The organism is Streptomyces sp. NPDC088915 (assembly GCF_044749825.1).
In the GTDB taxonomy this organism is placed as follows: domain Bacteria; phylum Actinomycetota; class Actinomycetes; order Streptomycetales; family Streptomycetaceae; genus Streptomyces.
The window spans coordinates 624612-673775 of the sequence record NZ_JBIVIR010000002.1; the positions used below are offsets into that span (position 1 = coordinate 624612).

The 49164-nt window shown below is 70.3% G+C and carries 48 protein-coding genes, 1 tRNA gene and 2 pseudogenes (1 of these 51 cut by a window edge); 25 read left to right on the forward strand and 26 right to left on the reverse strand.

Annotated elements, in window-relative coordinates; genetic code table 11:
- The 5 genes in view from ACIP5O_RS06360 to ACIP5O_RS06380 are tightly spaced (at most 33 nt apart) and all read left to right on the forward strand, a layout consistent with a single transcriptional unit that may run on beyond the window.
- Positions 1-9, forward strand: partial view of a lipid II:glycine glycyltransferase FemX gene (locus tag ACIP5O_RS06360; RefSeq protein ID WP_401289214.1) — the 3' end only. The gene continues 1170 nt to the left of window position 1, outside the view; the window shows 9 of its 1179 coding nt (coding positions 1171-1179); its start codon lies off the left edge, out of view; it ends in the stop codon at positions 7-9.
- Positions 6-1676 carry a murein biosynthesis integral membrane protein MurJ gene (gene murJ / locus ACIP5O_RS06365; RefSeq protein ID WP_401289217.1) on the forward strand — a complete coding sequence of 557 codons (1671 nt, stop codon included), beginning with the start codon at positions 6-8 and terminating at the stop codon, positions 1674-1676. The genes ACIP5O_RS06360 and murJ overlap by 4 nt, the downstream gene beginning before the upstream one ends.
- 33 nt (positions 1677-1709) lie before the next feature.
- Positions 1710-2393, forward strand: a complete 684-nt coding sequence (locus tag ACIP5O_RS06370) for a response regulator (RefSeq protein WP_401289219.1) — start codon at positions 1710-1712, stop codon at positions 2391-2393.
- Positions 2390-3895 carry an ATP-binding protein gene (locus ACIP5O_RS06375; RefSeq protein ID WP_401289222.1) on the forward strand — a complete coding sequence of 502 codons (1506 nt, stop codon included), beginning with the start codon at positions 2390-2392 and terminating at the stop codon, positions 3893-3895. Before ACIP5O_RS06370 ends, ACIP5O_RS06375 begins: the two co-directional genes overlap by 4 nt.
- Entirely contained in the window at positions 3892-4488 is a 597-nt protein-coding gene (locus ACIP5O_RS06380) for a hypothetical protein (RefSeq protein WP_401289223.1), read from the forward strand. Before ACIP5O_RS06375 ends, ACIP5O_RS06380 begins: the two co-directional genes overlap by 4 nt.
- Before the next feature lie 22 nt (positions 4489-4510).
- Here the strand turns inward: ACIP5O_RS06380 and ACIP5O_RS06385 are convergent, their stop codons facing one another.
- Both ACIP5O_RS06385 and ACIP5O_RS06390 read right to left on the reverse strand, forming a co-directional pair.
- Positions 4511-4744, reverse strand: coding sequence for a hypothetical protein (locus tag ACIP5O_RS06385; RefSeq protein WP_401289225.1), 234 nt, complete (start codon positions 4742-4744; stop codon positions 4511-4513).
- Between the two features lie 289 nt (positions 4745-5033).
- Positions 5034-5852 (reverse strand): serine hydrolase domain-containing protein, encoded by an 819-nt coding sequence (locus ACIP5O_RS06390; RefSeq protein ID WP_401289367.1) that lies wholly within the window; start codon positions 5850-5852, stop codon positions 5034-5036.
- 106 nt (positions 5853-5958) lie between these two features.
- Between ACIP5O_RS06390 and ACIP5O_RS06395 the strand changes: the two genes are divergently transcribed.
- Both ACIP5O_RS06395 and ACIP5O_RS06400 read left to right on the forward strand, forming a co-directional pair.
- Positions 5959-6411 carry a MerR family transcriptional regulator gene (locus ACIP5O_RS06395; protein WP_401289227.1) on the forward strand — a complete coding sequence of 151 codons (453 nt, stop codon included), beginning with the start codon at positions 5959-5961 and terminating at the stop codon, positions 6409-6411.
- Positions 6408-7433: an aldo/keto reductase gene (locus ACIP5O_RS06400; RefSeq protein ID WP_401289230.1), complete on the forward strand. Its 1026-nt coding sequence runs from the start codon at positions 6408-6410 to the stop codon at positions 7431-7433. Before ACIP5O_RS06395 ends, ACIP5O_RS06400 begins: the two co-directional genes overlap by 4 nt.
- A gap of 46 nt (positions 7434-7479) precedes the next feature.
- On the opposite strand, the gene ACIP5O_RS06405 is transcribed toward ACIP5O_RS06400, so the two are convergent.
- The 7 genes from ACIP5O_RS06405 to ACIP5O_RS06435 form a co-directional block, all read right to left on the reverse strand.
- Complete coding sequence (locus ACIP5O_RS06405) at positions 7480-8685, reverse strand: acyltransferase (RefSeq protein ID WP_401289232.1); 1206 nt, start codon at positions 8683-8685, stop codon at positions 7480-7482.
- On the reverse strand, positions 8682-9662 hold the full coding sequence (locus ACIP5O_RS06410) for an alpha/beta hydrolase (protein ID WP_401289235.1): 981 nt from the start codon (positions 9660-9662) through the stop codon (positions 8682-8684). The genes ACIP5O_RS06405 and ACIP5O_RS06410 overlap by 4 nt, the downstream gene beginning before the upstream one ends.
- Positions 9663-9862: 200 nt before the next feature.
- On the reverse strand, positions 9863-10543 hold the full coding sequence (locus tag ACIP5O_RS06415; protein ID WP_401289238.1) for a response regulator: 681 nt from the start codon (positions 10541-10543) through the stop codon (positions 9863-9865).
- Positions 10540-11868: a sensor histidine kinase gene (locus tag ACIP5O_RS06420; RefSeq protein WP_401289240.1), complete on the reverse strand. Its 1329-nt coding sequence runs from the start codon at positions 11866-11868 to the stop codon at positions 10540-10542. The genes ACIP5O_RS06415 and ACIP5O_RS06420 overlap by 4 nt, the downstream gene beginning before the upstream one ends.
- Positions 11869-11993: 125 nt before the next feature.
- Complete coding sequence (locus ACIP5O_RS06425) at positions 11994-12971, reverse strand: DUF4429 domain-containing protein (protein WP_401289243.1); 978 nt, start codon at positions 12969-12971, stop codon at positions 11994-11996.
- 65 nt (positions 12972-13036) lie between these two features.
- Positions 13037-14257: an alpha/beta hydrolase gene (locus tag ACIP5O_RS06430; protein ID WP_401289245.1), complete on the reverse strand. Its 1221-nt coding sequence runs from the start codon at positions 14255-14257 to the stop codon at positions 13037-13039.
- 113 nt (positions 14258-14370) lie between these two features.
- Positions 14371-15033 (reverse strand): TetR family transcriptional regulator, encoded by a 663-nt coding sequence (locus ACIP5O_RS06435; RefSeq protein ID WP_401289248.1) that lies wholly within the window; start codon positions 15031-15033, stop codon positions 14371-14373.
- A 265-nt stretch (positions 15034-15298) separates the two neighbouring features.
- Here ACIP5O_RS06435 and ACIP5O_RS06440 point away from each other — a divergent pair, with 265 nt between their 5' ends.
- Both ACIP5O_RS06440 and ACIP5O_RS06445 read left to right on the forward strand, forming a co-directional pair.
- The gene (locus tag ACIP5O_RS06440; RefSeq protein ID WP_401289369.1) at positions 15299-16792 is read left to right on the forward strand and encodes an MFS transporter; all 1494 of its coding nucleotides are present in this window, start codon (positions 15299-15301) and stop codon (positions 16790-16792) included.
- Positions 16793-16949: 157 nt separating this feature from the next.
- Complete coding sequence (locus tag ACIP5O_RS06445) at positions 16950-17351, forward strand: peptidase inhibitor family I36 protein (RefSeq protein WP_401289250.1); 402 nt, start codon at positions 16950-16952, stop codon at positions 17349-17351.
- A 97-nt stretch (positions 17352-17448) separates the two neighbouring features.
- On the opposite strand, the gene aceE is transcribed toward ACIP5O_RS06445, so the two are convergent.
- Entirely contained in the window at positions 17449-20181 is a 2733-nt protein-coding gene (gene aceE, locus ACIP5O_RS06450; RefSeq protein ID WP_401289252.1) for a pyruvate dehydrogenase (acetyl-transferring), homodimeric type, read from the reverse strand.
- A gap of 416 nt (positions 20182-20597) precedes the next feature.
- On the opposite strand from aceE, the gene ACIP5O_RS06455 reads away from it, so the two are divergent.
- The 6 genes from ACIP5O_RS06455 (at position 20598) to ACIP5O_RS06480 (ending at position 25081) form a co-directional block, all read left to right on the forward strand.
- Complete coding sequence (locus tag ACIP5O_RS06455; protein WP_401289255.1) at positions 20598-21020, forward strand: DUF3052 domain-containing protein; 423 nt, start codon at positions 20598-20600, stop codon at positions 21018-21020.
- 194 nt (positions 21021-21214) lie between these two features.
- The gene (locus ACIP5O_RS06460) at positions 21215-21673 is read left to right on the forward strand and encodes a peroxiredoxin (protein WP_401289258.1); all 459 of its coding nucleotides are present in this window, start codon (positions 21215-21217) and stop codon (positions 21671-21673) included.
- Between the two features lie 161 nt (positions 21674-21834).
- Entirely contained in the window at positions 21835-22410 is a 576-nt protein-coding gene (locus ACIP5O_RS06465) for a TerD family protein (protein ID WP_356544535.1), read from the forward strand.
- An 85-nt stretch (positions 22411-22495) separates the two neighbouring features.
- Complete coding sequence (locus ACIP5O_RS06470) at positions 22496-23071, forward strand: TerD family protein (RefSeq protein ID WP_401289261.1); 576 nt, start codon at positions 22496-22498, stop codon at positions 23069-23071.
- A gap of 29 nt (positions 23072-23100) precedes the next feature.
- Positions 23101-24243, forward strand: coding sequence for a DUF475 domain-containing protein (locus tag ACIP5O_RS06475; RefSeq protein ID WP_365537890.1), 1143 nt, complete (start codon positions 23101-23103; stop codon positions 24241-24243).
- Positions 24244-24343: 100 nt separating this feature from the next.
- Complete coding sequence (locus ACIP5O_RS06480; RefSeq protein WP_401289264.1) at positions 24344-25081, forward strand: Tellurium resistance; 738 nt, start codon at positions 24344-24346, stop codon at positions 25079-25081.
- Positions 25082-25111: 30 nt separating this feature from the next.
- Here the strand turns inward: ACIP5O_RS06480 and ACIP5O_RS06485 are convergent, their stop codons facing one another.
- The gene (locus tag ACIP5O_RS06485) at positions 25112-25978 is read right to left on the reverse strand and encodes a TerD family protein (protein WP_401289266.1); all 867 of its coding nucleotides are present in this window, start codon (positions 25976-25978) and stop codon (positions 25112-25114) included.
- 187 nt (positions 25979-26165) lie between these two features.
- Here ACIP5O_RS06485 and ACIP5O_RS06490 point away from each other — a divergent pair, with 187 nt between their 5' ends.
- The 3 genes from ACIP5O_RS06490 to ACIP5O_RS06500 all read left to right on the forward strand — a co-directional run bounded on the left by ACIP5O_RS06490 (position 26166) and on the right by ACIP5O_RS06500 (position 30730).
- Positions 26166-27338: an HpcH/HpaI aldolase/citrate lyase family protein gene (locus ACIP5O_RS06490; RefSeq protein ID WP_401289268.1), complete on the forward strand. Its 1173-nt coding sequence runs from the start codon at positions 26166-26168 to the stop codon at positions 27336-27338.
- An 18-nt stretch (positions 27339-27356) separates the two neighbouring features.
- The gene (locus tag ACIP5O_RS06495; protein ID WP_401289271.1) at positions 27357-29858 is read left to right on the forward strand and encodes a phosphoribosyltransferase; all 2502 of its coding nucleotides are present in this window, start codon (positions 27357-27359) and stop codon (positions 29856-29858) included.
- A 74-nt stretch (positions 29859-29932) separates the two neighbouring features.
- Positions 29933-30730, forward strand: coding sequence for an HAD family hydrolase (locus tag ACIP5O_RS06500; protein ID WP_401289371.1), 798 nt, complete (start codon positions 29933-29935; stop codon positions 30728-30730).
- A 24-nt stretch (positions 30731-30754) separates the two neighbouring features.
- Here the strand turns inward: ACIP5O_RS06500 and ACIP5O_RS06505 are convergent, their stop codons facing one another.
- The 3 genes from ACIP5O_RS06505 to ACIP5O_RS06515 all read right to left on the reverse strand — a co-directional run bounded on the left by ACIP5O_RS06505 (position 30755) and on the right by ACIP5O_RS06515 (position 33141).
- Positions 30755-30967, reverse strand: coding sequence for a zinc ribbon domain-containing protein (locus ACIP5O_RS06505; RefSeq protein ID WP_356544523.1), 213 nt, complete (start codon positions 30965-30967; stop codon positions 30755-30757).
- A 70-nt stretch (positions 30968-31037) separates the two neighbouring features.
- Positions 31038-32444 (reverse strand): hypothetical protein, encoded by a 1407-nt coding sequence (locus ACIP5O_RS06510; RefSeq protein ID WP_401289275.1) that lies wholly within the window; start codon positions 32442-32444, stop codon positions 31038-31040.
- A 34-nt stretch (positions 32445-32478) separates the two neighbouring features.
- Entirely contained in the window at positions 32479-33141 is a 663-nt protein-coding gene (locus tag ACIP5O_RS06515) for a DUF4097 family beta strand repeat-containing protein (RefSeq protein WP_401289278.1), read from the reverse strand.
- 260 nt (positions 33142-33401) lie between these two features.
- Between ACIP5O_RS06515 and ACIP5O_RS06520 the strand changes: the two genes are divergently transcribed.
- A tRNA-Val gene (locus ACIP5O_RS06520) sits at positions 33402-33476 on the forward strand.
- A gap of 99 nt (positions 33477-33575) precedes the next feature.
- Here the strand turns inward: ACIP5O_RS06520 and ACIP5O_RS06525 are convergent.
- The 11 genes and pseudogenes from ACIP5O_RS06525 to ACIP5O_RS06575 form a co-directional block, all read right to left on the reverse strand.
- Positions 33576-34280 carry a tyrosine-type recombinase/integrase gene (locus ACIP5O_RS06525; protein ID WP_401289280.1) on the reverse strand — a complete coding sequence of 235 codons (705 nt, stop codon included), beginning with the start codon at positions 34278-34280 and terminating at the stop codon, positions 33576-33578.
- 15 nt (positions 34281-34295) lie between these two features.
- On the reverse strand, positions 34296-34712 hold the full coding sequence (locus ACIP5O_RS06530; RefSeq protein ID WP_401289281.1) for a hypothetical protein: 417 nt from the start codon (positions 34710-34712) through the stop codon (positions 34296-34298).
- The gene (locus tag ACIP5O_RS06535; RefSeq protein WP_148002459.1) at positions 34712-34921 is read right to left on the reverse strand and encodes an excisionase family DNA-binding protein; all 210 of its coding nucleotides are present in this window, start codon (positions 34919-34921) and stop codon (positions 34712-34714) included. The genes ACIP5O_RS06530 and ACIP5O_RS06535 overlap by 1 nt, the downstream gene beginning before the upstream one ends.
- A pseudogene (gene repSA, locus ACIP5O_RS06540) lies at positions 34918-36315 on the reverse strand (replication initiator protein RepSA). The gene ACIP5O_RS06535 and the pseudogene repSA overlap by 4 nt, the downstream one beginning before the upstream one ends.
- Positions 36316-36403: 88 nt before the next feature.
- Entirely contained in the window at positions 36404-36730 is a 327-nt protein-coding gene (locus tag ACIP5O_RS06545; protein ID WP_401289283.1) for a SpdD-like protein, read from the reverse strand.
- Positions 36731-36741: 11 nt separating this feature from the next.
- On the reverse strand, positions 36742-36900 hold the full coding sequence (locus ACIP5O_RS06550) for a hypothetical protein (protein WP_401289285.1): 159 nt from the start codon (positions 36898-36900) through the stop codon (positions 36742-36744).
- 19 nt (positions 36901-36919) lie between these two features.
- Positions 36920-37123: a mobile element transfer protein gene (locus tag ACIP5O_RS06555; RefSeq protein WP_401289288.1), complete on the reverse strand. Its 204-nt coding sequence runs from the start codon at positions 37121-37123 to the stop codon at positions 36920-36922.
- 12 nt (positions 37124-37135) lie between these two features.
- A pseudogene (locus tag ACIP5O_RS06560) lies at positions 37136-37818 on the reverse strand (DUF2637 domain-containing protein).
- Positions 37819-37901: 83 nt separating this feature from the next.
- Positions 37902-39257, reverse strand: coding sequence for an FtsK/SpoIIIE domain-containing protein (locus ACIP5O_RS06565; RefSeq protein ID WP_401289290.1), 1356 nt, complete (start codon positions 39255-39257; stop codon positions 37902-37904).
- A gap of 3 nt (positions 39258-39260) precedes the next feature.
- Positions 39261-39566, reverse strand: a complete 306-nt coding sequence (locus tag ACIP5O_RS06570) for a hypothetical protein (protein ID WP_401289292.1) — start codon at positions 39564-39566, stop codon at positions 39261-39263.
- A 177-nt stretch (positions 39567-39743) separates the two neighbouring features.
- Positions 39744-40541, reverse strand: a complete 798-nt coding sequence (locus ACIP5O_RS06575) for a GntR family transcriptional regulator (protein ID WP_401289295.1) — start codon at positions 40539-40541, stop codon at positions 39744-39746.
- On the opposite strand from ACIP5O_RS06575, the gene ACIP5O_RS06580 reads away from it, so the two are divergent.
- The 6 genes from ACIP5O_RS06580 to ACIP5O_RS06605 all read left to right on the forward strand — a co-directional run bounded on the left by ACIP5O_RS06580 (position 40542) and on the right by ACIP5O_RS06605 (position 48632).
- A complete protein-coding gene (locus tag ACIP5O_RS06580) occupies positions 40542-41009 on the forward strand; it encodes an NUDIX hydrolase (RefSeq protein ID WP_401289298.1) in 468 nt (155 codons plus the stop codon).
- Positions 41010-41029: 20 nt separating this feature from the next.
- Entirely contained in the window at positions 41030-41236 is a 207-nt protein-coding gene (locus ACIP5O_RS06585; protein WP_401289300.1) for an e9imm peptide, read from the forward strand.
- A gap of 635 nt (positions 41237-41871) precedes the next feature.
- Entirely contained in the window at positions 41872-43452 is a 1581-nt protein-coding gene (locus tag ACIP5O_RS06590; RefSeq protein WP_401289303.1) for a type I restriction-modification system subunit M, read from the forward strand.
- The gene (locus ACIP5O_RS06595; protein WP_401289305.1) at positions 43445-44245 is read left to right on the forward strand and encodes a hypothetical protein; all 801 of its coding nucleotides are present in this window, start codon (positions 43445-43447) and stop codon (positions 44243-44245) included. Before ACIP5O_RS06590 ends, ACIP5O_RS06595 begins: the two co-directional genes overlap by 8 nt.
- Positions 44242-45477 carry a restriction endonuclease subunit S gene (locus ACIP5O_RS06600; protein ID WP_401289308.1) on the forward strand — a complete coding sequence of 412 codons (1236 nt, stop codon included), beginning with the start codon at positions 44242-44244 and terminating at the stop codon, positions 45475-45477. Before ACIP5O_RS06595 ends, ACIP5O_RS06600 begins: the two co-directional genes overlap by 4 nt.
- The gene (locus ACIP5O_RS06605) at positions 45474-48632 is read left to right on the forward strand and encodes a type I restriction endonuclease subunit R (protein WP_401289311.1); all 3159 of its coding nucleotides are present in this window, start codon (positions 45474-45476) and stop codon (positions 48630-48632) included. The genes ACIP5O_RS06600 and ACIP5O_RS06605 overlap by 4 nt, the downstream gene beginning before the upstream one ends.
- 326 nt (positions 48633-48958) lie before the next feature.
- Here ACIP5O_RS06605 and ACIP5O_RS06610 read toward each other — a convergent pair.
- On the reverse strand, positions 48959-49164 hold a 206-nt coding region (locus ACIP5O_RS06610; RefSeq protein ID WP_401289314.1), incomplete at its 5' end, for a transposase.

Sequence of the window (49164 nt, forward strand, 5' to 3'; positions counted from 1 at the left end):
CGTCGATGACGGCGCCCGTGTCCGTGGCGGACGCCCCGGCCGCCGCTCCTGTCCCGAAGAAGGCGAAGGCCCCCTCCGCCCTGCGCAGCGGCGCCCTCATGGCGGCCGGGTCGCTCGTCTCCCGCGCCACCGGGTTCGTCCGCGCCTCCGTCGTCGCCGCCGCGCTCGGCGCGGCCACCGTCGCCGACGGCTACGCGGTCGGGAACTCCGTCCCCACGATCGTCTACACGCTCCTCCTGGGCGGCGCCCTCAACGCCGTCTTCGTCCCCGAGCTGGTCAAGGCCGCCAAGGAGCACGAGGACGGCGGCGTCGCCTACACCGACCGGCTGCTCACCCTGTGCGCGCTCGCCCTCGTCGCGCTCACCGCCGTCGCCGTGCTCGCCGCGCCGCTCATCGTGGACACGTACACCGACTACACGGGCGCGCAGCGGGAGATGACCGTCGCCTTCGCCCGCACCTGCCTCCCGCAGATCTTCTTCCTCGGCCTCTTCACGCTCCTCGGTCAGGTCCTCAACGCCCGGGGCCGGTTCGGCGCCATGATGTGGACGCCCGTCCTCAACAACGTGGTCGTGGTCGCGGTCTTCGGCCTCTTCCTGGTGGTGAGCGACGGGGGCGCGCTCGGCGCGGGGGAGACCGCGCTCCTCGGATGGGGCACCACCGCCGGGATCGCGCTCCAGGCCCTCGCCCTCGTCCCCCCGCTGCGCGCCGCCGGGTTCCGCTGGCGGCCCCGGTTCGACTGGCGCGGCAGCGGCCTCACGGGCCCGCTGCGGGCGGCCGGCTGGCTGGTGCTGCTCGTCCTCACCAACCAGGGCGCGTACTGGGTGACCACCTGGATCGCCACCTCGGCGGGCGGCTCGGCGACCGGGGGCGGCGCGGGCCTCGCCGGGTACAACAACGCCTACCTGCTGTGGGCCGTCCCGCACGGGATCATCACCGTCTCCCTGGTCACCGCCCTGCTGCCCCGGATGAGCGGGGCGGCGGCCGACGGCGACCTCGCCGGGGTCCGGCGGGACGTCTCGTACGCGCTGCGGACCAGCTCCGCCGCCGTCGTCCCCGCCGCCTGCGCGCTCCTGGCGCTCGCCGTGCCCCTGATGACGGTGGTCTTCCGGTACGGGGCGACGGGCGACGACGACATCCGCGCGATGTCCTGGATCCTGATGGCCCTCGCGCCCGCCCTGATCGCCCTCTCCGGCCAGTACGTGTGCACCCGTGCCTTCTACGCCCTGCGCGACACCCGCACCCCCTTCCTGCTCAACCTGGTGATCGCCGGCCTGAACGCGGGCCTCTCGTACGCCGCGTACCTCCTGCTCCCCGCGCGCTGGACCGTCGCCGGCATGGCGGGGGCGTACTCGCTGGCGCTGTGGGCGGGCTGGGGCGCGACGGCGTACGTGCTGCGGCGGCGGCTCGGGGGCCGGGGGACCCGGGAGCCCGACGGCTCCGGGGGCTCCGTCGCCGGGCTCGCGCGGCTGCTCGTCGCCGCCGTGCCCGCCGCCGGGTACGGGATCCTCGTCACCGACCTCGTCGGCCCGGCCGGGGCCGTGCCCGCCGGGCTCGCCGGGGCGCTCGCGATCCTCGCCGTCTTCGCCGTCCTGGCCCGGCCCCTGCGCCTCACCGAGGTGCGCGACCTCCTGGACGGGCTCCTGGGGCGGCTGCGCCCCTCCACCCGCCGTGCGTGAAACCCGCCCCCACGACCTTGGGATACTCCACACATGCCCCGCGTGCTCCTGATAGAAGACGACCCCTCCGTCCGCGAGGGGGTCGAGCTCGGGCTGCGGCGGCGCGGGCACGAGGTGCGGACCGCCCCCACCGGGGAGGCGGGGCTCGCCGCGCTCGGGGAGTTCCGGCCGGACCTGCTCCTGCTCGACCTGATGCTGCCCGGCATGAACGGCGTCCAGGTCTGCCGCCGGGTCCGGGAGGGCAGCCAGCTGCCGATCATCATGCTGACGGCCCGGGGCGACGACTTCGACGTCGTCGTCGGCCTGGAGGCCGGAGCCGACGACTACATCGTCAAGCCCGCCCGCACCGAGGTCATCGAGGCGCGGATACGGGCCGTGCTCCGCCGCATCGAGGAGCCCGGCTCCGGGCGGTCGGCCGTCGAGGTCCACGGGGAGCTGACCGTCGACCGGGCCGGGCTCACCGTCGCCAAGGCGGGCGAGCGGATCGCCCTCGCCCCCTCCGAGATGAAGCTGCTGCTCCACCTCTCCGCCGCCCCCGAGCAGGTCTTCAGCCGGCAGCAGCTCCTCGAACACGTCTGGGAGCACAGCTACCACGGGGACGCCCGGCTGGTCGACGCCTGCGTCCGCCGCCTCCGGAACAAGATCGAGGAGGTCCCCGGCGAGCCCCGCTACATCCAGACCCTGCGGGGCTTCGGCTACCGCTTCGGACCGCTGTGAAGGTCCGTACGGCGCAGGCGGGTTCCGGGGCCCCCGCTTCCGGGCCCCGCCGCCGGGCGCGCGCCCCGCGCCTGCGGCCGCACCCCTTCGGGCTGCGGACCCGGCTCGTCCTCGCCTTCCTACTCGTCGCCGCCGTCGGCTGCGGCACCACCGCCGCCCTCACCTACCGGGCCGCCCGCAACGCCATCCTGGAACAGACCCAGAACACCGCCGTCTCCGCCTTCCGCGAGCAGGTCGGCGCGCTCTACGTCCGCCTGCCCGCCGACGCCGACAGCCTGCGGACCGACGTCCTGCGGATCGCCCGCCAGGGCAAACCCCGCCCCTGGCGCGTCTACGCCGAGTACGGCACCCTCCGCGTCTCCTCCACCGACCGGCCCACCTCCTCCGTCATCACCCCCGAACTGCGGGCCCGCGCCCGGGCCCTGGACGCCTCCCCGCACGCCGGCTTCCAGCGGGTCGTGAAGAACGGCACCCCGTACCTGACCATCGCCGTCCCCGCCGTCTTCCTGGCCCACGCCGAGGGAACCGCCCGGCCCACCGGCCTCGTCCTCTACGCCGTCATGGAGCTGAACGAGGAGGAGGCCGACGTCGAGGCCATGGTCACCGCCGCCCGCGACGGCGCCCTGCCCGCCCTCGCCGTCGCCCTGATCCCCGCGCTCCTCGCCGCCCGGGGCGTCCTGCGGCCGGTGAGGGAGCTGCGTCGGGCCGCCCACCACATGGGGCAGGGCCGCCTGGACACCCGCATCCACGCCAAGGGCAGCGACGAACTCTCCGACCTCGCCCGCACGTTCAACGAGTCCGCCGCCCAACTCGAACGCTCCGTGGCCGAACTCCGCAGCGCCGAGGCCCGCGCCCGCCGCTTCGCCTCCGACGTCTCGCACGAACTGCGCACCCCGCTCGCCGGGATGCTCGCCGTCACCGAGGTCCTCGACGAGGACGCCGGGAGCCTCGACAGCGACACCGCCCGCGCGGTCCGCCTGATCAGCGCCGAGACCGGGAAGCTCGCCGTGCTCGTCGAGGACCTGATGGAGATCTCCCGCTTCGACGCGCGCGCCGCCGAGCTCCACACGGACGAGGTCGACGCCGCCGACTGCGTCCGCAAGACCCTCCAGCGCCGCCGCTGGGACGAGCCGGGCCGGGTCGTCCCGCACCTCACGGAGGGGATCAGGGCCCGGCTCGACCCGCGCCGCTTCGACGTCGTCGTCGCCAACCTCGTCGGCAACGCGCTGCGGCACGGCGGGACGCCGGTCACGGTCCGGCTGTACGCGGAGGGGGACGTGCTGGTGACGGAGGTCGCCGACCGGGGGCCGGGCATCGACCCGGAGGTCCTGCCGCACGTCTTCGACCGCTTCTACAAGGCGGACCGGGCCAGGACCCGCTCGGAGGGCAGCGGCCTCGGCCTCGCGATCACCCTGGAGAACGTACGGCTCCACGGCGGCACCGTCACGGCCGCCAACCGCCCCGACGGCGGGGCCGTGTTCACCGTGCGGACGCCCCTGTGAGGCGCCGGGCCGCCGCGGCCGGGGCCGTCCTGCTCGCCGCCCTGACCGGCTGCGGCATACAGGAGACCGACGTCGTCGAGGCGGGCGGGGCGGCGACCGTCATCGTCCAGCCGGTCCCCGAGGAGCGGATGACGCTCTACTTCCTCGGCCCCGACGACCGGCTGATGCCGATGGTCCGCGACCTCGGACGGCCCGAACCGGCCACCACCCACCCGATCGGCGACACGGTCCCGTACGACGGGTCCGGTCCGGGCTACGAGGTCTCCGCCGACACCCTGCGCCGCGAGCCGGTCACCGTCGACAAGACCCTCGCCGCGCTCCTCGCCGGGCCGAGGCCGGAGGAGGCGGCGGCGGGCGCCACCACCGCCCTGCCGGGGGGCGGGACCCGGGCCCCGCGCGTCGAGACGGAGCCGGGCGGACCGTCCGCCCCGGCGCTCCGGCTCCGGGCCCCCTTCCCCGTGGGGAACCTCCCGGAGACGGCCGTGCGCCAACTGGTGTGCACGGCCGCCTACGCGCACCACCCGATGGGCCGGGCCGAGGTGACCGTCGCCGGCCCCGACGGGACGCTGCCCGCCACCCGCTGCGAAGGCTGAGGGCCCGCCCGGCGGATCACGGTCAGGGCCGGCCGAACGCCCTGCCGGCGATGACGTTCGCGATCACCACGTAGACGACCGCGGGGATGCCGTAGTCGAGCAGCACCTGGAGGGTGTGCCCGGCGACGTCGAAGAGCCCGATCGACCAGGCGGCGAGCCAGTCGGCGGCGGAGTGGAACCAGCCGACGACGGTGTTGCCCCGGTCGGCGTCGAGCAGGTCCATGATGATCCAGATCACCAGGATGCCCGCGAGCACGTGGGCCACGGTTCTTATGACGGAGTCGATGCCTCTCATGGACCCCGTTTTGCCCGCACCGCCCGGGGCAAACGGGCGCGGCGAACGCGTACTAGGGCCTGTCCGGCGGATCAGGGTCGGGTAGGCCGCGGCGTCTGGTGCATGGGGTCTCCCCAGGCCCTCAAGGGCCTAGGGGAAGCATCGCAAGGCGCCGGAGCGGCTCGATAGCGGAGCTATCGGGACGTTTCGGCAACGCGGCGAGGTACCGTGCCAGGCGTCGCGGCCCCGGCCATGATCCGCCGGACAGGCCCTAGACCGCCCGCAGGTCCGCCAGGACCGCGTCCGTGAACGCCGGCCAGGCCTCGACCGCCCACGGTCCGAAGGGCCGGTCGGTGAGGGCCACGCACGCGGCCCGCGCGTCCGGGTCGATCCACAGGAAGGTGCCGGACTGCCCGAAGTGCCCGAAGGTGCGCGGCGAGGACGCGGCGCCCGTCCAGTGCGGGGACTTGCCGTCGCGGATCTCGAAGCCGAGCCCCCAGTCGTTGGGCCGCTGGTGCCCGTAGCCGGGCAGGATGCCGGTCAGACCGGGGTACGTCACGGTCATCGCGTCCAGGACGGTCCGGGCGTCGAGCAGTCGGGGCGCCTGCACCTCGGCGGCGAACCGCACCAGGTCGTCCACGGTCGACACGCCGTCCTTGGCGGGCGAGCCCTCCAGGGTCGTGGAGGCCATGCCGAGCGGCTCCAGGACGGCCTGGCGCAGGTAGTCGGCGAAGGGGATGTCGGTGGCCTTGGCGACGTGGTCGCCGAGGGCCTCGAAGCCGGTGTTGGAGTAGATCCGGCGGGTGCCCGGCGCGGCCTGGACCCGGTTCTCGTCGAAGGCGAGGCCCGAGGTGTGGGCGAGGAGGTGGCGGACGGTCGAGCCCTCGGGCCCGGCCGGCTCGTCCAGGTCGATCGCCCCCTCCTCGTACGCGACGAGCACCGCGTACGCCGCGAGCGGCTTGGTCACCGAGGCGAGCGGGAAGCGCCGCCCGGTGGGGCCGTGGGCCCCGGCCGGGGTGCCGTCCGCGCGGACCACGGCGGCGGCCGCGGTGGGGACGGGCCAGTCCTCGATCGACGCCAGGCTCGGCAGGCTGCTCTCCACGCTGTTCTCCACGGGGCTCTCCATGGCACCGAGCCTACTTGCCCTCCCGGAACGGGCTTGCTTCGAGTGCACTCCAACCCCCTAGCGTGGAGACATGAGCGTGATCGCGAGCACGAGCGGTACGGCCACGGCAGGTACGACCGCGAGCGGTACGGGCACGGACGGCGGCCGGACGCCGCACCACACCATCAGCGAGGTCGCCGCCCTGACCGGTCTCTCGGCGCACACCCTGCGCTGGTACGAGCGGATCGGCCTCATGCCGCACGTCGACCGCTCGCACACGGGACAGCGCCGCTTCACCCCGCGCGACCTGGACTGGCTGGCCTTCGTCGGCAAGCTGCGGCTGACCGGGATGCCGGTCGCCGACATGGTCCGGTACGCCGAGCTGGTGCGGGCGGGGGACCACACCCGTGAGGAACGCCGCGAGCTCCTGGAGGCCACCCGGCGGGACGTCCTCGCCCGGGTCACCGAGCTCCAGGACACGCTCGCCGTGCTCGACGTCAAGATCGCCCACTACGGGACCGCATGCGGAGGAACACCATCATGACCAGCGTGACCAGGATCGACACCGTGCGCCTCGGGGGCCAGGACGGACCGGAGGTCGGAGTCCAGGGCTTCGGCGCCATGGGCATCAGCGAGTTCTACGGCGCCACCGACGAGGCCGCCGCCCGCGACACCCTCGACGCGGCCCTGGAGGCCGGCGTCACCCTCGTCGACACCGCCGACATCTACGGCAGCGGCGCCAACGAGGAGTTCCTCGCCCCCTTCCTCGCCGCCCACCGCGACGAGGTCGTCCTCGCCACCAAGTTCGCCGTCGAGCGGCGCGCCGACGACCCCTCCTACCAGGGCATCCGCAACGACCCCGCGTACATCAGGAGCGCCGTCGAGAACAGCCTGCGCCGCCTCGGCGTCGAGACCATCGACCTCTACTACATGCACCGCCGCGACCCGCAGGTCCCGTTCGCCGAGTCCGTCGGCGCGATGGCCGAACTCGTCCGGGAGGGCAAGGTCCGCCACCTGGGCCTGAGCGAGGTCACCGGGCCCGAACTGCGCGAGGCCCACGCCGTGCACCCGATCGCCGCCCTCCAGTCGGAGTGGTCGCTCTTCTCCCGGGACGTGGAGCGCAGCGCCGTCGGCGCCGCCGCCGACCTCGGCGTGACCGTCGTGCCGTACTCGCCGCTCGGCCGGGGCTTCCTGACCGGGGCGTTCACGGACGCCGGCAAGGAGCTCCGGAGCGACGACTTCCGGGCCCACCAGCCCCGGTTCACCGGCGAGAACGCGGAGCGGAACGCCGCCCTGCTCGACCCGGTCCGCAAGATCGCCGCCGCCCACGGGGCGACCCCGGCGCAGATCGCCCTCGCCTGGGTCCAGCAGCGGGCCTCCGTGCACGGCGTCACGGTCGTCCCGATCCCCGGCACCCGCAAGCGCTCCCGCCTCCTGGAGAACGCGGCGGCCACCCGCATCACCCTCACCGACGCCGAGCTGGCGGAGCTGGAGCCGATCGCCGGCCGGGTGGCGGGCGACCGCTACCCGGACATGAGCTTCACGTCGGTGAGCCGGGAGGTCTGAGCCCTTCAAGGAACGGGCCGGGAGGTCCGGGCGGGCCGTCGGCAGCTCACCCCAGCCCCAGCGCGAAGACCCCGAAGCCCGCCGCGAGCAGTCCCGCCAGGGCGCGGCGGGCGGGCCCGGCCTTCGCCCACGGGGACTCGAAGCCCCGCGCGTACCGCCCGATCAGGACGAGGAGCCCGGCGAAGACCGGCATCCAGGCGAGCCGGGCCAGGATCCAGCCCGCCGAGTCGGGCGCGCCGACCAGGCCCGGGACCTCCCCGGCGTACGCGGCGGGGAGCGCGGCGGCGAGCATCGCCGTCTGGTGCCAGCACAGGACCGTCATGGCCGAGAGGTTCACGACCACGACCGGCGCCCAGAGCGCGGGCCGCCGCAGGAGCGCGCCGAGCCGGTCGCGGAGCAGGATCGCGGCGCCGCTCTGCGCGGCGGCGAGGGCGAGGACGAGCAGCGACGGCGGGTGGGAGTTGGTGCGGGCCTCGCCGGGGACGCCGACCATCGACGCCGGGTAGCCGAAGGCGAGCAGCAGCACGGCGAAGAGGGCGGCCCCGCCGAGGAGCAGGGCCCACGCGTGGCGCCGGGGGACCCGGCCCTCGCCCCACGAGACGCCGAGCTGATAGGCGAAGAGCCAGCCGGGCAGGACGTTCAGGAGGCCCAGCCAGGACGGCACGGCGTCGGCGTACGGCCCGTACCGCAGGAGGTCGACGGCGGCGACCGAGCCGAGCAGCGGGGCCGCCGCCCACGCCCCGAGGCGGCGGGCGGCCCGCACGCAGTACGGGGTGAGCGCGGTGACCACCGCGTAGACCCCGACGAACCACAGCGGCTGGACCACCAGCGTGGACGCCGTCCGCAGGGTGTCCACGGGCACCCCGAGCCCGAAGCGCAGCAGGGGCAGCAGCGCCGCCCACACGGCGGTGACCCCGAGCACGGGCCGCCCGAGCCGGGCGAGCCGGCCCCCGAGCCACGCGCGCGTGGAGCCCTTCCGGCGCCGGTACGAGAGGACGGACGCGTACCCGCCGACCAGGAAGAAGATCCCCAGCATCTGGAGGACCCAGCTCACCGGCGCGAGCCCGGCGAAGGCGCCGAGCGGACTGGCGTTGTGGAGCGCGCCGTCGGGGGAGGGGGTGAAGCCGCCGAGCAGCCAGTGCCCGGTGGGCACGGCGAGCAGGGCGAGGGCCCGCAGCCCGTCGACCGCCCGGTCGCGGTGGGCGGGGGTGGCGTCCTCGATCCGCCGGGCGATCACAGTGAGGGAACTCATCGGACGTCCCCCTCGGCGATCGCGGCGAACGCCCGCAGGGACGAGGTCCCGGCCGCGAAGTAGCCGCCGTGCCCGGCGGCGTCCTCCGCCGGGATCCGGCGCGCCCCGAAGGACGGCCCGGTGGGGTCGGCGCCGTGCCCGAGCCCCGCGAATTCGACGTTCGGGACGCGGTCGATCCAGTCGGTGGGGTCCTTCGCCGCCCACACCCGTGCGGAGGTGCCGAGTTCGGCGACGTTCTCCGCGCGCATCCCGGGCGAGCCGAAGACCACCAGGTCCTTCGCCTTCAGCTCGTGGGCGGCGAGCCCGCAGACCACCGAGCCGTAGCTGTGGCAGAACACCGAGGGCTCGGCGGCGCCGACGGCCGCGAGGCCGTCCGCGAACCGGGCGAGCCGCTCGGCCCCGGCCTCGGCGAGCCGGCCGGTGGCCGCGTCCAGGCCGACGCCGACGGGGGTGGTGTACCCGGCCCAGGCGACGACCGCCGTCCGGCCCCCGGTCGCCCGGCGCAGGGCGGCCGCCATGTCCGCGAGCGGCCGGACGTGCCCGGCGTCGACGTCGGAGCCGGGCACGACCACCGCCACGTGCGCGGCCCGCGCCAGGTCCCCGTGGACCAGGGCCACCTGCCCCCGGCCGCGCGGGTCGTACGCGAGCACCCGGGCGTCCCCGAACGCCCCCTTCGTGGCAAGGGCGTTGGCCTCGTACCGCAGCTCCAGCGGGGCCCCGTCGAGGTTCCCGACGACGGCCGGGTGCTCCCGCACCAACCTCTTCTTCTGTACGGGATCGAGTCCCGCGAAGAACCGCGCGGTCCCGACCACCCCCATCCCCTCCGGGTCCGGCAGCCCCGCACCCACCCACGCCCCCGTCCCGACCGGCGCCCCGGTCACGGCCTCCTGGGCGTCCCCCGACGCCCAGCCGGCCGTCCCGGCGACCGCGGCGGCCGCCAGGGCCACGGTGATCAGGGTCCTCGCAGTGCGGCGCATGGGCCCGCCCTCCCTCTCCGGCTTCTCGCTCGTCCACCGGTCGTCCGGCGACGGGAGGAAGGTAGGAAGCGGATGGGTGACGACGCGTCACACCGGGGGGCCAACTGCCCCTTGATACCGGGGTAGGGGGTGGGGGAGCGGCCGTCCCCCGGGAAGGGGTGGGGTTTTCCCCCGGGGGGTTCCCCGTCCTCGTCCGGGCGTCAGGCCGTGCCGGGCGTCACGAGCCCCGACTCGTAGGCGAAGACCACCGCCTGGGCCCGGTCGCGCAGATCCAGCTTGGCCAGGACCCGGCCGACGTGGGTCTTCACCGTCTGCTCGGCGAGGACCAGGCTCCGCGCGATCTCCTGGTTGGACAGGCCCCGGGCGATCAGCTCCAGGACCTCCGTCTCGCGCGGGGTGAGGCCGTTCAGGCGCAGCGCCGTGGTGTCCCGGCGCGGGGCCGGGCGGGACGCGGCGAAGTCGGCGATCAGGCGCCGGGTCACGGACGGGGCGAGCAGCGCCTCGCCCGCCGCCACCACCCGTACCGCCGCGATCAGGTCGGCCGGCGGCGCGTCCTTGAGGAGGAAGCCGGACGCGCCCGCGCGCAGCGCCTCGTACACGTAGTCGTCCACGTCGAAGGTGGTGAGCATCAGCACCTTCGGCCGGTGCGTGACCCCGGCCGGCGGGTGCAGGATCTCGCGGGCCGCCGCGAGCCCGTCCAGCTCCGGCATCCGCACGTCCATGAGGACCACGTCCGGATGCGCCGCCCGCGCCGCCTCCACGCCCCGCCGCCCGTCCGGGGCCTCGCCGACGACGTCGATGTCGGGCTGCGCGGCGAGCAGCGCGGCGAAACCGGCCCGCACCATGGCCTGGTCGTCGACGATGATCACGCGGATGGTCACGCGGGGTCCTCCATGCGCAGGGGAAGCCGGGCCGCGACCCGGAAGCCGCCGTCGGGGAGCGGCCCGGTGTCCAGCGAGCCGCCCGTCAACCGTACGCGCTCCCGCATGCCGACGAGCCCGTGCCCGGTGCCGGGCGCTCCCCGCTCGACGGACGAACCCTCCTCCAGGGACGGCCCGTTGACGACGAGGACCGTCAGCCACCCCCCGTCCGCCCGGACCGAGACCCGGGTCGCGGCGCCGGGCGCGTGCCGGACGACGTTCGCGAGGGCCTCCTGCACGATCCGGTACGCGGACAGGTCCACCGCCTGCGGCACGTCCCCGAGGTCGGCGGCGAGCCGCAGTTCGGCCGGCACCCCGGCCCGTACGGTCGCCTCCACCAGCTGCTGGAGCCGGTCGAGTCCCGGCTGCGGGGCCCGCTCGCCCTCGCCGCCGTCGCTGCGCAGCACGGAGAGCAGCCGGCGCATCTCGGCGAGGGACTCGCGCGCGCTCGCCGCGATGGACCCGAACTCCTCGCGGGCCGCCTCGGGAAGCTCCGGGATGCGGTACGGCGCCGAGTCGGCCTGCACGGTGATCACGGACATGTGGTGGGCCACGACGTCGTGCAGTTCGCGCGCGATCCTGGCCCGCTCCTCCAGGAGTGTGCGGCGGGACCGCTCGGCCTCGCTGATGGTCTCCTGCTCCACGAGCCGCCGCTGGGCGTCCCCACGCGCGCGTACCGCCGAGGTGAGGAGGAGCAGCACCCCGCTGAGGACGAACAGCAGGGTGTGGACGCTGACGTGCCCGGCGGGCCGGAACGCCTCCAGGACGTATCCGGCGGCCCCCGTCGCCAGCCAGACGCCGAACAGCGCCCGGCGGGACTCGCGCAGGCCGAGCGCGACCATCAGCGCGCAGTAGCCGACGACGAGCGGCGGGGTCCAGGGCCACAGGTGGGCGCGCGGGCCGTCGGCGGCGAGCAGGACGAGCGCGCCGAGCACGTCGGCGGCGAAGACGACCCACCAGGCTTGGAGGGGGCGGGTGACGGCGAGCAGCAGCGGCGCGGTCTGCGCGGTGCCGATCGCCCCGGCGAGGGCCCCGGCGACGCCGTAGTCCCCGGCGAGGAGGTGGACGGTGGTGGGGAGCAGGGAGGCGACGAAGGCGAGGGCGACGGCGTACGGGAGCAGCCGCACCCAGCGGGAGGAGGCGTCGGCGAGGAGGGGCGCCCCGGGGGCGGTCGGGGTGGTGAGCGCGGCCCCGAGGCCCCGGAACGCCTCGCGTACCCGGACGAGGGACCGGTGGCCGGACGGCCGGGACGGGGTCGGCGGCTCGGGCCGCGGTGCGGTGGTCATGGCCCGCCCAGCGTAGGCAGCGGCCCGGGCCCCCGGCGTCATACCGGGGGCCGGGGTGCGGGCTGATACCGGGGTATGACCCGGGGCTCTGATGTCGGCTCCCCGAGGTCAGGGTCCCGGCGGTCTCAGAGCTCCGCGAGCAACTCCGCCTTCTTCGCGGAGAACTCCTCGTCCGTCACCAGACCCGCCCGGTGCAGCTCGCCCAGGTGCCGAATCCTTTCGGCCACCACCCCGGGGGTACGGGAGCCGACGGGCACGGGCGCGCGGTCCCCGGTGCGGATCGCCGCGAGGACGGCCGCGGCGAAGGGCAGGGACTCGTGGACGAGCCCGTAGCCGAGGCCGAAGACGACCGACGCCGGGTCGTGGTCGGGCTGGGTGGGCCGGGGCTCGCCGTCCCGGAGCAGCAGCCGCAGGTGCCCGTCGAAGACGTCGGGCGAGCGCCACTCGACCCCGCACAGGTCCCGTACCGAGAAGGTCCGGTCGCCCGCCTTCCACTTCTCCGAGGACGCCCCCGTCCAGGACCAGCGGAACGCGACCTCCGCGCTGCCGTCGAAGCTGGCCTTCCCGTCGTACGCCTTGAAGGACAGCGGCCCCGGCGGCGGCGCCACGAGGAACCGCTCAGCGGGCGTCACGGCCCCGCCCGTCCCGTACGGCTCCGGCCCGTCGAGTCCACTGCCCGGGGCGGGTTCGCCGCCCGGGGAGAGTCCGTCGAGCACGTCGTACGGGGCGCTCCCGCCGTGTCCGGCGGCCCCCGCGGCCCCCGGCTCCGGCGGCAGGAGCGCCCGCAGTTCGTCCCGGTAGTACTCGGCGAGCGTCTCCCGGTCCGCCGGCAGCACGAGCCGGTACGGATCGGAGCTCTCCTTGAGCTGCCCCGCGGCCGCTTCCATCAGCGGATCGGCGCCCGGCCTCGGCACGGCGTGCAGCACGACGGTGCCCCGCTTGCCGGGCGTGAGCGTCACGGACGCCAGCGCTTCGTACGGTACGCGTCGTTCGCGCAGCACCTGGAACAGCTTCGGCGTGCGGTTCCCCCGTTCGAAACGGATGACGAGGGCGTCGCTCTCGAACTCCCAGACGGCATGAATTCCGGCCAGCACATCACCCATACGCCTCATCGTAAGCGGCGCCCGCCCCGGCGTCGCCCCTGTGAAAGGTCCCGAAATCGCGGGATCTACGCGCGTCGGGACCCTTCCGCACCGGATATTCCGTCGTGGCAAGCGCTGTCGGCACGTGCGCAGACCAGCCGCGGGTAGGCGCCGACGCCTATCGCGGCGAAGTTCCCGAGGCTCACCGTCCCCGGCGCGAAATAGCCGCTGTGCCCGACGGCCCCGCCCGCCGAGAGCAGCCGCGCGCCGAACTCGGGGGCCACCGGGTCCGCTCCGTGCCCGAGCCCGCCCACCTCCAGGTGCGGCACGTCCGCGATCCAGTCGTCCGCGTCCCGCATCGCCCAGATCCGGGCCGTGGTGGCGAGGTCGGCGGCCCGCTCCACCCGCATGCCGGGGCTTCCGGAGACGGCCACGTCCGTCACCCGGGAGGACAGCCGGGGCGCGGCGGCCCCGCAGAGCACGGAGCCGTAGCTGTGGCAGAAGAGGGCCACCCGGGCGTTCCCGGGCAGCGCCTCGGTCAGTCCGACGAGCCGCGCGGCGCCCGCCTCGGCGAGCCGGCCGGTCAGCGCGTCGATGCCGATCCCGGCGGGCGCGGTGTAGTCGGCCCAGGCGATCACCGCGACCCCGGCTCCGGGCGCGGCCCGCCGCTCGGCGTCGTAGAGGGCCCGCGCCATGCCGACGGGGGCGCCGTACCGGCCGTGGGTCCGCTGGAAGGTGAGGAGGTTGGTGTCGACGCCGGGCACGACCACCGAGACGCGCCGGGCCCGCTCCAGGTCCCCGAGGACCTCGGCGGCCCGCCCCGTCCCCGTCGGGTCGAACGCGAGGATCTGCCGGCCCGGCCGCATCAGCGAGGCGAAGCGGTCGATCCGGCGCTGTGCCTCGTGGCGGCCCTCGGGGGAGAGCCGGGGGTCGTCGGCCCTGCCGCGTTCGGCGTCGTACGCGCGCGCGAGGGTGGTCCGGTTGGCGCGGTAGCGCAGGGCGGCCGGGGCGCCGTTGAGGTTGCCGACGACGAACGGGTGCCGCGCGGCGAGCCGGGCCCCGCCCGCCGGACCGAGCCCGGCGAAGAACGCCGCGACGGTACGGGCCGGGGCCGTCGGGTCGGGCAGCGGGCGTCCGCCGATCCGGTCGTGCGCCCAGGCGGCGAGCGCGGCCTCGCGGGAGGGGCCCGGTACGGGCCGGTGCCGGATCGTGGTCCACCCGGTGGTCGCGAGGAGCACGAGCACGACGACGAGCGCGAGCAGGGCGCGCGCGGCGAAGGGGGCGGACGGGGTCTCGACAGGTGTCACGGGCCGCCACCCTACGGGGCGGTGGGGGTGGGTCCGTACCAGGTGGGACGCAGGTCACGCCCCCGCGTGATCCGGAACCGGAGGCCTCCGGAAGACGTCTCCGTACGGGCCTCCTAGAGGGCGCGGCGACCCTCTTCGCACCGGTCCCGGTCCCGCCAGTGCGGGGCCAGCGCCGGGCCGAGGTGGTCGAGGTACTCCTCGGTGAGCGCGCGGATGGCCTCCAGGCTCTGGTCCGCGCCCCGGCCCCACATCTGCCCGGTCACCCGCATCACCCCGCTGAACGCGGCCACCACGATCCGGGGCCGCGGGTCCGCGTCCACGTCGACGCCCTCGCGTTCGGCGACGATCCGGGCGATCGTCTCCTCCATCTCGGTGGAGCGGCGCAGGTGGACGGCGAGCAGCGCGGGCGTCGACTCGATCAGCCGGAAGGTGCGCAGGTACAGCCCGACCGGGACGACCGCGGTGATGGCCTCGCCGATGGTGTCCCAGGAGGAGAGGACGGCGTTGCGCAGCGCGTCGAGGGGACCCTCGGCCGGGGGCCGCTGCGCGAGGGAGCGGACGAAGCGCTCCTCCACCATCTGCTGGACGGCGAAGGCGACCTCCTCCTTGGAGGAGAAGTAGCGGAAGAAGGTGCGCTGGGAGACCTCGACGGCCTCGACGATCTCGTCGACCGTGGTCCGCTCGTACCCCTGGACGGTGAAGAGCTCCAGGGCCACCCGGGTCAGCGCGTCGCGCGTCCGCTGCTTCTTCCGCTCGCGCAGGCCGGGCACGCTCACCTCGGGGTCCTCTTCTCCGGCGCCACAGGCGCTTTGCGGGGTTTTCTTCCAGCTCAGGGTACCTGTGAGCTACGTGACAGTTACCGACGCGTGAATCGCTTTGTCAATTGTCAGTGACTGTCACTAGCCTCGCCGTATGACTAGTCAGACCACCGTGGAAAAGGCCCCGCAGGGCCAGGGGGGCACCCCGGGACCCGTGCCGGGTCCGGCGAAGGGACTGCGCGGCCATCCCTGGCTGACCCTGTTCGCCGTCGCCGTGGGCGTGATGATGGTCGCGCTCGACGGCACGATCGTCGCGATCGCCAATCCCGCCATCAAGGAGGACCTCGGCGCCACGCTCGCCCAGGTCCAGTGGATCACCAACGGCTACCTGCTCGCGCTCGCCGTCGCCCTGATCACCGCCGGCAAGCTCGGTGACCGCTTCGGCCACCGGCAGACCTTCCTCATCGGCATCACCGGCTTCGCCGCCGCCTCCGGTGCGATCGGCCTCTCGCACTCCATCGGGGCCGTGATCGCCTTCCGCGTCCTCCAGGGCCTCTTCGGCGCCCTGCTGATGCCGGCGGCCCTCGGCCTGCTGCGCGCCACCTTCCCCGCCGAGAAGCTGAACATGGCCATCGGCATCTGGGGCATGGTCATCGGCGCCTCGACGGCCGGCGGCCCGATCGTCGGCGGCCTGCTCGTCGAGCACGTCAGCTGGCAGTCCGTCTTCTTCATCAACGTGCCGGTCGGCGTCGTCGCGCTCGTCCTCGGCCTGGTGATCCTGAAGGACCACCGCGCGGAGAACGCGCCGCGCTCCTTCGACGTCCTCGGCATCCTGCTGCTCTCCGGCGCCATGGGCACCCTGGTCTGGGGCCTCATCAAGGCCGGCGAGTCCTGGGGCTGGGGCGGCGCCAAGACGTGGGGCTGCCTGCTCGGCGCGGTGCTCCTCTTCGCGCTCTTCGCCGTCTGGGAGACCAAGGTCAAGGAGCCGCTCGTCCCGCTGGGCATGTTCCGCTCCGTGCCGCTCTCGGCCGGTGTGGTCCTGATGGTCCTGATGGCCTTCGCCTTCATGGGCGGCCTGTTCTTCGTGACCTTCTACCTCCAGGGCGTGAAGGGCCTCAGCCCGGTCGACAGCGGTCTGCACCTGCTGCCGCTGACCGCGATGATGATCGTCTCCTCGCCGCTGGCCGGCGCGCTGATCACCAAGTTCGGCCCGCGCGTGCCGCTCGTCGGCGGCATGGTCTGCACGGCCGCCGCGATGTTCGGCATGATCACGCTCTCCGCCGGCACCGGCACCCTCGCCATGTCCCTCTGGTTCGCCCTCCTCGGCCTGGGCCTCGCCCCGGTCATGGTGGGCGCCACCGAGGTCATCGTCGGCAACGCGCCCCTCGAACTCTCCGGCGTGGCGGGCGGTCTGCAGCAGGCCGCCATGCAGGTCGGCGGCGCGCTCGGCACGGCGGTCCTCGGCGCCGTCATGTCCTCCAAGGTCTCCGCCACCTTCGCGGACAACTGGAAGGAGGCCGGCATCCCGGCCCCGCCCAACCCGCAGCTGGAGCAGGCCGCCGAGTTCGGCATGGTCCCGCCGGAGCTGGCCAAGGCGCCGGGGATGACCCCCGACCTCGTCCAGGTGATCACCAAGGTCATCTACGACACCTTCCTCCAGGGCATGGGTCTGGCCTTCACCGTCGCCGGTGTCGTCGCGGTCGTCGCGGCCGGCGTCGCCCTGCTGACCAAGCGCGGCGAGAACGCGGAGGCGGGCATGGGCGGCGCCCACATCTGACCTGCTCGTTCCCCGTCCTGCGACGGCCCCCACCGGACCCGGTCCGGTGGGGGCCGTCGCCCGTTCGAGTGAAGAAGCTTTGGCCCCCTTCTCAACGGGGGGTGACCTCCGGCAGAGTTCTGATCACAGAGAGTGACGAAACCGGGGGTTCAGTGCCATGCGCGACCTGTATACGAAGCGACTGCTGACGACCGCCGTTCTGGCGGTCCTCTTCCTCACCGTCCTGCCGGCCACGGCCGCGCCCACCGCCCTGCCGGCCGCGGCCTCGGGGCCGAAGCTCGGCGCCTGCGGGCCCGGGAAGCTCTGCCTCTGGCCCAAGCCCGACTTCAAGGGCAGGGTCCAGACCCACGAGCTGGCCACGACCGACATCGACAGCTGTATCGCGCTGCCGGCCGGCACCTCGGCCCAGTCCCTCGCGAACCGCACGGGAAGGCCGGTCACCACCTACCAGTCCGCCGAGTGCGCGGAGACGGGCGAGTTCGAGACCTACCCGGGGAAGGGGACCTGGGTGCCGCAGTCGCCCTACGAGGTCAGAGCGTTCAAGATCTGGGAGCGGTAGACAGGACCCGCGGGAAACCGGGAAACGACGAGGGGCGGCGGAGCCGTCGGCCCCACCGCCCCTCGCCGTTCACCCCTTACGGGTCACGGCGCACGCCTCACGCGTCGCCGCCCGCCGCGCCCGGGTCCGCCGCCGCCACGTCGAGCAGCTGGTAGCGGTCCACGGCCTGCTTCAGGGCCGACCGCTCGACCTTGCCCTCGCGGGCCAGCTCGGTCAGCACCGCGAGGACGATCGACTGGGCGTCGATGTGGAAGTGCCGACGGGCCGCGCCCCGCGTGTCCGCGAAGCCGAAGCCGTCCGCGCCCAGCGAGGTGTACGTGCCGGGGACCCAGCGGGAGATCTGGTCCGGCACCGCGCGCATCCAGTCCGAGACCGCCACGAACGGACCCTCGGCGTCCTGGAGCTTGCGCGTCACGTACGGGACGCGCTGCTCCTCGTCCGGGTGGAGCAGGTTGTGCTCCTCGACGGCCACGGCCTCGCGGCGCAGCTCGGTCCAGGAGGTGGCGGACCAGACGTCGGCCCGCACGTTCCACTCCTCGGCGAGGATCCGCTGCGCCTCGACCGCCCACGGCACGCCGACGCCGGAGGCCAGGATCTGCGCGGGGATCGTGCCCGACCCGGCCGGCTTGAAGCGGTGGATGCCCTGGAGGATGCCCTCCACGTCCACGTCCTCCGGCTCGGCCGGGTGCTGGATCGGCTCGTTGTAGACGGTCAGGTAGTAGAAGACGTCCTCGGCCTCGGGGCCGTACATCCGGCGCAGGCCGTCCTTGACGATGTGCGCGATCTCGAAGCCGAACGCCGGGTCGTAGGCGATGCAGGCCGGGTTGGTGGAAGCGAGGAGGTGGGAGTGTCCGTCCGCGTGCTGGAGGCCCTCGCCGGTCAGCGTCGTGCGGCCGGCGGTGGCTCCGAGGACGAAGCCGCGCGCCAGCTGGTCGGCCATCTGCCAGAACTGGTCGCCGGTCCGCTGGAAGCCGAACATCGAGTAGAAGACGTACACCGGGATCAGCGGCTCGCCGTGCGTGGCGTACGCGGAACCGGCGGCGATCAGCGAGGCCGTGCAGCCGGCCTCGGAGATGCCGTCGTGCAGCATCTGGCCGGTCGGCGACTCCTTGTAGGCGAGGAGGAGTTCGCGGTCCACCGCCTCGTACTGCTGCCCCAGCGGGTTGTAGATCTTGGCGCTCGGGAAGAAGGCGTCCATGCCGAAGGTGCGGTACTCGTCGGGGGCGATCAGCACGAAGCGCTTGCCGATCTCCTTGTCCCGCATGAGGTCCTTCAGGATGCGGACGAACGCCATGGTGGTGGCGATCGACTGCTGGCCCGAGCCCTTCTTGGCCGCCGCGTAGGCCTTGTCGTCGGGGAGCTCCAGCGGCTGCGCCCGCACGACCCGGGTCGGGACGTACCCGCCGAGGGCCTCGCGGCGGTCGTGCATGTACTGGATCTCCTCGGAGTCCCGCCCCGGGTGGTAGTACGGGGGCAGGCCCTCCTCGATCTGCTTGTCCGTGATCGGGATGTGCAGCCGGTCGCGGAAGCGCTTGAGGTCGTCGACCGTCAGCTTCTTCATCTGGTGGGTCGCGTTGCGGCCCTCGAAGTTCGGGCCCAGCGTCCAGCCCTTGACGGTCTGCGCGAGGATCACGGTCGGCTGGCCGGCGTGGGCCTTCGCCGCCGCGTAGGCCGCGTAGATCTTCCGGTGGTCGTGGCCGCCGCGGCCCAGGTGCAGGACCTGCTGGTCCGACATGCCCTCGACCATGGCCCGCAGCCGCTGGTCGTCGCCGAAGAAGTGGTCCCGGATGTAGCCGCCGGTCTCCGTGGCGTACGTCTGGAACTGCCCGTCCGGGGTGGTGTTCAGCTTGTTGACCAGGATGCCGTCCCGGTCCTGCGCGAGCAGCGGGTCCCAGGAGCGGTCCCAGATCAGCTTGATGACGTTCCAGCCGTTGCCCCGGAAGATCGACTCCAGCTCCTGGATGATCTTGCCGTTGCCGCGCACCGGACCGTCGAGCCGCTGGAGGTTGCAGTTGACGACGAAGGTGAGGTTGTCCAGGCCCTCGCGGGCCGCGATGGAGAGCTGGCCGAGGGACTCCACCTCGTCCATCTCGCCGTCGCCGAGGAACGCCCACACGTGCGACTTGGAGGTGTCGGCGATGCCGCGCGCCTCCATGTAGCGGTTCATCCGGGCCTGGTAGATCGCGCCGAGCGGGCCGAGGCCCATCGACACGGTCGGGAACTCCCAGAAGTCCGGCATCAGCCGCGGGTGCGGGTAGGAGGAGAGGCCGTTCGGGAACTTCGACCTCTCCTGGCGGAAGCCGTCGAGCTGGGCCTCGTTCAGCCGGTCGAGCAGATACGCGCGGGCGTAGATGCCGGGGGAGGCGTGCCCCTGGAAGAAGATCTGGTCGCCGCCGTCGCCCTCGTCCTTGCCGCGGAAGAAGTGGTTGAAGCCGACGTCGTAGAGGGAGGCCGAGGAGGCGAAGGTGGCGATGTGGCCGCCGACGCCGATCCCCGGGCGCTGGGCGCGCGAGACCATCACGGCCGCGTTCCACCGGGTGGCGTTGAGGACCTTGCGCTCGATCTCCTCGTTCCCCGGGAAGAAGGGCTCGTCCTTGGTGGCGATGGTGTTGACGTAGTCCGAGCTGCGCATCTCGGGCACGGCCACGCGCTTCTCGCGGGCGCGCTCGATCAGGCGGAGCATGAGGTAGCGGGCTCGTGCCCGGCCCCGCTCGTCGACGGCAGCGTCGAGGGAGTCGAGCCATTCCTGGGTCTCTTCCGGATCGAAGTCCGGGACCTGGCTGGGAAGGCCGCCAATGATGATCGGGTTGCGATCGGATCCGGGAGCCACGCTCTTCCTTCGCTGTTCGGGGTGGTCACGGGGCCACGGGGTGGTCGGGATCTCCATCGTGTACCCCGCCGACACCGGACGTCATCTTTACCGAGGGGTAACCCTTCGGGGCGCCCTCCAGATGCCAGGGTGCGGTCAAATCGCAACCTTACGCCCAACCCGCGCATGCGTTTCGTCCGGGCGTTCGGCAGACTGAAGAGTCAGAAGTCCTCGAAAGCGGACGAAAAGCTCGCACCTGATCGCGGAGGGGGTCCGACAGTGCCGGAAGTTGCGGCGAGACGGCCCCAAACGTCACCGTTTCGGCGGTCTCCGGGGCCGGGTACTTGCGCGATCCGCCCCGGCACGTGTGGACTACGGCCAGCGCCGCGCGCACACGCGCGGCCCACAGCATTTTCCGAATGAGCAGGAGGCAAGCCGTGAGCGCGACCGCGGACCACGCGGAGGAGCGGACCAACCCGGCATCCAGGCTGGGGTTCGAGCCCGGACAGGTGGTCCAGGAGATCGGCTACGACGACGACGTCGACCACGATCTCCGTGAAGGCATCGAGTCCATCATCGGGGCCGACCTCGTGGACGAGGAGTACGACGACGTCGCCGACGGCGTCGTCCTGTGGTTCCGCGACGAGGACGGCGATCTCACCGACGCCCTGGTGGACGCCATCGGTCTTCTGGAGGACGGCGGCGTGATCTGGCTGCTGACGCCGAAGACCGGCCGCGACGGCTACATCGAGCCGAGCGACATCAACGATGCCGCGCAGACCGCTGGTCTCTCCCAGACCAAGAGCATCGTCGTCGCCAAGGACTGGGCGGGCACCCGCCTGGCGACCCCGAAGCGCTGATCACCCACGCGACGAGGAGCCCCCGCCGGACCCGGTCCGGCGGGGGCCTTCGCGTACGGGCCCGGGCGCGGGTCCTCACGTACGCGCGGGGGCCTTCCCGTACGGGCGTAGGGTGGGGTTCACCGTTTCGGCCCAGGGCCCGGGTTCCGTGTCGGCCCGGCGCCGCGGGCCCCGTCGAGAGGGACGCGCACGCGATGGCGATCGAGGTCGGCACCGAGGCCCCGGATTTCGAGCTCAAGGACAACCACGGGCGCACCGTGCGGCTCGCCGACCTCCGCGGCGAGAAGAACGTCCTGCTGTTCTTCTACCCCTTCGCCTTCACCGGCGTCTGCACCGGCGAGCTGCGCGAGCTCCGCGCCAACCTCCCGGCGTTCGTCAACGACGACACCCAGCTCCTCGCCGTCTCCGCCGACTCCGTCCCCACCCTGCGCGTCTTCGGCGACCAGGAGGACCTGGAGTTCCCGCTGCTCTCCGACTTCTGGCCGCACGGCGAGGTCTCCCGCGCCTACGGCGTCTTCGACGAGGAGAAGGGCTGCGCGGTGCGCGGCACCTTCGTCCTCGACAGGGCGGGAACCGTCCGCTGGAGCGTCGTCAACGCCCTGCCGGACGCCCGCGACGCCGCCGCCTACGTCAAGGCGCTGGCAGCCCTCTGAGGGGCCCCGGCGGGGTTCCGCAGGGGCTCCGGGGCCGACACCCTCGGATTCACCGGGCGAATCGACTGTTTCGACCGGGAACCCGTCACTAGGATCCAGACGTTGATCCGATGCCAACGCACGACTGGGGGCGCTGCCCCTGGAAACCTATGGAGGGACTCGTGGGAGTCAGCCTCAGCAAGGGCGGCAACGTCTCGCTGACCAAGGAGGCCCCTGGCCTCACCGCCGTGACCGTCGGTCTGGGCTGGGACGTCCGCACCACCACCGGTACGGACTTCGACCTCGACGCCAGCGCCATCCTGGTGAGCGAGGCGGGCAAGGTCCGCAACGACCAGGACTTCGTCTTCTTCAACAACCTGAAGAGCGCCGACGGCTCCGTCGAGCACACCGGCGACAACCTCACCGGTGAGGGCGAGGGCGACGACGAGCAGGTCAAGGTCGACCTGGCGGGCGTGCCGGCCGACGTGGCCAAGATCGTCTTCCCGGTCTCGATCTACGACGCCGAGAACCGCCAGCAGTCCTTCGGCCAGGTGCGCAACGCGTTCATCCGCGTCGTGAACCAGGCCGGTGGCGCCGAGATCGCCCGGTACGACCTCTCCGAGGACGCCTCGACCGAGACCGCCATGGTCTTCGGCGAGCTGTACCGTCACGGGGCGGAGTGGAAGTTCCGCGCCGTCGGCCAGGGCTACGCCTCGGGCCTGCGCGGCATCGCGCAGGACTTCGGCGTCAACGTCTGAGCCGAACCCGCACGAACCGTCCGGCGCCGCACTCGGAAGTGCGGCGCCGGACGTGCCTCATCATCCACCGGGGAGGAAAAGAACCATGGGCGTCACGCTCGCCAAGGGAGGCAACGTCTCCCTCTCCAAGGCCGCACCCAACCTCACCCAGGTCCTCGTCGGGCTCGGCTGGGACGCGCGCTCCACCACGGGAGCCCCCTTCGACCTCGACGCCAGCGCCCTGCTCTGCCAGGCCGGCCGGGTGCTGGGCGACGAGTACTTCGTCTTCTACAACCAGCTCCGCAGCCCCGAGGGCTCCGTCGAGCACACCGGGGACAACCTCACCGGCGAGGGTGACGGGGACGACGAGTCCCTCGTCGTGGACCTCGCCAAGGTGCCGGCCCACTGCGACAAGATCGTCTTCCCGGTCTCGATCCACGACGCCGACAACCGCGGCCAGAGCTTCGGCCAGGTCAGCAACGCCTTCATCCGGGTCGTCAACCAGACGGACGGTCAGGAACTCGCCCGCTACGACCTCTCCGAGGACGCCTCGACCGAAACCGCGATGATCTTCGGCGAGCTCTACCGGTACAACGGCGAATGGAAGTTCCGGGCCGTGGGCCAGGGGTACGCGTCCGGGCTGCGGGGCATCGCTCTAGACTTCGGGGTCAACGTTTCGTAAAGCCATGTAATTTCACGATGGGGTAGACAGTGGTTCTGAAAACCTTCGGCTGGTCATTCGCGATCACTGCGCTGGGCCTGGTCGCGGCTGTGCTCTACGGGGGGTGGCAGGCCTTCGGAGTGGTTGCGATCCTCTGCGTCCTCGAGATCTCGCTCTCGTTCGACAACGCGGTGGTCAACGCCGGAATCCTGAAGAAGATGAACGCCTTCTGGCAGAAGATCTTCCTCACGATCGGCGTCCTGATCGCCGTCTTCGGCATGCGTCTCGTCTTCCCCGTCGTGATCGTCGCGATCAGCGCCAAGATCGGCCCGATCGAAGCGGTCGACCTCGCCCTGAACCAGCCGAACAGGTACCAGGAGCTGGTGACCGACGCGCATCCGTCGATCGCCGCCTTCGGTGGCATGTTCCTGCTGATGATCTTCCTCGACTTCATCTTCGAGGACCGCGACATCAAGTGGCTCGCCTGGATCGAGCGCCCGCTGGCCAAGCTCGGCAAGGTCGACATGCTGTCGGTCTGCATCGCCCTCATCGTCCTGCTCGTCACCTCGATGACCTTCGCCACCCACGCCCACCAGCACGGCGGCACGCACGTCGACAAGGCGCAGACGGTCCTGATCTCCGGCATCGCCGGCCTCATCACGTACCTCGTCGTCGGCGGTCTCTCCAGCTTCTTCGAGAACAAGCTGGAGGAGGAAGAGGAGCGCGAGCACGAGGTCGAGGAGGAGGCCAGGCGCTCCGGCAAGAAGGTCTCCGCGGTGCAGTTGGCCGGCAAGGCCGCCTTCTTCATGTTCCTGTACCTGGAGGTCCTCGACGCCTCCTTCTCCTTCGACGGCGTCATCGGCGCCTTCGCCATCACCAACGACATCGTCCTGATGGCGCTCGGTCTCGGCGTCGGCGCCATGTACGTGCGTTCGCTGACGGTCTACCTGGTCCGCCAGGGCACCCTCGACGACTACGTCTACCTGGAGCACGGCGCGCACTACGCGATCGGCGCCCTCGCGGTGCTCCTCCTGGTCACCATCCAGTACGAGATCAACGAGGTCATCACCGGCCTCATCGGCGTCGTCCTGATCGCCTGGTCCTTCTGGTCCTCCGTCCGCCGCAACAAGGCGCTCGCGGCGGCCGAGGGCGGCTCCTCGGGAGACAAGACAGAGGTGACCTCGGGGGTGTGACACCCCCGTCGACGAGGAACGCTTCACTGCGGGGCGGCCGGAGCACCCGGCCGCCCCGCGGGCATGTGCGGGCGCATACGAATGGTGGGGGTGGGGCGGCATGGCCTTCTGGGACAACCTGTTCGCGGGGAGGACGGCCCAGTTCGATTCGGGCAACGCCGTGTCGAACGCGATCGACCTGACGAAACGGCGTCCGTCCGTCTCGCTCAGCAAGCAGGGGGCCGCCACCGGCAACCTCCGGGTGAACCTCTCCTGGCGGATGCGGACCTCCGACATCGAGGGCCGCTCCCGCCAGAGCGGCCGGCTGCTGCGCAACCCGGCCCAGCTCTTCAAGCCCGAGGTCGTCCAGGCCCACACCCAGGGCATGGTCAACGTCGACCTCGACCTGGGCTGCCTCTACGAGCTCACCGACGGCTCCAAGGGCGTGGTGCAGCCGCTGGGCAACTTCTTCGGCGACCTGAACACGGCCCCGTACGTGAAGCTGAGCGGGGACGACCGCTTCGGCGGCTCCTCCGGGGAGACGATCTTCGTCAACCTGGACCACCGGGACGCGATCAAGCGGCTGCTGTTCTTCGTCTACATCTACGACCAGACGCCGGCCTTCGACCGCACCCACGCCAAGGTCACGCTCTACCCGAGCAACGGCCCCCGGATCGAGATCGAGCTCGACGAGCGCGCCCCGCAGGCCCGCTCCTGCGCGGTCTTCTCCCTGGAGAACGTCAAGGGCGACCTGACCGTCCGGCGCGAGGTCCGCTTCGTGTACGGCTTCCAGGCGGAGCTGGACCGGCTGTACGGCTGGGGCCTGCAGTGGGGCCGCGGCTACAAGACCAAGACGTGAGGGGCGGGCGCGGTGTCCGCCCGGAGGGCGTCAGGACCTGACGAACTGGGGACCCATCGGCGGCATCCGGAAGTCCGGGGACGGGTTCTGCTCGGGAGCGCCCACCGGTTGCGGATAGCCGTACGCGGGGGCCGGGACGTTCACCGGCTGCTGGGGGTGGCCGTAGGAGGGCGCCCGGTCCGGACGGGGCGGCACCGCGGGCTGCGGCGGCACGGGAGGGTGGACGACGGTCGCGGCGAGGTCGGCGGCGGGCGTGCCGTGGGCCGGGGAGCCGGTCGCGGCGCCGTCCGGGACCCGCACGGCCTCCGGGCCCCCGGGGAGGCCGTCCCGGCCCTCCTGGGCGCCTTCCTGGGCGTCCTCGTCGACCGAGATGCCGAAGTCGGTGGCGAGGCCCACCAGGCCCGTCGGATAGCCCTGTCCCACCGCGCGGAACTTCCAGCCGTCCCCGCGCCGGTACAGCTCGCCGCAGATGACGGCCGTCTCCTCGCCGGTCTCCGCCGTCACCTCGAACAGGGCCAGTGGCTCGCGCTCGGGCCCCGTGGCGTCGTACAGCAGGATCCGCAGGTCGGAGACGGAGCGGAAGGTGCCGCCGTCGGAGGAGGCGGCGACCACCACCCGGTCGACCGAGGCGTCGAGGCCGCCGAGGTCGGCCTCGACGGTGTCCGTCAGGCCCGCGGCGTCCCGCTTCTTCGGCAGCCGCCGCACGAGCCCCGAGGGGTGGCGCGGCTGGTTGTAGAAGACGAAGTCCTCGTCGGACCGCACGCGCCCGGAGGGCCCGAGCAGCAGGGCCGAGGCGTCCACGTCGGGGACCCCGGGGCCCGGGGTCCAGCGGAGCACGGCCCGTACGGCCGCGGTGTCGAGAGGGACGTTGGAGCCCTTCAGCATCGCGTGCGTCATGACCGCAATCCTGCCCTCCCGGCCGACCCGCGGACAACGCGGGGGCGGTACCGAGACCGGGACGAGACCGACGGACGCGGACGGGTTACCTGGATTTCATACGCTGGGGGAACCGGGGACACCCGCACCTACGTACTATTACCGGCCACGTGTCGCCAGGACACGGCAAGGCAGACGGGATACTTATATGCGTCATTTCGGGCACATCCCGTCCGTGAAGCGGGCCGGGCTGTTCCACCGGGAGCCGGTCGAGTTCACGGCCGCATCGCCCGCGCGCACGCTCGCCACGGCCCTGGGCGCCACGCTCTACAGCCCGGCCACCCGGCCGCGGCTCGCCGCCGCCGTGCGCAAACAGGCCGCCCGCGGCGTGGTCTCCATGGTGCTCTGCCTGGAGGATTCCATCAGCGACGCCGACGTCGAGGCCGGCGAGGAGAACCTCGTCCGGGAGTTCGCGGAGCTCGCCGCCGACGGCACCGACGGCGCCGACGTGCCCCTGCTCTTCATCCGGGTCCGGGAGCCGGCCCAGATCACCGCCCTCGTCGACCGCCTCGGCGAAACGATTCACCTGCTGTCCGGATTCGTACTGCCCAAATTCACCGAGAAGCGCGGCCGCGCCTTCCTCGAAGCGCTCGTCCGGGCCGAGCGGACGAGCGGCAGGCGCCTCTACGCCATGCCCGTCCTGGAGTCCCCCGAGCTCCTCCACCTGGAGACCCGGGTCGAGACCCTCGCCGGCATCGCCTCGATCACCGACGAGTACCGCGACCACGTCCTCGCCCTGCGCCTCGGCGTCACCGACTTCTGCTCCGCCTACGGCCTCCGCCGCTCGCCCGAGATGACCGCGTACGACGTCAAGGTCGTCGCCCACGTCATCTCCGACGTCGTCAACGTCCTCGGCCGCGCCGACGGCACCGGCTTCACCATCACCGGACCCGTCTGGGAGTACTTCCGGCCCGGCGAGCGCATGTTCAAGCCCCAGCTGCGCCGCAGCCCCTTCCTGGAGGGCAGCGCCGAGGACCTGCGCACCGCCCTCATCGAGCACGACCTCGACGGCCTGCTGCGCGAGATCGAACTCGACCGCGCCAACGGCCTGCTCGGCAAGACCTGCATCCACCCCACCCACGTGCTGCCGGTGCACGCGCTCTCCGTGGTCAGCCACGAGGAGTGGAGCGACGCCCAGGACATCCTGCGGCCCGAGCGGGGCGGCGGCGGGGTGCTCCGCTCCGCGTACACGAACAAGATGAACGAAGTGAAGCCGCACCGCGCGTGGGCCGAACGCATCCTGCTGCGCGCCGAGGTCTTCGGCGTCGCCAAGGAGGACGTCGGCTTCGTGGAGCTGCTCACCGCCGGACTGACCGGCTGACGAAGGGACGTCGACGACGTGGTGTGGACCGGAACGTGGGTCGCGGAGCGACTGGGCGTCGAACTGATCGGCGACGAGGAGCTGCCGGCCCTGTTGGGCCTCGCACTGCGCCGCAACCCCAAGCGCGCGCACCTGCTCGTCTCGAGCGTGCTCGGCAAGCACGTCCCCCAGCGCCCCTCGGTGGTGTACGGCGCGGGGCTCGACCTCGGCCGGCGCGTCCGGGCGCTCCTCGGCGACGAGGAGGCCGCCCGCGCCGTCGTCCTCGGCTACGCGGAGACCGCCACCGCCCTGGGCCACGCCGTCGCCGACGGCCTCGCCCTCGCCCCGTACCTCCACTCCACCCGGCGCCCGGTGGCCGGCGTCGCCCGCGCGGGCGGCTTCGAGGAGTCCCACTCCCACGCCACCTCGCACCTGCTGCTCCCGGAGGACCCGAAGCTCCTGGCGGGCGACGGCCCCCTCGTCCTCGTCGACGACGAGTTCTCCACCGGCAACACCGTCCTCAACACCATCAGGGACCTGCACGAGCGCCACCCGCGCGAGCGGTACGTCGTCGTCGCCCTCGTCGACATGCGCTCGGCCGCCGACCACGACCGCCTGGACGCCTTCGCGGAGGAGATCGGCGCCCGCGTCGACCTGGTCGCCCGCGCGGCCGGCACCGTACGCCTCCCGGAGGGGGTCCTGGAGAAGGGCCGGGCCCTGGTGGCGGAGCACGAGGCGGTACGGGAGCCGGAGGCCGCACCCCCGGCGCCCGCTTTCGTACGGGCCCGCCTCGACTGGCCCCGGGACCTGCCCGACGGCGGGCGGCACGGCTTCACGCCGGAGCACCGGGAACGCCTGGAGGCGGCGCTCCCGGCCCTGGCGGCCGGGGTGGGAGAGGCCCTGGAGGCCGTACGGAGCCCTTCCGGCACCCGCCGCGTCCTCGTGCTCGGCTTCGAGGAGCTGATGTACGCGCCGCTGCGCCTCGGCACCGCCCTGGAGGAGGCCGGGCACGACGTCCGCTACTCCACCACCACCCGCTCGCCCGTCCTCGCCGTCGACGACCCCGGCTACGCGATCCGCACCCGGCTCGTCTTCCCCGCCCACGACGACCCGGCCGACGGCCCCGGCGAGCGCTACGCCTACAACGTGGCGGGCGCGGGCTTCGACGCCGTCGTCCTCGTCGTCGACTCCACCGCCGACACCCCGGCCCTGCACGCCCCGGGCGGCCTCCTGGCCCGGCTCGCGGAGCACGTGCCGCACGTGGTGCTCGCGGTGGTCCCCTCGTACGTGCCCGGAACCGCCGGAACCGCCGGGACCACGGGGACCGTCGAGAACAGCGGAGCCGACACCACCACCGTCACCGCCACCGAAGCCACCGAAGCTCCCGAAAGGAGCTCCATGCTGCCCGAGCCCCTCCGCGGCCCCGCCTTCTCCTCGTACGCACCCGACGAGGTCGGCTGGCTGCTCCAGGACCTCTCGGACGTCGAACTCGAAGCCCCCACCGAGGAGCGCGAGGAGGCCGTCCAGAGCGGCGGCGCCCACTACGCGGAGTCGCTGCCCGTCGAGTACCAGCCCAGCGAGCGCTACCAGGAGCTCTTCCACGCCGCCCTGGACGGCTCCGCCGCCCGGATCGCCCGCGCGGTCGGCACCGTCACCGAGACCGTCCTCGCCGAGCGCGCCGGCACCCCCGTGCTCGTCTCGCTCGCCCGCGCCGGCACCCCCGTCGGCGTCCTCATGCGCCGCTGGGCCCGGGCCCGCCACGGCCTCGAACTCCCGCACTACGCCGTCTCGATCGTGCGCGGCCGGGGCATCGACGCCAACGCGCTGCGCTGGCTCGCCGCCCACCACGACCCCGCCGACGTCGTCTTCGTCGACGGCTGGACCGGCAAGGGCGCCATCACCCGCGAACTCGCCGAGGCGCTGAAGGACTTCGGCGGGTTCGACCCGGAGATCGCGGTCCTCGCCGACCCCGGCTCCTGCGTCCGCACCTACGGCACGCGCGAGGACTTCCTCATCCCCTCCGCCTGTCTCAACTCCACGGTCTCCGGCCTGATCTCCCGGACCGTGCTCCGCCCCGACCTCGTCGGACCGGACGACTTCCACGGCGCCAAGTTCTACCGAGAGCTGGCCGGATCCGACGTCTCCGGCGCCTTCCTGGACGCCGTCGCCGCCCGCTTCGACGAGGTCGCCGCGACCGTCGACACCGACGTCAAGGAACTCCTGGCCGCCGACCGCACCCCCACCTGGGAGGGCTGGGCGGCCGTGGAGCGGATCAGCGAGGAGTACGGCATCCACGACGTCAACCTGGTCAAGCCGGGCGTCGGCGAGACCACCCGCGTCCTGCTCCGCCGCGTCCCCTGGAAGATCCTCGCCAAGCGGGGCGCCGACGCCGACCTCGCGCACGTGCGGCTGCTCGCCGAACAGCGCGGCGTACCGGTCGAGGAGGTCGACGACCTCCCGTACAGCTGCGTGGGCCTGATCCACCCCAAGTACACGAGGGGCGCGACGGGCGCCGACGGCAAGGCGGTGGCGTCGCAGTGAACACGACGACGGACACGCACCGGGCCCAGGCCCGGGGACAGCTCCGGGACCAGCTCCAGGTCTCGGCCCCGGTCCTGGTCGCCAGCGACCTCGACCGCACCCTCATCTACTCGTCCGCGGCCCTCGCCCTCGGCATGCCCGACGCGCTCGCGCCCCGGCTGCTCTGCGTCGAGGTCCACGAGTCCAGGCCGCTCTCCTACATGACCGAGGACGCGGCCGCCCTCCTGGCGCGCCTGTCCGACGAGACCGTCTTCGTGCCCACCACGACGCGGACGCGCAAGCAGTACCAGCGCATCCAGCTCCCCGGCGCCGCGCCGAAGTACGCGATCTGCGCCAACGGCGGGCACATCCTCGTCGACGGCGTCTCCGACGGGGACTGGCACGCCTCCGTCCTCGACCGGCTGGCCGGCGAGTGCGCGCCGCTCGCCGAGGTCCGCGCGTACCTCTCCGCCACCACGGACCAGACCTGGGTGCGCAAGCACCGGGTCGCCGAGGACCTGTTCACCTACCTGGTCATCGAGCGGGACCTGCTCCCCGAGGGCTGGCTGGAGCTCTTCGGCCACTGGGCGGGGGAGCGCGGCTGGACCGTCTCCCTCCAGGGCCGCAAGGTGTACGCGGTGCCCAAGCCGCTCACCAAGGGCGCGGCCGTCCGGGAGCTCGCCCGCCGCACCGGCGCCGCGCTCACCCTGGCGGCCGGGGACTCCCTCCTCGACGCCGACCTGCTGCTCGCCGCGGACCGGGCCTGGCGCCCGGGCCACGGCGAACTGGCCGACAGCGACTGGACCGCCCCCCACCTCGACGTCCTCGCGGAACGCGGCGTCGCGGCGGGGGAGGAGATCCTGCGCCGCTTCAGGGCGGCGGCAGCGGGCTGACACCCCCCACGGGGGCCGGGGAGATCAGCCGCAGCAGCCCCCGCCGCAGCAACCGCCGCCTCCGCCGCTCTGCGCGGGGGCGGCGGTGCCGCTTCCGCCGACGGCCACGGCCGAGAGCAGCTTCACGGTGTCGTCGTGCCCGGCGGGGCAGGCGGCCGGGGCGGAGGACTCGGCCATGGGGCGGCTGAGCTCGAAGGTGTCGCCGCAGGTGCGGCAGCGGTATTCGTAACGAGGCATGGGGACAGGTTAGAGGCTGCCCGGCGAACCGTCCGGCCGACCGCCCCGCCGGTCGGAGCGGCCGGACCGGTCAATGCCCGGCGCCGCCTCCCCGCTCCTCCCGTATCTGCCCGACGACCCGGGCGGCGGTGGCGCGGACGTCCTCCAGCTCGGTCAGGAAGTGCCAGTAGTCGGGGTGGCGGCCCTCCAGGGAGGCGACGGCCCGGTCGATGCGCGCGACGGCCCGGTCGAGGGGCCCGGCGTGGCGCGGGTCGGGGGTGCTCCGCCCGTCCATGGCGAGCCGCTGGGCGTCCCGTACGGCGAACCGGGCGCGGTCGACCTCGGCGTTCGGGTCCTTCGCGACGGCCTCCAGGCGGCGCAGCCGGTCACCGGCGGCCGAGACGGCCTCGTCGGTCGCGTCGAGGAGGGCGCGGACGGTGGAGAGCAGCGAGGTCGCGTCGGGCCAGCGCTGCTCGGCCCGCGCCGCCCCGGCCTCGGCGAGCCGCTCCCCGGCCTGCCCGAGGCTCGTCGCGGCCTGCTCGGGCACGTGCTGGAGGTCCTGCCAGCAGTCGAGCGAGAACCGCCGCCGCAGCTCGGACAGGACGGGCTCGACGCCCTCGGCACGGGTGGTCAGCGCCTCGGTGCGGGTACGGAGGGAGACGAGGCGCCGGTCGATCTCGGCGGCCCGCTCGGGCAGCCGCCCGGCCTCGGCCCGTACGGCCTCGGCGTCCCGCAGCACCCGGTCGGCCCGCTGGAGGGTGTCGGGGACGCCGTGCCGGCCCGCGCCCTCGTTGAGCCGGGTCAGCTCGGGCCCGAGCCGGGCGAGCCGCAGCGCGAGGTCGTCGGCGCGCAGCCCGCCCTCCCGTACGGCGTCGAGGGCGTCGCTCGCGCCGCGCAGGGCCTGCCGGGCGCGCTCGACGGCGGGCGCGAGCCGGGCGAGCTGGGTCTCGGCGCGCCCGAGGAGCGGGGCGAGCCCGGCCTCGAACCGGTCGAGCTCGCCCTTCACCCGGTCGAGCTCGTCCTTGGCGCGGGTGAGTTCGGCGTGGGCCCGGGAGGCGGTGGTGGCGTCCAGCTCGTCGCGGTCGAGGTCGTGGGCGTCGACGGCGGTGATGTACGCGTGGCTGACCTCGTCGATGCGGCGCCCGAGCGCCTCGAAGCCCTCGACGGCGCGGAGCGCCTCGGGGGAGCCGTCGACGGCGGCGATGGTCTCCATCGAGATGCGCAGTCCGCGCTGGGCGGTGTCGAGCTCGTAGAACGCGGCCGCGGCGGCGTCCTTCGCGGCCTGCGCCTCGGCCCGCCGGCCCTCTCCCCGCCCGCCGAACCAGCGGCGGGTGCCGCCCCCGGCGAAGGCCCCGGGAAGCACCGCTCCCACCACCAGGGGCAGCAGGAGCGCCAGCCGGAACGCGGAAGGAACCCCGGGCGCCGACGCGCTCCTCGTATCGCTCGCCGCCACGTACCTCTCCCCGTGCTGTGTCCGCCGTGCCCGGTCCGGGTCCATTCTCCCACCCGGTAAGGACGAACACACGGGCCGGTCAGTTCACCGTACGGACGGTGACGTCCCCGTTCTCGCTACGGGCACGCACCCCGTGCCCACTCCCGTCGTTCCTGGGCACGTCGACCCGCACGTCCCCGTTCCCACTGCTCCCGGCCACGGCGTACTCGGCCTCCGGCACCTCCACGGTGATGCCGCCGTTGTCGGTGGCGACGTCGACGTTCCGGGGTACGGCTCCGAGGGCGAGCCGGACGTCCCCGTTGTCGGTCCGCACGGTCAGGTCGGTCGACGTGGTGCCGGCGTCGACGGTGACGCGCCCGTTGCCGCTGCCGAGGTCGAGCGCCGCGCCGGCCTTCCGCACCCGCACGTCCCCGTTGTCGGTCCGCACCTTCAGGGGCGTGGCGAACCCCTCGGCGGTCACGTCCCCGTTGTCGCTCTCGACGGCGACGGCGACCTTCCGGGGCACCTGGATCCGGTGCACGGCCGCACAGTTCGAGGCGACCGCGTCGCACTCGACCCGCAGCGTCAGCCGCCCGTCGACCAGCTTCCAGCTGGCCTCGGGCCCGGACCCCATGAACACCCACCCGTCGACCTGCCGCTCGACCCGCACGTCGTCGACGTCGGCGGGCGTGATCACCAACCGCGAGTCGTCGGAGTCGACGACGAGCTCACTCCCGCCGAACGCGAAGCTCTTCCTCTCCACCGCGGCCCCCTCGGCATCGGCGGTCCCGCACCCCCCGACCCCGAGCAGCCCGACCAGCACCCCACCGCAGGCGACCAGCACCCGACCCCGACGACGACCCACGACGACCAACCCCCACGACGACCGAACCGACCCGTCGAACCTATGCCCCGCCCACCCCGGGTCACGATCCGGCGACCCACCGTCCCGGGGGTGGGGCTACCCCCCTTATAGGTTTGCGACACCCACCCACGGGCCATGTAGGCTGTTGCCTCTTCCACGGGTGCGTAGCTCAGGGGTAGAGCGCTGCTCTTACAAAGCAGATGTCGGCGGTTCGAAACCGTCCGCGCCCACCAGTAGGTAGCACGACAAAGGCCCAGGTCACCGGTACTGAACCGGGAGCCTGGGCCTTGTCCGTCCCCGGCCGGGGAGGCGGGGGAGGGACGCCGTGCCAGTTACGTGCCAGATGCGTCGCCGGGCTCGCTCGGCCGGACTTTCTTGATCTGCTCATCAACATGGGCGGCGATGGCGTGGTCACGCCCGTTCACGAGGTGCTGATAGATCAGCGCGGCCCGCACCGACGAGTGCCCCATCCGCTGCATCAGCTCACGCGTCGTGGCCCCACCGGTGGCGGCGAGGGTGTTCCCGGTGTGGCGCAGATCGTGGAAGTGGACGTTGCGGAGACCGGTGTCCTTCAGGGCCCGCAGCCACAGCCGACGGAAGTTGTTCCGGCGCAGTTGCCCGCCGCGGGCTCCGGTGAAGACCAGCCCGGTCCGACCCGGCTCGGCGTAGACGGCGAGATGCGTGGCCAGGCTCTCCGCCAGCGAGCCCGGGAAGGCGACGGTGCGCACACCGGCCGCGCTCTTAGGTGTCTTGACCAGGATGCCGTCGGTACGGGTCTCGGCCAGCGAACGTCGTACGGCGACGGTGCGCCGGTCGAGGTCGACGTCATGGCGCTGAAGCGCGGCGAGCTCCCCGAAGCGGAGGCCGGTGAAGGCCGCCAGCAGGATGAACACCCGGAAGCGCGCCGGCACGGCGTCGGCGAGCTGAAAGACCTCAGCGACATCGAGGAACGGCCGCTCGGCCGTCTTGGCCGCTCCGGCGCCCTTGATGCGGCAGGGGTTGCGCTGGATCAGCTCGTCATCGACCGCGGTGTTCATGATGGCGCGGAGGATCTAGTAGGCCTTGGCGACCGTCGGTTCACCGACACCCGACTCCAGGAGGTCGGCACGCCAGCGACGGATCTGGGGTGTAGTGATCTCACTCAGGACCACGCCCGCGAAGGTCGGCAGGATGTGGAGGCGCAGTGCGCTGCCGTTGCGTTCGCAGGTGGTCGCCGCGTAATCGCGATCCTTGAACCAGGCGTCGGCGTACACCCCGAAGAGGACCTTGTCGTCAGGGTTCTTCCATTTGCCGTCGAGGATCTCCGCTTCCTTGCGGACGAGCCATCGATCGGCATCGGTCTGCGAGGCGAATGTCTCGGGCGCGGATCGCGTCAGCCCGTCGGGCCCTTGATAGCGAGCCTGAAAACGCCCTGAGGGCAGCTTCCGCACTGCACCGAAGCGGCGACGCTTACCCTTGCTGTTCGCCATCAGGCCACTGCCGCGAATCGCCGACGAGTGGTGATCGGCTGGACGGTGTGGGCAACGACGAATTCCTCCAAGGCCCGCTCAGGAATGCGGACATGCCGCCCCACCTTGACGAAGGCGATCCGGCGCTCGGCGATGAGCCGACGCGGAAACCTCTCGGTGGTGCCGAGGAGCTCGGCGGCCTGGCCCACGGTCAGCAGTCGGTCGGTCATGCGCTTGCTCCCTCCAGGGCGAGTTGGTCGCGTAGGGCTTCGCGGGCGGTCTCACGGTTGAGCTGGATGCCTCGGGCGATGGAGGCGGCGAGGGCAGCCTCGCCGGGGGAGTGGCCCTGGCCGGCGTAGGACCAGGAGGTGAGGACGAGGACGGTGTCCGGCTCGATGTCGTCGAGGCCGCGGGCGGTGCGCTCCTGGGCGGCGCGGTAGTCGGCTCGGGTCTGGCGGAGCTCGCCGAGGGTGGTGGAGTAGGCGCGGGACTTGGTGGAGAAGTGGCCCCGGAAGCCGAGCATGTGGGCCCAGGCGAGGAGGCGGCGGTCCGGGTAGAGCAGATCGAGGTCGAAGCAGGCTTCGACCAGGCGCCGAGTGTGGTCGGGGACGCCGAGGAGGACCAGGGCCTCACGGTTGCCGATGCGGCGGTCGAGGCTGCCGGTCGTCTCCGCGGCCTTGGTGGCGTACTTGGCGATGTAGGAGGCGACGGCCTGTTCCGTGATGTCGGAGCCGTCGCCGAATGCCTTCACGGGCCGGATGTCGAGCTGGGTGCCCCAGCGGAGATGGCGGCCGGGCTGATCGCCAGCGGCGGGGACGGCGACGGTCGTGTACGCGTGGGTGGCGGCGGCGCGGATGGCATCGGTGAGGCGCTCGGTGGTCGCCTACGACGGCGGTGGTGAGCCGGGGCCGTCCGGGCCGTCGATGCGGACGACGGCGTGGAAGTGGACGGCGCCGCGCTTCTGGAACTCGGCGACCTTCCCGTACGAGATCCGGACGACCGCCTTGAGTTCCCGCTGCGAGAGGCTGGCCCCGGCGGCGATCTCTCGGCGGAGGCGGTTCGTGAACCGCTGCCAGAGCTGCCCGGCGTGGTTGTTGAAGAGGACGGCGGCGGCGTAGTCGTACAACTCGGGGTCGAGCGGCGTGCCGAGGGCGGCGTCCTCCTCAGCGTGACGGACGCCGCAGCGACAGGGCCGGGTGCCGGGGCGATTGTGGACCGGTCCGAAGGACGGAGCGGTGAGGGTTAGGAACACGCGGGGTGATCGCGGACCGTGGCGGGGATGTCCCGGACGCTGTCTCCGGCGAGGCCGGCGCGGATGAGGTGAATACGTATCGCCCGCGTACGTCCACGCGCAGGCGGGGCAGCGGGAGGCGCGGCGGTTGCCGCAGGCGATGCGGAGCCTTGCGCCCGGCTCGGTGTCGGTGGAGTACCGGTGGAGGGTCTCCCCGGTGGTCTTGTCCCGGGTGAGGGTCCAGCCCTGGAGGTGGATGGGGTGGGAGCAGCCGCCGGTGCGGTGGATCTGCTCCTTCCAGCGGGCGAAGCCGGAGGATGCGGCCACCCGGAGCATGTCGCCCAGGGCGGCGGTGTCGAATCCCGCCGACGAGGCGGCTGGGACGGTCATCATGGAGTGCTTCCTTCTGGTTCTGCGAGCTGGGCAGGAGCGGGGTTTCCGGGCGGCGGAGACTTGGCGGTTGAGCCGTCCGGAGGCCCGACTAGCGGCGCCGCCGCTGGCCGTTGAGGAGCGAGCGCAGGACGACGGCGTACACGGCGACCGAGGCGGCGCTGATGGCGACGGCGAGGAGCATAGAGACCAGGACCGTGCCGACGACGAGGACGGCTCCGACGCCGCCAGCGACGACGACAGCCAGGCCGGCTGGGGTGAGGCGCATAGCGGAAGACGGCGCCGGGGCGTGGTGGTGGTTGCAGGGCGCCATGTCGGCGGTGTGATGGGGCGCGATGTCAGCGGTGACGGACGGCTGGACGAGCGGGGTGACGATGCCGGTCGGAAGCGGGTTGACTGGGATGCGCGGCTGGAACATGACGGTTCTCCCTACTCGTTGATCGTGCTGTCGATGAGCGGTGCGAGGACGCTGTCGGCGAGGAGGAAGCCGCCGAGGAGGATCACGGCGACGAGCCACCAGGGCGGGCGGATGAGCTTGATGCCGAGGCCGCCGACGACGATCAGGGCGAGCCAGAGCGGGACGTCCATGACGGGGTCTCCTTCGAGGTCAGCGGGGCTTGCAGCGGGGCTTGCAGCGGTGCGTGCGGGCAGCGAGCTGGGCGGCCGAGGAGCTGGAGTACTCCGCGGACCAGCCGCAGCCGTCGGCCGTGCACACCGCGGCGCACTTGGTGCGGCCGTGACGGTCGCGGTGGGTGCCGATCTGCACCGGACCGATCCGCATCACTGAGTGGAAGTGATCGCGAGGGGGCATGAGGGTCTCCCTTCAGGCGAGCTGGGCTGCGATGGCGTTGGCCATCAGGGGCGGGACGCCGAGGGTGTCGGTGTCGATCGGGTAGCCAGTACGGGCGCGGTAGTCGTCGGCCACCTTCCGGGCGTGAGCGACGAGCGCCGGAGGTACGGCCACGGGGGCGAGTTCGGGCTCCGGGACTGGCTCCGGTTCCGGGGAGGGGAGGGCCGGGGCGGGGCGCTCTCGGGCTCCGGCTCGACCACGTCATTCCGCTCGATGACCGCTTCTACGGCTGAGGGTTGCTCGGTGTCCATGTCGGATTCGGCAGGCTTGGCGACCGCCGGATGTCCAGGGGAGTGGACAAGAAGCGTCCCGCCGAGGAACGCGAGGGCAGGCCAGCCCGCGACGAGGATGCGCAGCCAGGCGGGGACGTGGCCGAGGTCGAGGAGCCCGGCGGTGGCGACGTTCGCACCGAGCGACGCGGCCAGGGCGACCATGAACCACGTCCAGGCGGAGCGGGCAGGTTCACCGGCGGCCCGCGAGGTCCGCAGCCGATGCCAGGCGGCGACGAGCAGGAGGTCCACGGAGACCGGGTAGGCCCAAGCCTTCCAACCGGACTGCCCGGCAGCCGCAGCCAGGTCGTGGAGATGAGCGAAGGACAGAGCGCCGGCGATCACGGCTTGTACGAGGACGGCGTCCGGGCGGCGGAGGGGACGCATCGGAGGGTCCTCCTTCCGGTTTCGGGCATGGGCGGGGTAGGCATCTGGCGTGAAGCGGTCACGCCGCCGTGGAGCGAGGGGATTCAGGCGATCGCAGGAGCCGTGACGGTTGAGGGCGCCGCGGCTTTGCCCAGGGGCGGCAGGACGGGCCGGAAGGCGTCCAGCGCGGGAATCTCGGGCGTTCGGTGAGCATGGGAGTTCGCGATGTTCACGGCCCGCCGGAGCGTGAGGTGAGGAGTGCGGATGCGGACCCACTCACCGGAGGAGTCGCCGGCGACGGCGGTGCCGGGCCGGTCGGTGCGGATCTGGACCGTGGCGAGGACGGCGTCCGGGGCGATGTCGCCGAAGGCCATGTTGGCGGAGGTCTCGTCGTTGACGCGGTGAGCGGTCCGGCCGGTGAGCTGGGCGCGAAGCATGGTGATGCCTTTACCAAGCTCGGAGCCGAAGCGCTGCCCGCAGACCTCCAGGTAGATGCCAGCGGCGCGGCCGAGTTGGGCGAGCCGGACGAGGGAGGTGATGATCCGATCCCGCCGCTTCTCCTCCTCTTTCGTGGTGAAGAGGGCGAGTTCGGCGACCTCATCGACCAGGAGCACGATCGGCGTCGGTCGCAGGTGATCGGGCAGGTCCCAGATGTCAGCGGTGATCTCCGCATCCGGTAGGTCTGCACTCAATCTCTGCTCGCGTCGGATCAGTTGGTAGACGTCCTCCATGTGCTCGACGAGGGCGTCGAGGAGGTCGGCGGCGGCATCAGGGTCGTCGGCCAAGGCGGTGAACCGACGTGCCAGCGGAGCGAGTTCCACTCCCTGCTTGCAGTCGATCCCGACCAAGGCGACGTCCAGAGAAGCGAGCGCTGCGACAAGGTTGCGCTGATAGACGGACTTTCCGGACTGGGTGGCGCCGACGTTCAGCGCGTGCGGGGTCTGGCGGTAGTCGCGGTAGTAGACCTCCCCGTCTTCCCGCATGGCGACCGGAACCCGCATCGCCCCACCACGGGACGCCGCGGGCATCTGCACCCGCTTGAGGACGTCGTACCCGGTCATCCGCAGCTCGACGACACCCGAGCGGATCTCTCGGGCGGTGACGTTCTGCATGACGAACGAGTGCCGGAGCCGGTCTGAGGCAGCGGAGAAGTCGAACGCGTCCTGACCAGGCCGCAGCTTCACCCGCAGTACGAGCCCGGTACGTGTCGGCCGCAGCCGCAGGATCCGGGGTGCCCGCGATTCGGGGATGGGCCGACCGGTCATCCGGGCCAGCGCCAGGCGCCAGCGCGAGGGCGGAACGGTCAGCCCACACGCGTCCATGACCGACGCGTACCGGGCGAGGATCCGCACCACGGCGAAGACGACGCCGAAGCTCATCCAGTACCAGGCCGGACGCTGCCACCGCAGCAGCAGGGAGGCCGTGGCGACCAGCGCGAGGGTGACCGTTAAGGCGGTCATGGGTCAGCCGACCTTCGCGGTGGCGAGCGAGGTGACGGCGACGGCACGGAAGCTGATGCCGTGCCGCTTCTGACCGTTGAACTCGTTCTCCCACGGCCGGGCGACGACGCCGGTCAGGGCGACCGGGGTGCCCATGGACAGCTCCTCGGAGATGCCGGTCTTGGGAACGGTCAGGTTCAGGATCTCGGCGTTGCCGTCCATGACGAACATGACGTCGACCGTCATCAGCGGCGCACCGGTGTCCCGGTCGGTGGCGATCTCGCCGGTCTGGCGGTTGGCGATCTTCGGGGCCGGGGGCTGGGCCACCATCACTATCGCGGCGGAGGTGTCGACGGGGATCTAACGCACAGTGGATCACTCCTCTATAGAGGTTAGACTCCGTCACTCCTGCATAGGAGTGACATGAAGAAGAGTGCCTCACTCCTGTACATGAGTCAAACCGCCACCAAAAGAAACCGCAGCGGGTTGAGGGGAGTTGAACGAGCGTCAGTCGGTCGCGGGGATCCGGTACTGGAAGACGAACTGGTCAGCGGCCATGAGGGTGTCGCAGACCTCCACGACCCGCCCCTTGGTGGTCACAGCGTCCCGCACCAGCTGAATCACGGGGGCGCCGGGACTCAGCGCGAGCTCGGACACCTCTGCCTTCGCGGCCGGCCGAGCCTGAAGGGTCTCCACGAACTCGGCGAAGGTGTGGCCGTGGTCTTCGAGCCGGGCGTAGATGCCGCCGGGTCCCGGGTTCTCGGCGAACAGCTCGGGGATGTCCTTCACGACGTCCCACGGCAGGTAAGACGAGGCGGTCTCGACGGGAGTCCCGTTCCGGAAATACAGCCGGCGCCGCGCGAGCACCTGAGTCCCCATGTCGACACCGAGCCGTTCGGCGATGTCCGCGGGTGCTTCCATGGGTCCGATGTAGAGGACGCTCACCTTGGCCGTGGCGCCGGACTGCTCGGACTCGGCGAGGTAGGCAGCCTTACCGCCCCGCCGGTGAGAAGCGCGGAACCGATCCGAAGACCGAAGCCGTACGGGAGGCCGGTCCTTCACAATCGAGCCCTTACCGTGCCGGGTCTCGACGAGCCCGCTGGCCCGCACCTCCACCATGGCCTTACGGATGGTCCCGCCGGCGACCCCGTACCGCTCGACGAGCTCGGACTCACTGGGCACCATGTCGCCGGCCTTCAGTACGCCGGACCGGATCTGCTGGACAATCTCGTCCGCGATCTGCACGTACCGAGGCACGGCTCTGCCAGCTCCTGCTGGAGTTCCCACAGTCCTACCCACTCTCATATGCTCCTGTACATGAGTAACGGGAGCGCGGGAACAAAGTCAACGCCACTCCACTCGGTGTCCGTGGCCGGAGCGGTAGTGCGCGAAGACGGCCGCCTCCTGGCCATCCGCCGAGCGGACAACGGCACATGGGAACTCCCAGGCGGAGTACTCGAACTCACCGAAGCCCCGGAAGCGGGCGTAGCCCGCGAGGTCCTGGAGGAGACGGGCATCCACGTCGAGGTGGACGAGCTCACGGGCGTATACAAGAACACCACCCGCGGCATCGTCGCCCTGGTCTTCCGCTGCAAGCCCTCCGGTGGCACCGAGCGAACCTCAGACGAGTCGACCGCGGTCGACTGGCTCACGCCGGCTGAGGTCGAGGAGCGCATGGCCGAGGTCTACGCGATCCGCCTCTTGGACGCCTTGGACGACAATGGCCCCCACGTCCGCAGTCACGACGGCCGCCAGCTGATCACGCACAAGTGACCATGCAACCGTCACCGCGGATGACCCGCGAGGAAGCGATCCTTCTCGTTGAACGCCTCATGAACCCAGAGACGCCAGAGGAAGAGTCTTCCCAGATCCTGGCCGCTCTTGAACGGGGCCTGTCCTGCCCGCGCATCAGCGACTACGTCTTCTGGGACCCCGACACTGATCTGACGCCTGAGAAGGTCGTCGACAGGGCCGTGGCCTACAAGCCGATCGCCCTCTGAGGGCAGCGCGGTAAGACTTTCTCTACTTCATCAAGGCGGCTCGCTCCGCTCCCCGCGCGCGGCCCGGGCGCCGGCCGGCCCTGCGCTCCTGTCTCCGCCCCGCTCCAGCCTGGCCGGCGCCCGTGCCGCGCTCATGGCAATCAGCCGCCTGATGCCAGAGAAGGGGTACGTCGTAGCTGGGGCGGTCGGCTCCACGGCTTTACGGAGCCACTTGGCGCGAGCCTCGAAGATCATGGCCCCAACGTCGTGCTTTACCGGGCAGGTCCACAGACTGCCCGACGCGCCGGAAGCTTACGGGGGCATGATCACTCGCGCCAGAGCAGCGCCACCCCAAAGCTGCTCCCACCGACCTCCCAAGTTCCCTGCGGCTCCGCTGCCGGAAGCTTAGAATCTCCTGATCCAGGGATTTGGATCAAGAACTTTGCCAGTAGAATTGTGCAGATTTTCAGTCGAAACGATCCGACGGTAGACGGGCTTTAATGTGACGAAGCGGGATGAAACGGAAATGTAAATACCTGACTGATCGTCCTATTGGTTTTATATTCTTCAAATGAATTCAGAATGAGAGTGAGTATGAGAAGCGACTGCCGCGGGGCTTCTTCGATCGACCGATGCATCGCTGGAGGTGTTTTCTGATGGCTCCTCAGGGGAAGGAAGCTCAGCGTGCAGAACTACACAAGACCATTTGGCGTATCGCCAACGACCTGCGTGGAAGCGTCGACGGCTGGGACTTCAAGAGCTATGTGCTCGGAATGCTGTTCTACCGCTTCATCTCCGAAAACCTGACCGCCTACCTAAACAAGCTGGAGCAAGAGGCGGGCGACAGAGACTTTGACTACACCAAGCTCAGCGACGAGAATGCCGAGTTCGGGCGCAAGGACACAGTGGATGAGAAGGGCTTCTACATCCTGCCGAGCGAGTTGTTCGCGAACGTCCGAAAGCGCGCTGCTGGCGACGAGAATCTGAACGAGACACTGGCACGCGTCTTCAACCGCATCGAGGGCTCGGCATTGGGCACCGATAGCGAGGACGCCCTGAAGGGGCTGTTCGACGACCTAGACGTCAACAGCGCCAAGCTTGGTCCCACGGTCGCCAAGCGGAACGAGAAGCTGGTGAAGCTGCTCGATGCCATCGGCGACCTGAACCTAGGCGACTTCAACGACCACGCCATCGACTCGTTTGGCGATGCCTACGAGTACCTGATGACCATGTACGCCAGCAACGCTGGCAAGTCTGGTGGTGAGTTCTTCACCCCGCAGGAGGTTAGCGAGCTGCTGGCGCGCATCACGGTGGTCGGCAAGAAGTCGGTCAACAAGGTCTACGACCCGGCCGTCGGCTCAGGCTCGCTGCTGCTGAAATTCGCCAAGGTGTTGGGCAAGGACAACGTCCGCCAGGGCTTCTTTGGCCAGGAGATCAACCTGACCACCTACAACCTGGCGCGCATCAACATGTTTCTGCATGACATTAACTACGAGAAGTTCGACTTGGCGCACGGCGACACGCTCACCGACCCGCAGCACTGGGACGACGAGCCGTTCGAGGCGATCGTCAGCAATCCGCCGTACTCCATCAAGTGGGACGGCGTCGCCAACCCGCTGCTCATCAACGACCCGCGCTACTCGCCGGCGGGCGTGCTAGCGCCAAAGAGTAAGGCTGACTTGGCCTTCACCATGCACATTCTGTCGTGGCTGGCGGTCGACGGCACGGCTGCCATCGTTCAGTTCCCCGGCGCACTATACCGCGGCGGCACCGAGCAGAAGATTCGCAAATACCTGGTGGACAATAACTACGTCGACGCAGTCATCGAGCTGCCGCCCGACCTGTTCTTCGGCACCACCATCACCACCTGCATCCTCATCCTAAAGAAGTCGAAGAAAGACAACTCCGTCCTGTTCATCGATGCTTCGGCCGAGTTTAAGCGCCGGAGCAGCAAGAACAAGCTGCTGCCCGAAAATCAACAGAAGATCCTCGACGCCTTCACCGCCCGCGAGGACGCCGACCACTTCTCCAAACTCGTCCCGAACGATGACATCGCGACCAACAGCTACAACCTCACAGTGTCGTCGTACGTGGAGGAAGAGAACACTACCGAGGCGATTGACATCAAGGAACTGAACGAGCGAATCGCGGGCATCGTGAAGCGCCAGGCGGAGCTGCGCACGCAGATTGATGCGATCGTGACCGACCTGGAAGCGGGGGGAAATGCGCTTGTCTGACCTCCTCTCAAAGGCTCCGCAGCCCACAGCAACAAGAGTTGAAGGTTTCCTTGGCGACCGCGAGTTGCAGTGGGGCAAACACAAGAAGATCAAAGTCGGCAAGGTATTCCGCAATTTCCATTGCAAGCCATGCGACGACCAGCGCACCTTCGAGTCTGGTGACGAGCTCTACTGTCTGGGTCTCGACAAGCACGCGGTCAGTATCGATGCCACCCTGAGGTGTACGGCGTGTCAGTCGTCGGTAGCCGCATGGTTCCTGATTGCAAGCAAAGACGAAATCTCTGGATTCGCCCCGGAGGTGCGAATCGAACGCTACACAGAGAACCTGCGAGATCGTGCTGAGCGCATAGGCAAGGATCCTGGCCAGTTTGCCGACCTGATCAAGCGTGCTCAAGTGGCGTATGATGCCGAACTCGGCGCTGGAGCAACGGTCTATCTGCGCTGGATTCTTGAATCGATTACCTACCACGTCGCCAATATTGCCGGCATCCCTACCACGGGGAAGAACAACGGACGAGTTCCATTCAGGGATCTCCTCGAGCGAGTGAACGAGGAGCGGCGCATCATCCCACAGCGCTTCTCCAGTAACGGGTACAAGTTGTTTGGTGAGCTGAGCGAGATCATCCACGGCAACTCGACCGAAGAGGAAGCGCTCAAGAAATTCGAGCCGTGTCTTCAGCTCGTGCTCGGGATAGTCGAAGAGGTCAATCGCGACAATGTCTTTGCCAAAGCCATTGATGAGCTTGGATGGGGCTCCGCCAATATTGACGAGATTGCAGGAGATGCCTCATGAGTCGGATTGACGACCTGATCCAGGGACTGAGCCCTGGCGGGATTGAGTTCAAGACCCTCGGAGATGTCGGTACGTTCATCCGTGGCAACGGGCTCCAGAAGAGTGACCTCACCGATGAGGGCTTCCCAGCGATCCACTACGGCCAAGTGCACACGTACTACGGCACTTGGGCGACCGAGACGATCTCCTTCACCTCACCTGGCTTCGCCGCGAAGCTCCGTAAGGCAGAACCCGGTGATCTAGTCATCGCTACGACAAGTGAGGATGACCAGGCGGTCGGCAAGGCAGTCGCTTGGCTCGGTGAAGCGGCGACGGCCGTCAGTGGCGACGCATTCATTTATCACCACTCGCTCGATCCGAAGTACGTCTCATATTTCTTCCAATCTGAACAGTTTCAAGGTCAGAAGATGCGTAGCATCACTGGGGCAAAGGTGCGCCGCATCTCCGGGGATAGTCTGGCTAAGATTAGAATTCCCGTCCCGCCCGTCGAAGTACAGCGCGAGATCGTTCGTGTGCTTGACTCATTTAGCGTGCTGGAAGTGGAGCTGCAAGCAGAGCTACAAGCAGAGCTGGAAGCTCGGCGGCAGCAGTATTCCTACTATCGCGATTTCTTCATGACGTTCGGCGACGAAGTCAAGTGGCTACCAATGGGCAAGGTCACAACAATCGTCCGGGGATCCTCGCCTCGCCCTATTCAGTCGTTCCTCACTGATAAAGATGAAGGAGTTCCCTGGATCAGGATCGGAGACGTTCCAGCTGGCGGAAAGTACATCACGGCGACGGCACAGCGCGTTACAACGGAAGGCGCTGCGAAGTCTCGGATGGTTCATCCAGGCGACTTCGTGCTGTCAAATTCGATGAGTTTCGGGCGCCCATATATTTCGAAGATCGAGGGTGCGATTCACGACGGTTGGCTAGCAATTAGCGACTTCAGCGAGTCCTTCCTGCCCGACTTCCTTTACCATATGCTGCGTTCTGCACCGATCCAGCGAGAATTTGCGCGACGAGCTGGGTCGAGCACGGTCTCAAATCTGAACGCAGACATCGTGCGAGCAGTTCCGATTCCCGTCCCGACCATGGGCGCTCAGAGACGAATTGTCGCGATCCTGGACAATTTTGAGAAGCTGGTGAACAGCCTCGTCGATGATCTCCCTGCCGAGCTGGATGCTCGCCGCACGCAGTATGAGTGCTACCGCGACAGGCTGCTGACCTTCAAGGAGGCAGCGGTATGAGCGAGCCGTCGTCGAAGCACTACGAACCGATTGCCGTTAGTTCGGAGAGCACGGTCGTTGCCGAGTTCCCTCCCGACGAGGCCGCCGCGACTGCTTATCAGTCGGAGGCCGCCCTGGAGCGGGAGTTCATCAGACTGCTGGAGTCGCAGGCCTACGAGTACCTGGCCATTACGTCGGAGACCGAGCTGGTCGCCAACCTGCGTACGCAGCTGGAGGCGCTGAACGGCATCACCTTTAGCGATACCGAGTGGGAGTCGTTCTACAGCGAAAAGATTGCCGGGACGAACGAGGGCATCGTGGAGAAGACGGTGCGCATCCAGGAGGACTACATCCAAATCCTCCGACGCGACGATGGCACCACTAAGAACGTCTCACTCATTGACAAGAAGAACGTCCACAACAACTGCCTGCAGGTGATCAACCAGTACGAAATTGGTGCTGTCGAGGGTGGCGCGGTGCATGCCAACCGCTACGACGTGACAGTGCTGGTGAACGGCCTGCCGTTGGTGCACATCGAGCTGAAGCGGCGCGGGGTGGACATCCGCGAGGCATTCAACCAGATCAACCGCTACCAGCGCGACAGCTTCTGGGCGGGCTCGGGGCTGTTCGAGTACGTGCAGCTGTTCGTAATCAGCAACGGCACGTTGACCAAGTACTACAGCAACACGACTCGGCGCCAGCACCTGTCGGAGCATGCATCCTCGAAGAAGGCCAAGAGGACCTCCAACTCGTTTGAGTTCACCTCATGGTGGGCGGATGCCACCAACCGGCCGATCCAAGACCTGACCAGCTTCACCAAGACCTTCTTCGCTAAGCGCTCACTGCTGAACGTGGTGACGAAGTACTGCGTGCTGACGACCGACCGGATGCTGCTGGTGATGCGGCCGTACCAGATCGTGGCGGCCGAGCGAGTCATTCAGAAGATCGAGATTTCCACCAACTACAAGGAGCTCGGCTCGGTGGCAGCCGGCGGATACGTGTGGCACACCACCGGCTCTGGCAAAACGTTGACGTCTTTCAAGACAGCGCAGCTCGCCTCTCGCCTGGCTGACGTCGACAAGGTGCTGTTCGTGGTCGATCGCAAGGACCTCGACTACCAAACGATGCGCGAGTACGACCGCTTCGAGAAGGGTGCAGCCAACTCGAATACCTCGACGGCGGTGTTGAAGCGGCAGCTGGAAGACCCGAGCGCGCGGATCATCATCACGACGATCCAAAAGCTCAGCACGTTCATCAACGCCAACAAGGATCACGCCATCTACGACGGTCATGTGGTCTTGATCTTCGACGAGTGTCACCGCTCGCAGTTCGGCGACATGCACACCGCAATCACCAAGACGTTCAAGCGGTACAACATCTTCGGCTTCACCGGCACCCCGATCTTCGCTGTCAACTCCGGCAGCGGCGGTAATCCGAAACTGCGCACCACACCGCAGGCCTTCGGGTGCTACCTCCACGGCGATCCGAGGAACTGCCCACCGCAGGATCACCAGATGGCGATCCACACCTACACGATTGTGGATGCCATCAACGACAGGAACGTCTTGCCGTTCCGCATCGACTACGTCAACACCATCCAGCTGCCAGATGGGCTGACGGACAAGCAGGTGTCCGCCATAGACACCGAGCGTGCACTGCTCGACACCGAGCGGCTGCGACAGGTGGTGGCCTACACGCTGGAGCACTTCGACCAAAAGACCAAGCGCTCCCACGGCTACGACTACTCGGTGGTCGCCAATGTCGCTGACGTGATCGGCAGCCGCAACAAGGTGGCCGAGCTGAAGCAGGCCAGCCGCATGAAGGGCTTCAACGCCATCTTCGCCACCGCCTCGATCGAGGCTGCAAAGCGTTACTACCTGGAGTTCAAGAAGCAGCAGGCCGTGCTCGTCCCCGACCGCCGGCTGAAGGTCGCCACGATCTTCTCCTACGCCGCGAACGAGGACGTGAGCGACGACTACCTCAACGAAGAGGGCTTCGAAACCAGCTCGCTCGACCAGCCTTCGCGCGACTTCCTCGAAGAGGCGATCAAGGACTACAACGCGCTGTTCGGTACCAGCTACGACACCAGCGCTGACAAGTTCCAGAACTACTACAAGGACTTGTCGCTGCGGTTGAAGAACCGAGAGATCGACTTGGCGATCGTGGTCAACATGTTCCTGACCGGCTTCGACGCCACCACGCTTAACACCCTGTTCGTGGACAAGCGGCTGGTCAACCATGGTCTAATCCAGGCCTACTCGCGCACTAACCGCATTCTGAACTCGGTCAAGGCCTACGGCAGCATTGTCTCCTTCCGCGATCTCGAGCATGAAACAAACGATGCTATCGCCCTGTTCGGCAACAAAGACGCTCGTGGCATCGTGCTGCTCAAGCCGTATGCCGAGTACTACGGCGAGTACAGCGAGCGCGCACACGAGCTGGTGGAGAAGTTCCCGCTGAATGAGAGGATCGTCGGCGAGGCAGCGCAGAAGGAGTTCATCGCCCTACTCGGCGCCATTCTACGGCTGCAGAACATCCTGACATCCTTCGACGACTTCGTGGGCAACGAGATCATCACCGAGCGCCAGATGCAGGACTACCGCAGTATCTACCTGAACCTCTACGCCGACTTCCGTAAGGACAGCGAGGCCGAGAAGGAGGCGATCAACGACGATGTGGTCTTCGAGATCGAGCTGATCAAACAGGTTGAGATTAACGTCGACTACATCCTGATGCTTGTCGCCAAGTGGCGTGAGGCGCGCGGCAACGGCTCCGACAAGGATATGGATGCCCTCATGGACATCCAGCGTTCCGTCGACTCCAGCCCGACTCTGCGCAACAAGAAGGACCTCATCATGGACTTCGTTGACCGCGTGTCGGCCAGCGGTGAGATTGATGAAGAGTGGCGTACCTACGTGGACACCCAGCGCACCACCGAGCTTGACGCGATCATCAGCGACGAACGTCTGAAGCCCGAACAGACGAAAAGCTTCATCGATCAGGCCTTCCGCGACGGCGCCGTCCCCGTCACTGGCACGGCTATCACCAGGATTCTGCCGCCAACCTCCCGCTTCTCGGCAGCCGGAGGTCACGGCGAGAAGAAGCAGCGCGTTCTAGCCCGCTTGATTGAGTTCTTCGAGCGGTTCTTTGGGCTGAGTGCGGGAGGTGGAGAGTGACTTCCACTCTCTCAGAAAGGTTGCTTCCCTGACGCTCGTTGGCGACAACTTGATTGAAAATCCTGAAGACGACGCGCTTGAACGCGCCGACCTAGCGAGAAAATTTACGGATCACATCCTCGACTTCGATGGGAGTAAAGGTCTTGACCTAGGAATAGAGCTCACGGCCCTGACTCGACGGCTGCTCAGGTGGTCTTCGACTCGACATGACTGCATTGCGGCATGACTCTTTCACGCGGCCCCGGATCGCTACCTTTAGGGCACGCTCCCTAAGGGCTGTCCCGTAAATGATCTACGGTGTGCTGGTTGATCAGCCCGTCTCTCCGTTACCCGGCCAGGGCGAGGTTGTGCAGGCGGGCGATGCCGAGCATGGCGTGGTGAACGCCGTCACTTTTCAGGCGGCAGTCGCGGAGGATCTTCCAGCTCTTCATTCGGGCGAAGACGTGCTCCACGCGGGCGCGGACCTTGCGGTGGGAGGCGTTGTGTTCCTCTTTCCAGTCCGGGAGTTCGGCCTGGCCGCGCTCGCGGCGGT

Excerpts from the sequence above, each read along its gene's own strand:
- murJ (WP_401289217.1), top strand. The coding sequence starts at position 6 with ATGACGGCGCCCGTGTCCGTGGCGGACGCCCCGGCCGCCGCTCCTGTC.
- ACIP5O_RS06370 (WP_401289219.1), top strand. The coding sequence starts at position 1,710 with ATGCCCCGCGTGCTCCTGATAGAAGACGACCCCTCCGTCCGCGAGGGG.
- ACIP5O_RS06395 (WP_401289227.1), top strand. The coding sequence starts at position 5,959 with ATGAGCGTGATCGCGAGCACGAGCGGTACGGCCACGGCAGGTACGACC.
- ACIP5O_RS06400 (WP_401289230.1), top strand. The coding sequence starts at position 6,408 with ATGACCAGCGTGACCAGGATCGACACCGTGCGCCTCGGGGGCCAGGAC.
- ACIP5O_RS06405 (WP_401289232.1), bottom strand. The coding sequence starts at position 8,685 with ATGAGTTCCCTCACTGTGATCGCCCGGCGGATCGAGGACGCCACCCCC.
- ACIP5O_RS06410 (WP_401289235.1), bottom strand. The coding sequence starts at position 9,662 with ATGCGCCGCACTGCGAGGACCCTGATCACCGTGGCCCTGGCGGCCGCC.
- ACIP5O_RS06420 (WP_401289240.1), bottom strand. The coding sequence starts at position 11,868 with ATGACCACCGCACCGCGGCCCGAGCCGCCGACCCCGTCCCGGCCGTCC.
- ACIP5O_RS06425 (WP_401289243.1), bottom strand. The coding sequence starts at position 12,971 with ATGGGTGATGTGCTGGCCGGAATTCATGCCGTCTGGGAGTTCGAGAGC.
- ACIP5O_RS06440 (WP_401289369.1), top strand. The coding sequence starts at position 15,299 with ATGATGGTCGCGCTCGACGGCACGATCGTCGCGATCGCCAATCCCGCC.
- ACIP5O_RS06445 (WP_401289250.1), top strand. The coding sequence starts at position 16,950 with ATGCGCGACCTGTATACGAAGCGACTGCTGACGACCGCCGTTCTGGCG.
- ACIP5O_RS06460 (WP_401289258.1), top strand. The coding sequence starts at position 21,215 with ATGGCGATCGAGGTCGGCACCGAGGCCCCGGATTTCGAGCTCAAGGAC.
- ACIP5O_RS06470 (WP_401289261.1), top strand. The coding sequence starts at position 22,496 with ATGGGCGTCACGCTCGCCAAGGGAGGCAACGTCTCCCTCTCCAAGGCC.
- ACIP5O_RS06480 (WP_401289264.1), top strand. The coding sequence starts at position 24,344 with ATGGCCTTCTGGGACAACCTGTTCGCGGGGAGGACGGCCCAGTTCGAT.
- ACIP5O_RS06485 (WP_401289266.1), bottom strand. The coding sequence starts at position 25,978 with ATGACGCACGCGATGCTGAAGGGCTCCAACGTCCCTCTCGACACCGCG.
- ACIP5O_RS06490 (WP_401289268.1), top strand. The coding sequence starts at position 26,166 with ATGCGTCATTTCGGGCACATCCCGTCCGTGAAGCGGGCCGGGCTGTTC.
- ACIP5O_RS06505 (WP_356544523.1), bottom strand. The coding sequence starts at position 30,967 with ATGCCTCGTTACGAATACCGCTGCCGCACCTGCGGCGACACCTTCGAG.
- ACIP5O_RS06510 (WP_401289275.1), bottom strand. The coding sequence starts at position 32,444 with ATGGACCCGGACCGGGCACGGCGGACACAGCACGGGGAGAGGTACGTG.
- ACIP5O_RS06525 (WP_401289280.1), bottom strand. The coding sequence starts at position 34,280 with ATGAACACCGCGGTCGATGACGAGCTGATCCAGCGCAACCCCTGCCGC.
- ACIP5O_RS06530 (WP_401289281.1), bottom strand. The coding sequence starts at position 34,712 with ATGGCGAACAGCAAGGGTAAGCGTCGCCGCTTCGGTGCAGTGCGGAAG.
- ACIP5O_RS06535 (WP_148002459.1), bottom strand. The coding sequence starts at position 34,921 with ATGACCGACCGACTGCTGACCGTGGGCCAGGCCGCCGAGCTCCTCGGC.
- ACIP5O_RS06545 (WP_401289283.1), bottom strand. The coding sequence starts at position 36,730 with ATGTTCCAGCCGCGCATCCCAGTCAACCCGCTTCCGACCGGCATCGTC.
- ACIP5O_RS06550 (WP_401289285.1), bottom strand. The coding sequence starts at position 36,900 with ATGGACGTCCCGCTCTGGCTCGCCCTGATCGTCGTCGGCGGCCTCGGC.
- ACIP5O_RS06555 (WP_401289288.1), bottom strand. The coding sequence starts at position 37,123 with ATGCCCCCTCGCGATCACTTCCACTCAGTGATGCGGATCGGTCCGGTG.
- ACIP5O_RS06565 (WP_401289290.1), bottom strand. The coding sequence starts at position 39,257 with ATGACCGCCTTAACGGTCACCCTCGCGCTGGTCGCCACGGCCTCCCTG.
- ACIP5O_RS06570 (WP_401289292.1), bottom strand. The coding sequence starts at position 39,566 with ATGGTGGCCCAGCCCCCGGCCCCGAAGATCGCCAACCGCCAGACCGGC.
- ACIP5O_RS06575 (WP_401289295.1), bottom strand. The coding sequence starts at position 40,541 with ATGAGAGTGGGTAGGACTGTGGGAACTCCAGCAGGAGCTGGCAGAGCC.
- ACIP5O_RS06580 (WP_401289298.1), top strand. The coding sequence starts at position 40,542 with ATGCTCCTGTACATGAGTAACGGGAGCGCGGGAACAAAGTCAACGCCA.
- ACIP5O_RS06585 (WP_401289300.1), top strand. The coding sequence starts at position 41,030 with ATGACCCGCGAGGAAGCGATCCTTCTCGTTGAACGCCTCATGAACCCA.
- ACIP5O_RS06590 (WP_401289303.1), top strand. The coding sequence starts at position 41,872 with ATGGCTCCTCAGGGGAAGGAAGCTCAGCGTGCAGAACTACACAAGACC.
- ACIP5O_RS06600 (WP_401289308.1), top strand. The coding sequence starts at position 44,242 with ATGAGTCGGATTGACGACCTGATCCAGGGACTGAGCCCTGGCGGGATT.
- ACIP5O_RS06605 (WP_401289311.1), top strand. The coding sequence starts at position 45,474 with ATGAGCGAGCCGTCGTCGAAGCACTACGAACCGATTGCCGTTAGTTCG.